This window comes from Paenibacillus sp. 2TAF8 (assembly GCF_052114825.1).
Taxonomy (GTDB): domain Bacteria; phylum Bacillota; class Bacilli; order Paenibacillales; family Paenibacillaceae; genus Paenibacillus.
In genome coordinates this window covers 288,357-346,027 of sequence record NZ_JBFRFN010000003.1, presented here as the reverse complement: position 1 = coordinate 346,027, position 57,671 = coordinate 288,357, and the positions used below count along the sequence as shown (strand labels likewise).

50 protein-coding genes (2 of these 50 cut by a window edge) are annotated in these 57,671 nt (G+C 46.2%); 44 read left to right on the top strand and 6 right to left on the bottom strand.

Annotated elements, in window-relative coordinates; all coding sequences use genetic code 11:
* From ruvB to yajC, 5 genes are all read left to right on the top strand, one after another.
* Positions 1-959 carry the 3' portion of a Holliday junction branch migration DNA helicase RuvB gene (gene ruvB, locus AB4Z30_RS07285; RefSeq protein WP_342552502.1) on the top strand. 52 nt of this gene lie to the left of the window's left edge, so the window shows 959 of its 1,011 coding nt (coding positions 53-1,011); the start codon falls outside the window, past its left edge; it ends in the stop codon at positions 957-959.
* A gap of 172 nt (positions 960-1,131) precedes the next feature.
* Entirely contained in the window at positions 1,132-3,216 is a 2,085-nt protein-coding gene (locus AB4Z30_RS07280; protein WP_441924762.1) for a SpoIID/LytB domain-containing protein, read from the top strand.
* 55 nt (positions 3,217-3,271) lie between these two features.
* Positions 3,272-4,300: a tRNA preQ1(34) S-adenosylmethionine ribosyltransferase-isomerase QueA gene (queA, locus tag AB4Z30_RS07275; protein WP_441924760.1), complete on the top strand. Its 1,029-nt coding sequence runs from the start codon at positions 3,272-3,274 to the stop codon at positions 4,298-4,300.
* Positions 4,301-4,333: 33 nt separating this feature from the next.
* On the top strand, positions 4,334-5,470 hold the full coding sequence (tgt, locus tag AB4Z30_RS07270) for a tRNA guanosine(34) transglycosylase Tgt (RefSeq protein WP_342552499.1): 1,137 nt from the start codon (positions 4,334-4,336) through the stop codon (positions 5,468-5,470).
* Positions 5,471-5,538: 68 nt separating this feature from the next.
* Entirely contained in the window at positions 5,539-5,850 is a 312-nt protein-coding gene (gene yajC / locus AB4Z30_RS07265; RefSeq protein WP_441924757.1) for a preprotein translocase subunit YajC, read from the top strand.
* Positions 5,851-5,941: 91 nt separating this feature from the next.
* Here the strand turns inward: yajC and AB4Z30_RS07260 are convergent, their stop codons facing one another.
* A complete protein-coding gene (locus AB4Z30_RS07260; protein ID WP_441924755.1) occupies positions 5,942-6,337 on the bottom strand; it encodes a TIGR04086 family membrane protein in 396 nt (131 codons plus the stop codon).
* A 181-nt stretch (positions 6,338-6,518) separates the two neighbouring features.
* On the opposite strand from AB4Z30_RS07260, the gene AB4Z30_RS07255 reads away from it, so the two are divergent.
* Complete coding sequence (locus AB4Z30_RS07255) at positions 6,519-7,265, top strand: YetF domain-containing protein (RefSeq protein ID WP_441924753.1); 747 nt, start codon at positions 6,519-6,521, stop codon at positions 7,263-7,265.
* A gap of 2 nt (positions 7,266-7,267) precedes the next feature.
* Here the strand turns inward: AB4Z30_RS07255 and AB4Z30_RS07250 are convergent, their stop codons facing one another.
* Complete coding sequence (locus tag AB4Z30_RS07250; protein ID WP_441924751.1) at positions 7,268-8,920, bottom strand: putative polysaccharide biosynthesis protein; 1,653 nt, start codon at positions 8,918-8,920, stop codon at positions 7,268-7,270.
* Between the two features lie 248 nt (positions 8,921-9,168).
* Between AB4Z30_RS07250 and AB4Z30_RS07245 the strand changes: the two genes are divergently transcribed.
* From AB4Z30_RS07245 to AB4Z30_RS07220, 6 genes are all read left to right on the top strand, one after another.
* Positions 9,169-9,408, top strand: coding sequence for a post-transcriptional regulator (locus AB4Z30_RS07245; RefSeq protein WP_145332921.1), 240 nt, complete (start codon positions 9,169-9,171; stop codon positions 9,406-9,408).
* 91 nt (positions 9,409-9,499) lie between these two features.
* The gene (gene secD, locus AB4Z30_RS07240) at positions 9,500-10,750 is read left to right on the top strand and encodes a protein translocase subunit SecD (protein WP_441924749.1); all 1,251 of its coding nucleotides are present in this window, start codon (positions 9,500-9,502) and stop codon (positions 10,748-10,750) included.
* The gene (gene secF, locus AB4Z30_RS07235; RefSeq protein ID WP_441924747.1) at positions 10,740-11,648 is read left to right on the top strand and encodes a protein translocase subunit SecF; all 909 of its coding nucleotides are present in this window, start codon (positions 10,740-10,742) and stop codon (positions 11,646-11,648) included. The genes secD and secF overlap by 11 nt, the downstream gene beginning before the upstream one ends.
* 73 nt (positions 11,649-11,721) lie before the next feature.
* Positions 11,722-12,681: a cation diffusion facilitator family transporter gene (locus AB4Z30_RS07230; RefSeq protein ID WP_441924745.1), complete on the top strand. Its 960-nt coding sequence runs from the start codon at positions 11,722-11,724 to the stop codon at positions 12,679-12,681.
* A 40-nt stretch (positions 12,682-12,721) separates the two neighbouring features.
* The gene (gene recJ / locus AB4Z30_RS07225; RefSeq protein WP_441924743.1) at positions 12,722-15,130 is read left to right on the top strand and encodes a single-stranded-DNA-specific exonuclease RecJ; all 2,409 of its coding nucleotides are present in this window, start codon (positions 12,722-12,724) and stop codon (positions 15,128-15,130) included.
* Between the two features lie 37 nt (positions 15,131-15,167).
* Positions 15,168-15,683: an adenine phosphoribosyltransferase gene (locus AB4Z30_RS07220; protein ID WP_441924741.1), complete on the top strand. Its 516-nt coding sequence runs from the start codon at positions 15,168-15,170 to the stop codon at positions 15,681-15,683.
* A 217-nt stretch (positions 15,684-15,900) separates the two neighbouring features.
* Here the strand turns inward: AB4Z30_RS07220 and uraA are convergent, their stop codons facing one another.
* Complete coding sequence (gene uraA / locus AB4Z30_RS07215) at positions 15,901-17,217, bottom strand: uracil permease (protein WP_441924740.1); 1,317 nt, start codon at positions 17,215-17,217, stop codon at positions 15,901-15,903.
* Positions 17,218-17,530: 313 nt separating this feature from the next.
* Between uraA and AB4Z30_RS07210 the strand changes: the two genes are divergently transcribed.
* The 13 genes from AB4Z30_RS07210 (at position 17,531) to AB4Z30_RS07150 (ending at position 34,393) form a co-directional block, all read left to right on the top strand.
* Positions 17,531-19,708: a RelA/SpoT family protein gene (locus tag AB4Z30_RS07210; protein WP_441924800.1), complete on the top strand. Its 2,178-nt coding sequence runs from the start codon at positions 17,531-17,533 to the stop codon at positions 19,706-19,708.
* Positions 19,709-19,718: 10 nt separating this feature from the next.
* Complete coding sequence (gene dtd, locus AB4Z30_RS07205) at positions 19,719-20,168, top strand: D-aminoacyl-tRNA deacylase (RefSeq protein ID WP_441924738.1); 450 nt, start codon at positions 19,719-19,721, stop codon at positions 20,166-20,168.
* 100 nt (positions 20,169-20,268) lie between these two features.
* The gene (locus AB4Z30_RS07200) at positions 20,269-20,436 is read left to right on the top strand and encodes a hypothetical protein (protein WP_441924736.1); all 168 of its coding nucleotides are present in this window, start codon (positions 20,269-20,271) and stop codon (positions 20,434-20,436) included.
* A 252-nt stretch (positions 20,437-20,688) separates the two neighbouring features.
* Positions 20,689-21,195, top strand: a complete 507-nt coding sequence (locus tag AB4Z30_RS07195; RefSeq protein ID WP_441924734.1) for a type 1 glutamine amidotransferase domain-containing protein — start codon at positions 20,689-20,691, stop codon at positions 21,193-21,195.
* 72 nt (positions 21,196-21,267) lie between these two features.
* Positions 21,268-21,714 carry a hypothetical protein gene (locus AB4Z30_RS07190; RefSeq protein ID WP_123066289.1) on the top strand — a complete coding sequence of 149 codons (447 nt, stop codon included), beginning with the start codon at positions 21,268-21,270 and terminating at the stop codon, positions 21,712-21,714.
* Between the two features lie 997 nt (positions 21,715-22,711).
* Positions 22,712-23,965, top strand: a complete 1,254-nt coding sequence (hisS, locus tag AB4Z30_RS07185; RefSeq protein WP_441924732.1) for a histidine--tRNA ligase — start codon at positions 22,712-22,714, stop codon at positions 23,963-23,965.
* A 189-nt stretch (positions 23,966-24,154) separates the two neighbouring features.
* The gene (gene aspS, locus AB4Z30_RS07180; protein ID WP_441924730.1) at positions 24,155-25,933 is read left to right on the top strand and encodes an aspartate--tRNA ligase; all 1,779 of its coding nucleotides are present in this window, start codon (positions 24,155-24,157) and stop codon (positions 25,931-25,933) included.
* An 18-nt stretch (positions 25,934-25,951) separates the two neighbouring features.
* Entirely contained in the window at positions 25,952-26,710 is a 759-nt protein-coding gene (locus tag AB4Z30_RS07175; RefSeq protein ID WP_441924728.1) for a tRNA threonylcarbamoyladenosine dehydratase, read from the top strand.
* A gap of 263 nt (positions 26,711-26,973) precedes the next feature.
* The gene (locus AB4Z30_RS07170; RefSeq protein ID WP_441924726.1) at positions 26,974-28,272 is read left to right on the top strand and encodes an NCS2 family permease; all 1,299 of its coding nucleotides are present in this window, start codon (positions 26,974-26,976) and stop codon (positions 28,270-28,272) included.
* 115 nt (positions 28,273-28,387) lie between these two features.
* On the top strand, positions 28,388-30,202 hold the full coding sequence (locus AB4Z30_RS07165; protein WP_441924724.1) for an ABC transporter ATP-binding protein: 1,815 nt from the start codon (positions 28,388-28,390) through the stop codon (positions 30,200-30,202).
* Positions 30,203-30,358: 156 nt separating this feature from the next.
* Positions 30,359-31,018, top strand: a complete 660-nt coding sequence (locus tag AB4Z30_RS07160) for a TetR/AcrR family transcriptional regulator (protein WP_441924722.1) — start codon at positions 30,359-30,361, stop codon at positions 31,016-31,018.
* Between the two features lie 33 nt (positions 31,019-31,051).
* Positions 31,052-31,843 carry a DUF4097 family beta strand repeat-containing protein gene (locus AB4Z30_RS07155; RefSeq protein ID WP_441924720.1) on the top strand — a complete coding sequence of 264 codons (792 nt, stop codon included), beginning with the start codon at positions 31,052-31,054 and terminating at the stop codon, positions 31,841-31,843.
* Positions 31,844-32,206: 363 nt separating this feature from the next.
* On the top strand, positions 32,207-34,393 hold the full coding sequence (locus AB4Z30_RS07150) for a HelD family protein (protein ID WP_441924718.1): 2,187 nt from the start codon (positions 32,207-32,209) through the stop codon (positions 34,391-34,393).
* Between the two features lie 101 nt (positions 34,394-34,494).
* Here the strand turns inward: AB4Z30_RS07150 and AB4Z30_RS07145 are convergent, their stop codons facing one another.
* On the bottom strand, positions 34,495-35,433 hold the full coding sequence (locus tag AB4Z30_RS07145; RefSeq protein ID WP_441924716.1) for a DMT family transporter: 939 nt from the start codon (positions 35,431-35,433) through the stop codon (positions 34,495-34,497).
* Complete coding sequence (locus tag AB4Z30_RS07140; protein WP_441924714.1) at positions 35,430-36,173, bottom strand: SDR family NAD(P)-dependent oxidoreductase; 744 nt, start codon at positions 36,171-36,173, stop codon at positions 35,430-35,432. The genes AB4Z30_RS07145 and AB4Z30_RS07140 overlap by 4 nt, the downstream gene beginning before the upstream one ends.
* Before the next feature lie 237 nt (positions 36,174-36,410).
* Here AB4Z30_RS07140 and AB4Z30_RS07135 point away from each other — a divergent pair, with 237 nt between their 5' ends.
* From AB4Z30_RS07135 to crcB (AB4Z30_RS07120), 4 genes are read left to right on the top strand one after another with little or no spacing between them, the layout of a single operon-like run.
* Complete coding sequence (locus AB4Z30_RS07135; protein WP_441924712.1) at positions 36,411-37,331, top strand: LysR family transcriptional regulator; 921 nt, start codon at positions 36,411-36,413, stop codon at positions 37,329-37,331.
* Positions 37,332-37,368: 37 nt separating this feature from the next.
* Positions 37,369-38,676: a replication-associated recombination protein A gene (locus tag AB4Z30_RS07130; RefSeq protein ID WP_441924710.1), complete on the top strand. Its 1,308-nt coding sequence runs from the start codon at positions 37,369-37,371 to the stop codon at positions 38,674-38,676.
* Between the two features lie 2 nt (positions 38,677-38,678).
* A complete protein-coding gene (crcB, locus tag AB4Z30_RS07125) occupies positions 38,679-39,080 on the top strand; it encodes a fluoride efflux transporter CrcB (protein ID WP_441924708.1) in 402 nt (133 codons plus the stop codon).
* The gene (gene crcB / locus AB4Z30_RS07120; RefSeq protein WP_441924706.1) at positions 39,077-39,436 is read left to right on the top strand and encodes a fluoride efflux transporter CrcB; all 360 of its coding nucleotides are present in this window, start codon (positions 39,077-39,079) and stop codon (positions 39,434-39,436) included. Before crcB (AB4Z30_RS07125) ends, crcB (AB4Z30_RS07120) begins: the two co-directional genes overlap by 4 nt.
* Before the next feature lie 137 nt (positions 39,437-39,573).
* Here the strand turns inward: crcB (AB4Z30_RS07120) and mnmA are convergent, their stop codons facing one another.
* Complete coding sequence (gene mnmA, locus AB4Z30_RS07115; protein WP_441924704.1) at positions 39,574-40,698, bottom strand: tRNA 2-thiouridine(34) synthase MnmA; 1,125 nt, start codon at positions 40,696-40,698, stop codon at positions 39,574-39,576.
* 356 nt (positions 40,699-41,054) lie between these two features.
* Here mnmA and cymR point away from each other — a divergent pair, with 356 nt between their 5' ends.
* From cymR to AB4Z30_RS07040, 15 genes are all read left to right on the top strand, one after another.
* Positions 41,055-41,474: a cysteine metabolism transcriptional regulator CymR gene (cymR, locus tag AB4Z30_RS07110; protein ID WP_090915550.1), complete on the top strand. Its 420-nt coding sequence runs from the start codon at positions 41,055-41,057 to the stop codon at positions 41,472-41,474.
* A 151-nt stretch (positions 41,475-41,625) separates the two neighbouring features.
* Positions 41,626-42,777: a cysteine desulfurase family protein gene (locus AB4Z30_RS07105; protein ID WP_441924701.1), complete on the top strand. Its 1,152-nt coding sequence runs from the start codon at positions 41,626-41,628 to the stop codon at positions 42,775-42,777.
* 164 nt (positions 42,778-42,941) lie between these two features.
* Entirely contained in the window at positions 42,942-43,463 is a 522-nt protein-coding gene (locus tag AB4Z30_RS07100; RefSeq protein WP_441924699.1) for a PRC-barrel domain-containing protein, read from the top strand.
* 10 nt (positions 43,464-43,473) lie between these two features.
* On the top strand, positions 43,474-43,683 hold the full coding sequence (locus AB4Z30_RS07095) for a hypothetical protein (protein WP_441924697.1): 210 nt from the start codon (positions 43,474-43,476) through the stop codon (positions 43,681-43,683).
* 462 nt (positions 43,684-44,145) lie between these two features.
* The gene (locus tag AB4Z30_RS07090) at positions 44,146-45,213 is read left to right on the top strand and encodes an AI-2E family transporter (RefSeq protein WP_441924695.1); all 1,068 of its coding nucleotides are present in this window, start codon (positions 44,146-44,148) and stop codon (positions 45,211-45,213) included.
* 471 nt (positions 45,214-45,684) lie between these two features.
* Positions 45,685-48,306, top strand: a complete 2,622-nt coding sequence (alaS, locus tag AB4Z30_RS07085; protein WP_441924693.1) for an alanine--tRNA ligase — start codon at positions 45,685-45,687, stop codon at positions 48,304-48,306.
* Between the two features lie 129 nt (positions 48,307-48,435).
* Positions 48,436-48,696 (top strand): IreB family regulatory phosphoprotein, encoded by a 261-nt coding sequence (locus tag AB4Z30_RS07080; RefSeq protein ID WP_441924691.1) that lies wholly within the window; start codon positions 48,436-48,438, stop codon positions 48,694-48,696.
* 125 nt (positions 48,697-48,821) lie between these two features.
* Complete coding sequence (gene ruvX / locus AB4Z30_RS07075; RefSeq protein WP_441924798.1) at positions 48,822-49,238, top strand: Holliday junction resolvase RuvX; 417 nt, start codon at positions 48,822-48,824, stop codon at positions 49,236-49,238.
* Between the two features lie 12 nt (positions 49,239-49,250).
* Positions 49,251-49,550, top strand: a complete 300-nt coding sequence (locus tag AB4Z30_RS07070; protein WP_017686820.1) for a DUF1292 domain-containing protein — start codon at positions 49,251-49,253, stop codon at positions 49,548-49,550.
* Entirely contained in the window at positions 49,551-49,865 is a 315-nt protein-coding gene (locus tag AB4Z30_RS07065; protein ID WP_441924689.1) for a DUF1292 domain-containing protein, read from the top strand. It begins immediately after the preceding gene.
* 75 nt (positions 49,866-49,940) lie between these two features.
* Positions 49,941-50,981: an endolytic transglycosylase MltG gene (gene mltG / locus AB4Z30_RS07060; RefSeq protein ID WP_441924687.1), complete on the top strand. Its 1,041-nt coding sequence runs from the start codon at positions 49,941-49,943 to the stop codon at positions 50,979-50,981.
* Between the two features lie 14 nt (positions 50,982-50,995).
* Positions 50,996-51,925, top strand: a complete 930-nt coding sequence (locus AB4Z30_RS07055) for a peptidase U32 family protein (protein WP_441924685.1) — start codon at positions 50,996-50,998, stop codon at positions 51,923-51,925.
* A 17-nt stretch (positions 51,926-51,942) separates the two neighbouring features.
* The gene (locus AB4Z30_RS07050) at positions 51,943-53,271 is read left to right on the top strand and encodes a peptidase U32 family protein (RefSeq protein ID WP_441924683.1); all 1,329 of its coding nucleotides are present in this window, start codon (positions 51,943-51,945) and stop codon (positions 53,269-53,271) included.
* Between the two features lie 241 nt (positions 53,272-53,512).
* Positions 53,513-55,795, top strand: coding sequence for a methyl-accepting chemotaxis protein (locus tag AB4Z30_RS07045; RefSeq protein WP_441924681.1), 2,283 nt, complete (start codon positions 53,513-53,515; stop codon positions 55,793-55,795).
* Positions 55,796-55,929: 134 nt separating this feature from the next.
* Positions 55,930-57,671, top strand: the 5' portion of a protein-coding gene (locus AB4Z30_RS07040; RefSeq protein ID WP_441924679.1) for a peptidoglycan D,D-transpeptidase FtsI family protein. It continues 103 nt past the right edge of the window; only the first 1,742 of its 1,845 coding nucleotides appear in the window; its start codon is at positions 55,930-55,932; the stop codon falls past the right edge of the window.

Genomic DNA, 57,671 nt, shown 5'->3' with positions numbered 1-57,671 from the left:
AATTAAGCCTTCGTCCCCGATATTTAAATGAATACATCGGGCAAAATCAGGTGAAGGAAAATCTTAAAATATATATTGAAGCCGCTAAGTTGCGGAATGAAGCACTGGATCATGTACTGTTATATGGTCCTCCGGGACTTGGCAAAACAACACTCGCTAATATTATTGCAAATGAACTCGGCGTAAACCTAAGAACAACTTCAGGTCCTGCGATTGAACGTCCAGGTGATTTGGCTGCTTTGCTTACGAATTTGCAGGAGGGGGACGTTTTATTCATTGACGAGATTCATCGACTTCATCGTACCGTCGAAGAGGTGATGTATCCAGCTATGGAGGACTCCGCCCTGGATATAATGATCGGTAAAGGGCCAAGTGCGCGTTCTGTCCGGTTAGATTTGCCGCCATTTACATTGATTGGAGCTACGACGCGCGCAGGGCTTTTGTCGGCTCCGCTTCGTGACCGTTTTGGGGTAATCAGTCGTCTGGAGTTCTACACCGTTGATGAACTTGCGTATATCGTTTCACGATCCACTGAAATTCTGGGGGTAGAGATCGTTGGGGATGCTGCGGAAGAGATAGCTCTTCGTTCACGTGGTACACCACGGATTGCCAACCGTTTATTGAAACGAGTACGTGATTTTGCCCAAGTACGCGGTGATGGCATCATTACTCAAGCGCTGGCAGAGGAGGCATTGCAACGTCTGCAAATTGATCCGCGTGGGTTGGACGAAATTGACCATAAGATGCTCAAGTCCATGATTAACAGCTTTCGGGGAGGGCCCGTTGGACTGGATACCATTGCGGCTACGATTGGGGAAGAGTCCCAGACGATTGAGGATGTATATGAACCTTATCTACTGCAGATCGGTATGATTCAGCGTACGCCTAGAGGAAGAGTAGTAACCGATCTGGCCTATCATCACCTTGGTTTGCCTGTTCCACCAAGGGACGGTAAGTAAGGCTTGGCTTCGGCTCTTTACCTTGTGGACACGAGAACTATGGGACAATAAAATGACGAAGATGATATAGCTTGGATACGAGTCGAAAATGGAATTCGTTAAGATTGAAGTTGAAATCTCAAGAGAATCTGACCGATATAAATGAAAGATATGCATGGAGAGGAGCCTGATTGTGGGAAAAGCAATACGCACGAAGAAATGGAGTCGTCGATTGAAGGTACTGGGGGCTGCTCTGTTGACTTTTGGCTGTCTACAAGTTTCTGCTTACGCGGCAGGTAACGATGGACAGTTGATTCGGGTAGCTATGTTTGCGAATTTGGGGAGCACATATAAATCAACAACACCATTGATTACACTTGAATCAACAGGATCATGGGGTCTTCAGGCTGCAGGAGGGTCGAATATAAACCTCCCATCCGGGCAAGCACGATTTAGTGCAGATGGATTTCGCGTAAAAGTATTGGAGACTGCTGATTTCAAAACAGCCGCAGCCGCAGCAAAATTACTTCAGACTACCGCTGATAAACCTTTGCTGTTTGCAGCGACGTTCAATGGCAAAACGATTTATCAGCTGTACACAGGCAATTATGGAACGGCAGTACTTGCGGGACAAGCCGTTACACGAGTGCAAAAGACGGCGACGGCTCAATTGGAGGGACAACAGCCGGTTGTGACAGGAAGCGATCGTTTATCTGCGGGCACGTACCCTTCTCTTCAGGAAGCAGAAGCAGTGCAGGCAAATTTGCTATCAGCAGGATTCACAGCATATCCGGTACTGCAGCTAGATGGAAGCAGTCAAACTTATATGGTATGGGTAGGCGAAGCGGCATCTGCGGCGGAGTTATCCACGCTAAAGCAGCGTGTGGAAGCAAGTGTAGCTGGCATTAGCCTCTCTTCTGTAGGTAACAGTGCAGGGTTAATCATCCGCCAGGATGCAGGATTGAGTATGGATGCTCTTAAAACAACTCCACATTACACGATTGCAGGTATAGATTCCAAAGTTTTGGTGCAGGGCAGCAGTACCGGTATAAAAGTTGTGGAGCGCTCTCAGCGGACATATCGCGGAGATATGGAGATCAGCATCGTTAACGGAGATCTAGCTTTGGTTAACGTTGTACCACTGGAACAATATCTGTACTCGGTGGTTGGCGCAGAAGTGTATTCTTCGTGGCCGGCTGAAGCACTTAAAGTGCAGGCGGTAGCTGCCCGTTCCTATGCACTTCAGCAGGGCGAGCGTTTCAAAATCGCCAATGTTGTGGATACCACACTGAGTCAGGCGTATAACGGAATGAACTCTGAGAACGACAAAGTAACGAGTGCGGTGGATGCAACGGCTGGTGAAGTTCTCAAAAGCGAAGGCAAAATTGTAGAAGCTGTATTTTCATCTAATGCTGGGGGGCAAACTGCTCATCCTTCTGAAGTTTGGAACGGTGGGGCAGGCGTATTTACCAATGTGGAGAGTCGTGGCGATCTGTCTGCACAGGCTGGACTGCATACATGGTATCATGTTCTATTGARTTCAGGTGTGAGCGGATATATCCGAGAGGACAATGTGAAAGAATTGACTACAAAGACGGCTGCTGGACTCTCCAAAGCAACAGTATCCGCTCAAAATACAAATGTAAGACCGATCCCTCTCATTCAATCCAATGTTGAACCGGTTGCCAAAATTAATCCCGGAACAGAGATTGTTGTATTGGCAAAAGTGGCTCAATCCAATGATTACGCTTGGGTTAGAGGACCGTTTACTTCGGCACAACTGGTCAAGACGTTGCAAGGAAAAACCACTGCAACCGCTCCATCCTCTATCTCAACGCTGGAAGTAACAAAGCGCGGGCCTTCGGGGAGAGCACTTGAAGTTACGGCTAACGGACAGCCATTGACAGTCAAATATGCTGACACCTATCGCTCTGCACTCGGTGGATTACCAAGCACTTTATTTGATATTGCAGGCACCGGAAGTTATACTGTATTAGGCGCTGACGGCCAAAAAGTCAGCAAAACCGGATCACAAGGTGCGTCTGTATTATCTGCCTCAGGCACAGGCAACTCTTCCAGCAATGCGCTGGTTGTAATGAGTGCAGATGGTCAAGCTAGAGCAGTGACACAAGGTCAGACCTTTATGTTCATCGGCCAGGGTAATGGGCACGGACTTGGTTTATCTCAATGGGGAGCCAAAGGTATGGCTGATGAAGGGTATGATTACCAGACGATATTGAAACACTATTATCAAAACGCGACTATTGTTAAGGAATAAACGACAATGATGTTAAATAATAAAAGAATATCAATGCATTAAGGAATGAATAGACATGAATGTGAACTTATATGATTTTGAATTACCAGAGGAATTAATCGCCCAGACTCCGTTGCTTGATCGCACGGCTTCCCGATTGCTTACTTTGAACAAAAAGACGGGTGAGGTTGCCCATCACCATTTTCCTCATATTATCGATGTTCTGGAGCCAGGGGATACACTGATTTTGAATGATACTCGAGTGTTGCCTGCCCGCTTGTTTGGTACCAAAGAGGACACGGGAGCTAAAGCCGAAGTTCTGCTCCTTAAAAATGTGGAAGGTGACAAGTGGGAAGCATTGGTCAAGCCGGGGAAAAAGCTGCGAGATGGCGCTGTGATTGTATTTAGTGATGAATTAAAAGCTGTCATTAATGAAGTGGGTGAGATGGGAGCACGTACGTTAAGGTTTGAGTACAATGGCATTTTTCAGGAGATTTTGGATCGTTTGGGTGAAATGCCGCTACCTCCTTATATCAAGGAGACGCTGGATGATCGGGAGCGTTATCAGACGGTATATGCGAAACACGAAGGCTCTGCCGCTGCACCAACGGCAGGTTTACACTTTACCGATGAGTTGCTGGATCAGATTCGTGCTAAAGGTGTGAATATTGGATTTATTACCCTGCATGTTGGGCTAGGCACCTTCAGACCAATGTCTGTTGACATGGTCGAGGATCATGTTATGCATGAGGAGTATTATTCATTATCACAGGAAACGGCTGATCTGATTAACCAGACCAAAGAGCGTGGCAATAAAGTTTTTGCGGTGGGTACGACCAGTTGCAGAACGCTGGAGACGGTAGGCAGTAAATTCGAAGATGGTGTGCTTCAGGAAAGCAGTGGTTGGACGAGCATTTTTATCTACCCAGGGTACTCTTTCAAGGTGATTGACGGAATGCTGACGAATTTCCACTTACCTAAATCAACACTAGTAATGCTTGTGAGCGCACTTGCGGGCAGAGAGCATATCATGCATGCCTATGCGGAAGCGATCAAGGAGCAATACCGCTTTTTCAGCTTTGGCGATGCAATGTTGATTTATTAATTAACGATTAACTTTAGAGGATGATTATAACCAATGGCAGCAATTACTTATGAACATATCAAAACGTGTAAACAATCTGGTGCGCGTCTGGGACGTGTGCATACACCTCATGGAGTCATTGAAACACCGACCTTTATGCCAGTGGGTACACAGGCAACGGTAAAAACGATGAGCCCTGAAGAACTGAAAGAGATGGATGCTCAGATTATTCTGAGTAATACGTATCATTTATTCCTGAGACCGGGTCATGAAATTATTCGTCAAGCTGGCGGTTTACATAAGTTCATGAACTGGGATCGTCCTATTTTGACAGATAGCGGTGGTTTTCAGGTGTTCTCCCTTAGTGAGATGCGTAAAATTACCGAAGAGGGCGTACATTTTCGCTCCCATCTGAATGGTGATAAAAAGTTCCTTTCCCCGGAAGTGGCTATGGAAATTCAGAACGCGCTAGGATCGGATATCATGATGGCATTTGATGAATGTCCTCCTTATCCAGCTGAATATGAATACGTCAAAAAATCGCTAGAAAGAACAAGCCGCTGGGCGGAGCGTTGTCTTGAAAGTCATGCTCGTCCACATGATCAAGGCTTGTTTGCCATCGTACAGGGTGGCATGCACGAGGATCTTCGTCGTCAAAGCGCGGCTGATTTGACTTCCATGGATTTCCCGGGGTATGCTATTGGTGGACTGAGTGTTGGAGAACCGAAACATTTGATGTATGGTGTATTGGATTATACGGTGCCTTTATTGCCTTCCAATAAACCACGGTATTTAATGGGGGTAGGTTCGCCCGATGCATTGATTGAGGGATCAATTCGTGGAGTGGACATGTTTGATTGCGTGTTGCCGACCCGAATTGCCCGTAACGGAACAACGATGACAAGTCAGGGACGTCTGGTCGTTCGCAATGCCAAGTTTGCAACCGATTTTGGGCCACTTGACCCGGAATGCGATTGTTATACTTGCCGCAACTATTCCAGAGCGTACTTGCGCCATCTGATCAAAGCAGATGAAACGTTTGGCTTACGTCTGACAACGATCCATAATCTTCATTTCCTACAGAACCTGATGCGTAATGTGCGCAAAGCTATAATGGAAGATCGTTTGCTTGATTTCCGGGATGAATTTTTCGATCAATATGGTCTGCATGACAATGACAAAGGTTTCTGATTGAGGTTTTTGCGGAGCCTATGCAACAAGCAGTAAACTGTACGTATAGTCGATAAGGGGGAGTTTTGATGTTTCAAGCAATGACTGCTCAAGCTGCAAATCCGGGTGGTGGAATTTTTTCGTTGGTCGTACCTTTGGTATTAATGGTAGCGATTTTCTACTTCCTGATGATTCGCCCACAGAACAAAAAGCAAAAAGCACGTAATGCAATGTTGGGTCAGCTGAAAAAAGGGGATAAAATTGTAACGATCGGTGGGCTTCACGGCACGATTGCTGAAATCACGGACGACGTAGTGGTATTGCGTGTAAACGATGTTACCAAGCTTACGTTTGACCGAAATGCCATCAGCAGTGCAGTAAGTCGTGAAACGGCTGAATAATTGTATACATGATGAGAATATGCACCCGCATATTCCCGAACAGAGAATCGGATCTGAGGCAGATCCGGTTCTCTTTTTTTGTAGGAGTCAATTATGATGAACGTTGTGTGTTGACACCGAAGATGCCACCAAGAGCAGAAAGCAGGAATGCGATAAGCAACTGAAGGCTGTCCTTCCAGTTAAACGAAGCGTCCAAGGCTAGGAATCCAATGAGCAGTACAAGAAGCCCGTAAACGATGCCTGTAAGGCCACCATAATACCATCCTTTCTCACCAGACCGTTTGCCCGCAATGAAACCACCAATGAGCAGTGACAAACCATGAACCACATAGGTATACGTGGAGAGTTCCTGTTCTCGCAAGTCACTCATCCATAGGAAGAAAGAAAGAACCAACGCGCCGATAAACATCCAGACAAAAGCATGATAGAGACCAGACAGAATCGGATTGGACACCCGAAATGAGAACAAGCGGCGAATCAATTGCATGAAGCAACCCCCTTGTACAAGTTTGAAATTATTACAGTCTATGGTCAAGCCTTCTCACTTATGAACTGATTTCCATTAAATAAACGGTTTATTTCTGCATGAGCATGTCAGGTTCAGGTCAAAATAGGGATTGCACTTCAGATATCTGTTCAAATGCTGAAATTCGAAGGAGGTATCTGTCATGAATTTCACTGATATCGGCCCACATATATATCGAACCATACTCATGTATTTTCTGGTTTATTGCGCGATCCGAATTATGGGCAAACGTGAGATCGGCAAACTCTCCATGTTTGATCTGGTCGTCTCGATTATGCTTGCAGAAATGGCAGCTTTTGTTATTGAGGATATTAAAAAACCACTCTCGCATGGTATTGCTCCAATGATGACTGTCATTATTATGCAGATCGGCATGGCTTATGTCGGTTTGAAAAGTCGAAAACTTCGTTTGATGATTGATGGGAAACCTACGGTTTTAATCTCTAAAGGTAAGCTTCATCGGGATGAAATGCGTAAACAACGTTATAATCTGGATGATCTGTTGCTCCAATTGCGGGAACAGAACATCGATAGCATAGGTGATGTAGATTTTGCTCTCCTGGAGACAACGGGAAAGCTGACTGTTTTTCCGAAAGATCAAAGTTCAGAAGGGGATTCCTCCGAATCGGGATCTAGCCATACGTCTCCCAGTAAAAAGAATAGTATCAAATTAAAAGGTTTTCCCAATATCAAATATGAGGGCTTACCCGTACCGCTGATTATGGACGGGAAAGTGCAGGATGAGAATCTGGAGATGATCGAGAAAACACGTTTCTGGTTGAAAAGTCAAATTCAGCAAAAAGGCATCCGCGATTTCAAAGATGTATTTATATGTTCGATTGACCACAATGGCAAGTTATATATCAGCGCTCGTGAAGACAAAAAATAAATCTATTTGCCAGAGCGGCGTTTAAACCAAGAACCAATGAACGGAGCGCGGGACAGATCATGAAAATCTATCATTTTGGTGAGGCCCATAATGAGAAAGTATACAAGCAAACCTGCCGCTGGGGCTATAATCATTCGCAGCCAAAATGGAATCTGGGCAGCTGAGTGCTCATAGATGAGCAAGGTCGCAGCACCCATAATCAACATGCCAACTCCTGTTTTAACCCAATCCATCAACTTGAAGCGAAAATTTAATAAATGACGCACACTACGTGCGTGTAGCAGGGTAACAACCATCGAGTTAATACAGATAGCAATGACCGCTCCAAAAATGCCGTACTCAGGCTGCGAAGCCAACATTAAAATTAAAGAAATTTTGATAACAGCCCCGATAAATGTATTTAGCAAAGCTTTACCTGGACGATCAAGTGCCTGCAATGCTGCCTGTAGTGGGGCTTGAATGTAGATGAACAAAGCAAACGGGGCCATCAACTTTAGCATGCTTCCAATCGATGCATCATCATAGAGCAGTAGACACATCGGTTCGGCAAGCACATACATAAAGACAGAAAACGGCGCACCCGTGACTAGAGCTAACCTTAGAGCCTGATGCATTCTTTTATGAATGAGCGCACGATCACCCTTTGCGGAAGCTTCAGACAGGGAAGGGACGAGTGATGTTGCGAGAGATGAGGTCAGTGCTCCAGGAAGAAGCAGTAGTGGGATTACCATCCCTTGTAATGCGCCATATTGTGCTGTAGCAAGTCCTTTGGCAATACCGGCTATGGCGAGACTCTGGGCTGTCACGATCGTTTCAGCGAGATAAGACAGCGAGCCGACAAGACGACCAGCCGTAACAGGAATAGAGATGGCCAGCAGACGCCGGATTAATCCTTTCTGAGAAGGAGCAGCCGCTGTAGAGAACTCGCCGTTTTCCTGCAAATTGGGCTTGGCTTCTTTTACAGACTTCGATAAAGGGGAGGGAACCTGCATTCTTTGCTTAGATAGGGGAAGTTCCTGTTCCTTTCTAAACCTTGCATAATTCCAGAGCAGAACAAGCATTCCTCCTAGTTCCCCAACCATGGCACCAAGCATTGCTCCAGCGGCAGCATGTTCAATTCCTTTCGGTAGCAGCAACCATGCAAACCAGATCACAAAAATGATACGGATGATTGTTTCTGTAATGGATGAGATCGCTGTAGGCATCATATTTTGCTTACCTTGGAAATATCCTCTGTACACCGCTGAAACGGCAATAATAGCAATCATGGGGCTCATGCTGACAAACGTATGGTATACCCGCTCATCTGTGAGAACATATTGGGTGATCCAAGGGGCAAACAGGATGCATAGAAACATAAAAACGACACCCAGAGTGAGCGTGAAGCTAAGGCTGATCTGCAAAATACGCTGTGGCGAATAACGGTTGGCACCCGTCTCGGCTTCGGCGACAAGCTTGGCCACAGCCAAAGGAATACCTCCGGTAATCAGTGTCACCAGCACGATGAAAAAGGGATAGCTCAGTTGATAGATGCCTACACCCTCTGCACCGATGACCCGTGGCAGCGCGATACGTGGAATGAAGCCAAGAATCCGGTTGATGATACCTGCTGCGAGTAGGATCATGGCCCCCTGAATAAATGTCTGTTTCTTCAAAACTACCCCTCTTTCCCGGTTGAAGGTACAGGTTATCCTCATTGAAGGTACTGGTTTCCTCATTAATGGGACAAAGCCGTTGTATTTCATCCTATGCCGGTCTTTCATCATCTCATGACAACTTGGACACGATTAACAAAAAGAACCATAACCAGCAAGAAGGAATATGATCGGGTGAGGTCGAATGATGTAGTATTGATGCCGCGTAAAGGCTCGGATGTATGAAGGGAGGCTCCCCGTTGGAAGAAATGAATGATGTGGAGTTGGAACAGTCAATAGAGATACTCTGTCGAAGTAAGGCGGAGGAATTAAGGCTTGTCGGTTACGAATATGTCACCAGCAAAGATGTCTGGAATTGCGTCAGTCATAAATACGAAAAACAGGGTATTCCACCGCTTCACCAACTGGTGAACGACATATTGTCACTGAAAGCAACAAGCTTTATGAACTTTATGACGGTGTCTGCATACCGGGGGTCCTCTTTCTAGACGAAAGGGATCTTTTTTGTTGAAAATTGACTGCTTTTTACGGCATCGCTATAATAGGAATATTGAGAACGAAAGGGGATCTAGGAACGGCATGAAAAGAATTATCAGTTTCATTCTGGTCGTGCTTGTCACCACAGGGGTTATGGTGGGTACAAGCCCGGAGCTGCTCAAAAATATAAAATTGGGCCTTGATTTAAAAGGAGGCTACGAGATTTTATATGAAGCAGAGCCGCTCGAAGCAGGGCAACAACTCAGCAAAGCTTCCTTGGTGCAAACAGCCAAAAGCCTCGAAAGCCGTGCCAATGCGCTCGGAACAAGTGAACCGGAAGTAACTACAGAAGGAAACAACCGGATTCGGTTGAAACTGGCAGGGGTTACAGATGAGGCTGAGGTTAGAGCCAAAATGAAAGAACCCGCTGTTCTGACATTCCGGAGTAAAGCCGCAAATGACAAAGAAGGCGAATACTCCAAAATTGAGCTTCGCGGGAATGAATTTGTCGAAAATGCGGCCAAGGTTGTTTTTACAAGTTTGAACCAGCCGATGATCGACATTAAAGTCAAAGACAAAGCCAAGTTTTCCGAAATCACCAAACGATTGATGGGACAACCTTTAGCTATTTATCTGGATGATACACTGCTTTCTGCACCAACCGTGCAGCAACAGCTGACAGATGGTTCAGCACAAATCTCGGGTAATTATACGCGTGAAGAAGCGAATCAGCTTCGTGATACGATTAACCTGGGTGCATTGCCGTTGAAACTTACGGAGAAATACTCCCAAAGCGTAGGCGCAACTCTTGGTAAATTGTCTCTGGATCAGACAATTAAAGCCGGTTTAATTGGTTCTGTCATCATTCTGATCTTTATGATTGGACTGTATCGCATACCAGGTATCATTGCGAGTTTTGCATTGATCACCCATACGTGGTTAGTACTTGCCATTTTCTATCTTGGAGATTTTGTACTTACCCTTCCGGGTATCGCAGCCTTTATCCTGGGTATAGGTATGGCGGTTGATGCAAACATCATTACGTACGAACGGATTAAGGAAGAGATGCGTAGCGGCAAATCAATTTTGTCATCCGTTAAGGCGGGAAGCAAACACTCCTTCCGTACGATTATCGATTCCAATATCACGACGATTATTGCAGCAGCTGTGATGTTCTTCCTGGGTACTGGTGCGGTTAAAGGATTTGCACTCGTACTGATTTTCGATATTGTAACCAGTATCATCACGAATATTTTCTTCTCTCGCTTCCTGTTAACCCTGCTTGTACGGGCTAACGTAGTCAAGAAGCCTAAGTATTTCGGAGTGAAGGAGAGTGAAATTCGTGCGCTTTAATTGGAGCTATGATTATATAAAGGGCAGTAAAATTGCCTATATCTTTTCGATTATTCTTACGATTACGGGGATTGTCAGTATTCTTGGCCTGGGATTGAACTACGCTGTTGATTTCCGTGCAGGCTCAAACGTTGACATTTCGGTATCCAAAGCGATCACCACAGAACAAGTTAATCCGATCATCAGGGATATGGGTGTCGATGAGGGTGATGTACACATCACACCGGGCGCAGATCGGGTCAATGTGCGTTTTTCCAATGTATTGGATGAAAATCAGGAGAGTAAATTTAAACAGGAATTTAGCAAGTTGGATTCCAAAGCTTCTTATGAGGTCAACACCGTTGACCCAGAGATGGCGAAGGAACTGGAGCGCAACGCAATTTATGCCGTTCTCATTGCGAGTATCGGGATTATGATCTATGTGGCTATCCGTTTCGAATGGCGCTTTGGTCTTGCTGCTGTTATTGCACTCTTCCATGATGCTTTTGTCGTTATAAGTGTATTCTCCATTTTCCGTCTGGAAGTGGATTTGACCTTTATTACAGCGGTACTGACCATCGTTGGTTTCTCAATCAACGATACGATCGTTATCTTTGACCGGATTCGGGAAAATCTTCGTTTTGCCAAGAAGACTACCAAAGCGGAGTTGCGCGAGGTTGTAAACCAAAGTTTGGCTCAAACGATGACTCGTTCCTTGAATACAACGTTCACCGTATTTGCCGCTTCAATCTGTTTGTTCATCTTTGGTGGAGAGTCCATTCGCATGTTCTCCCTTGCCATGGTAATCGGAACATTGTTCGGTGCTTATTCTTCAATCTTCATCGCTGCTCCGCTTTGGCTGGTGCTTAAAGGCAAGCAAGTTAGCAAACCAAAAGCAGCGGCAAAAGCTTCTAACTAAACATCGGAATGTAAAGCCGCGTCTGCCAGGCGCGGTTTTGCAACGTTAAGTACAGAATTAAGGGGGAATTAACATGACAAGAGAAGCTGGCCGATCCGCATACGCGGCTACTTGGAGCGGTATCGTCGGAAACATGGCACTTGCAGTCATCAAAACAGGAGTAGGATACATGGCAAACAGCAAATCATTGCTGGCCGACGGCCTGTATTCTGCGTCAGAGGCCGCCTCCTCCCTGGTTGCTCTTTTTCCCTTAAGATCTGTACATTCCAGAGGTAAGGTGCACAAGGAACGACTAAAAGAACATGCAGAGGCTGCAAAACCCGGCATGACGGTTCTCTTAGCAGTGCTTATTTTGATGGGAGGCCTTCAACTGGCTATTTCTGCATTAAGCAGTTTATCCAGTGGTGAGCTTGAAGCACCAGGAAAGTCTGTTCTTTTGGTTGCTGTTGCAGCTCTTGCTGTGAAAGAAGCTATTTTTCAGTTTCAGTATCGATATTTCCGTAAACGAAATCAGTCTCAGGCGATGTCGTATGCTCTGCAACACCGACGTGCTCTCTATTGTTCACTTGCAGTATTAATAGGCATTATCGGCGCGATGGCTGGGGAAGAGACAGGTTTGAGTCTTCTGTTGTATCTTGATCCAACCGCTGCTCTTATTGCTTCTGGTTTCATTTTGTATAAAGGATACAGAATGATTGTAGACACGGTGTATGGTTCGCTTATTCAAGAACTTGAGCAAGAGGATGCTACAGACTACAAGGAAACAGTACAACGGGTATATGGTATTATCACGATTGAACATTTGGTTGCACGGGAGCAGGAACATGATGTTACCATTGAGTTAGTTATTAGTGTGAACCCCAGAATCTCCATTCTGGAGGCGCAAGAGATTGCGAACCGGGCAAAGACGTTATTGTTAACTCGTTTCAGTCATGTAAAAGAAGTTCAGATCCAGGCTATACCTTATGATCCTGGATATCCTTATAAATCCAATCATGAACTGCCCGATCATGAAGCGACATTAATTCAGTAATGACGCAAGGGTCTCGTAGATCAGGAAAGGAGCGTTATCGTTGCTTTATTCGCAATATCAGTGGAATACACCACATATCAATCTGGAGGCGGCTGCGGGACTTTCGCAGGCGCTTTCCGTTTCCCCTCTCGTTGGACGTTTGCTTGCAAGCCGAGGTGTGCACAATGAAAAGGAAGCAGAACGCTTTTTGCATCCTGATTTGAATCAGATGCATGATCCCTATCTGCTTCTGGGTATGAGTGAAGCGGTTCCTCGAATCAAGTTGGCATTGGAACGAGAAGAACATATTTTAATTTATGGAGATTATGATGCCGATGGGGTATCCAGTACGTCACTCATGATCCATCTAATGCGTCATTTGGGGGCATCATACGATATTTATATTCCTCATCGCTCGAACGAAGGCTATGGTCTCCATAACCATGCTTTGGATTGGGCTCATCAGCAAGGGGTTACGTTGATTATTACTGTCGATACGGGAATCAGCGCTGTAGAACAGATTGCTTATGCTGCAACCCTGGGGATTGAAGTCATTGTTACGGATCACCACGAACCCCCTGAGGTTTTACCTGAGGCATACACACTGATTAATCCGAAATTGCCAGACTGTCCTTACCCGTTCAAGGGTCTGGCCGGGGCAGGTGTAGCCTTGAAGGTTGCTCAAGCGCTGATTGGTGAAGTGCCAGGTGAATGGATGGAGATCGCAGCGATTGGAACCGTGGCTGATTTGATGCCGCTTGAAGGTGAGAATCGAGTGATTGTCAGTTACGGGATCGAATCCATGCGAGGTTCCAAACTGCCTGGAGTCAGTGCTTTGCTAGAGATTAGTGGTGTAGATCAGAGCCAAGTGACTTCCATTAATATTGCTTTTGCCATGGCTCCACGTATTAATGCCAGCGGTCGATTGGATCATGCTGGAAGAGCGGTCTCACTGCTCACAACGGAAGATTTGGATGAGGCGCATACCCTCGCGGGACAGCTGGATCTACTAAATCGGGAGCGGCAACAAGTCGTGGAGGGCATTCTACAGGAAGCAACAGCACAGCTGGAACAAAAAATTGAGCAGCGTTCCGGATCCGTGCCGGATGTGATCGTACTGGCGGGTGAAGGCTGGAATGTCGGTGTAGTCGGTATTGTGGCTTCCAAATTGCTGGAGCGATATTATCGCCCAACACTTATTCTGGGAATTGATCCCGACAGTGGCGTCTGCAAAGGCTCTGCACGTTCAATTGAAGGTCTTGATATCTATGAGGCACTAACAGTGAACAAAAATAGTATGGATCATTACGGCGGACATCCTGCAGCAGCAGGGATGACTCTGCATCGCGATCAATTGGAAGAGCTTGAGGCAGGGCTAAATGAATTTGCCGCAACGGTACTGACAGAGGAGGACTTTGTGCCTCAACGTCTGGCTGATGATGAATGCAGAATCAGTGATGTTCCACTCAAGGTGATCCAGGAGATTGACAGATTGCAGCCGTTTGGAATGAGTAACCCATCACCACGTTTTGTATTGAGAAAGGTGACTATCAAGGAAACCAGAACCATGGGGCGGGAAAAACGTCATTTGAAGCTGGTTCTTGAACAAGATGGACAGCAATTGGAAACAGTTGCTTTCGGCAAGGGAGCACTGGCTGAATTCCTCTCCCCAGGTTCTGTCATTGATGTGATGGGGGAACTATCCATCAACGAATGGAATGGAATGAGAAAGCCGCAGATGATGCTTCAGGACATTCAGGTTCCTGGGGAACAGGTGTTTGATATGCGTGGACATGCTGAGCCGTTAAACGCCATGAAGCACTTTCTGAGCTCACTTGACGTGCATCTGCGATATAAAGCGGGTTCCATCGGGGCTATTGTTCGAAAAGAAACGAATGTTTCTGAGGGAAATTCATTGTATGAACCGTGCCTTTGGGTATATGATAGAAAGGTCGGGTTATTTCCGTGTAATGCTGCTGCAGAGCAGTATGGGCAGGAACAAGTCCGGACGTTATTTGTGTTTGATACGCCAGAAACTCCGGAACAACTTGATGCAATGCTGGCTTTATTCAGCGGAGCCGAGAATATCATCCTTCTGCACGGATCAGGCAACCGTCGAGACCGGCTTCAGATGCCCTCCAGAGAACTGTTCAAGCGTATTTATATGCTGGTGTTCAAATGGAAAGCGGAACCCGTGGAGGAACAGGAGATAATTCCTGTGCTCAGTCGTCAGTGTGGTTGTTCTACGCGTATGATCACGATGATGCTTGATGTATTTGAGGAGCTATCCTTTATTACTCGGAAGGACGGCAAAATTACGGTTGCGGACAACCCGCCAAAACGTGATTTAACTTCGGCACGTCATTATCAGGCGCTGGAAAACATGGCTGAGACCGAACAGGTGATGCTGGATGCATCCACACCTCAGTTGACACAATGGATGGTATCCCGGATGAAGGGCGTATCTTAGATGGAAGTTTGTGTATTTATTTTAGGAGGAGATTATTTTGGATTTTAAAGAGTATATTCGTGTCATTCCTGACTTTCCACAACCGGGAATCAGCTTCAAGGACATCACAACATTGTTGAAAGATGGAGAAATGTACCGCAATGCAATCAATGAACTGAAACAGATGGTTTCTGAACTTAAAATTGATGTCATTGCTGGACCAGAAGCACGCGGTTTCGTTGTGGGCGCCCCACTTGCATACGCTCTTGGTGTTGGTTTTGCTCCAATTCGCAAAAGTGGAAAATTGCCTGGAGCGACAATCGAAGCAGGGTATGATCTCGAATATGGCAAGGATACACTTGCAATGCATACAGATGCGATCGAAAAAGGGCAGAATGTCCTGATTGCAGATGATCTGCTCGCAACGGGTGGTACCATCGCAACTTCCATCAATTTGATTGAACAATTGGGCGGCAATGTGGTCGGTGCTGCATTCCTGATTGAATTAACGGATTTGAATGGGCGCGGTAAATTGCCTGGGAATATGAATGTGTTTACGTTGATGAACTACTAAAACGTAACATTAGCTTATGATTTACTGTGAGTATCAGATGTAAACTTCCCAGTTTCCCGGGAAATAATATACAGCATTAATGAATGGCAAAAAGCCTGCTTCACCAACACTTAAGTTGGAGACGCAGGCTTTTTGAGTTACCTTTTTTTTGAAGATGAAATACGTTCTTGGAATAGATATGAGCATACGCGAATCATAAAAGTTGTTCATTTAATGCTTAATCAGGTGTTTTCTCGGTAATCGGCTGTTTTTGACTATCTTCGTTCAATAAACCAAGGACCTCGAACAATTTGAACAACAGGCTGAGAACCATACCAGCAATCGTGGCCAGCGCCATGCCTTTCAGATGTACACCATAGAAGGAGACTTCGGTACCACTAAGTCCAATAACCAGTATGAGTGTCGTGAGCAGCAAATTCGTCGGTTTGGCAAAATCAACTTTTTGTTCAACCAGAATACGTAATCCTGATGCTGCAATAACCCCAAACAGAAGTAGTGATACCCCACCCATAACCGGAACAGGTATATTAGCCACAAGCGCTGAAAATGTACCTGAGAACGAGAGGAGGATGGCAATAACAGCTGCACCACCGATAACGTAAATGGAGTAGACGCGAGTCAGAGCCATAACACCGATATTTTCACCATACGTTGTATTCGGAGTGGAACCCACGAAACCAGACAAAATTGTAGACACACCATTACCAAGCAGCGAACGATGAAGCCCAGGATCTTTGGACAAATCTTTGCCTACAATGCTGCTAGTTACAAGCAAGTGGCCGATATGTTCAACAATTACAACGAGTGCGACCGGTAAAATCGTGAAGATTACGGACCAGTCAAATGTAGGTGTCGTCAGGGTTGGGGTAGAGAGAAAGCTGGCATCTAAGATATTACTTTTTTCAACAAAGCCCATAAAATATCCAAGAATATAACCGGACACAATACCGATCAAAATGTGAATGATTTTAGGGAAACCGCGGAAGGTTACAGCACCGATCACTGTGATTCCGAGGGTAACCATAGAAAGAATAATAGGTTTAGCTTGTGGTATCCAATCAGGGTTTTTCACAGGATTGGAATTAATTAGTCCTGCCATTCCCGCAGCAACGGGCACAAGCTCAAGACCAATCAAAGCAACGATGGCACCCATAACGGCTGGCGGGAATACGACATTAATCCATCCTGTACCAGCGTATTTCACAAGAAGCGCCACTAGACAGAACACAATTCCTGTTAAGATAAAAGCTCCAAGTGCCATAGAGTATCCGTTCTCGGGATGCTGTTGCAAAACCAAGTATACAGGGGAAATGAACGCAAAGCTGGAGCCCAGATATGCGGGGATTTTCCCCTTACACATCAATATGTAGAGCAATGTTCCGATTCCGTTCATCAACAAAATCATACTGGGATCAACACCAAAGTAATTCGGTACCAATACCGTGCTGCCAAACATGGCGAACAAATGTTGCAGACTCAGTAGCGAGCCTGAGCCCAAAGGCATCTTTTGATCAACCTGAATTTCGCGTTGCAATGAATCTCATCTCCTTTTCCGATACACAAACTTTCAATAGATTACAGAGTTTCTTTCAAATTAGCAATAACAATTTTCAGGTTGGGACTGTAAATCACTTATTTTCTCGAATTTCCCTTCTATTTCCTCAAATATCGGCAATAATACATAATAACCGAACATTTAAAAAATTGGATAAACGCTCTTATTCGTCAGCAGTTGACGGGAAACGGGCAAGGCGTCATAATTATAGGAAATTACTTTTACGGGGAACCTGTGTTGATGTATTGTCACGGGTTCCATTTTGTATAGAAAGGACACGGAACAGATCAGAATGGGCATAGAGCAATTACTCGAGAAGGCCGGGGCGTATATCAAAGAACCCGATCTGGTGCGCATACGAGAAGCTTACGAATTTGCTGATCAGGCTCACCACGGACAGACGCGAAAATCGGGAGAACCGTATATTCTGCATCCGCTTGCGGTTGCCGACATTGTTGTGAATATGCAGATGGACACCATCTCCATTATTGCAGCACTTCTTCATGATGTAGTAGAAGACACTACGGTGTCGCTTGAAGAGATCCGCACTCGTTTCGGCAATACGTGTGCCATGCTTGTTGACGGCTTGACAAAGCTGGAACGTATCCAGTTCCGCTCCAAGGAAGAACAGCAGAACGAGAACTACCGCAAAATGTTCATCGCCATGGCGCAGGACATCCGTGTCATCGTGATTAAACTGGCTGACCGTCTGCATAATATGCGGACCCTCAAGTTCCAGTCGGAAGAAAGCCAGCGCCGGATCTCGTATGAGACGCTGGAGATTTTCTGTCCGATTGCTAACCGTTTGGGGATCTCTGCGATCAAATGGGAAATGGAGGACATCGCCCTCCGTTATTTGAATCCGCAACAATACTACCGTATCGCTAATCTGATGCATAAGAAACGTGCAGAACGCGAGCAGTACATCGACACCGTAATGGACGGTATTACGAGCAAGCTCGAAGAGATGGGCATTCAAGCAGACCTATCTGGACGACCGAAACATATCTACAGTGTGTTCAAAAAAATGACGACCAAAAACAAGCAGTTTAACGAGATTTATGACCTGCTTGCGATTCGTATTATTGTGGATAATATCAAGGATTGTTATGCTACGCTGGGCATAATCCACACATTATGGAAGCCTATGCCTGGACGGTTCAAGGACTACATCGCTATGCCAAAAGCGAATATGTACCAATCCTTGCATACTACCGTAGTCGGACCTAACGGTGAGCCAACCGAAGTACAGATTCGTACTTGGGATATGCACCGAACAGCCGAGTTTGGTATCGCGGCACACTGGGCTTATAAAGAAGGAACTGCGGCAGGGCCTCAGTTTGAAGATAAAATCACCTTTTTCCGGGAAATTCTTGAGCTTCAAAATGAAGCACAGGATGCTTCCGAATTTGTGGAATCGCTCAAAATGGACTTTTTCTCCGATCTGGTGTTTGTATTTACGCCAAAAGGTGAAGTCATTGAATTACCAAGCGGCTCTGTGCCGCTAGACTTTGCCTATCGCATTCATACCGAGGTGGGGAACCGAACCATTGGTGCCAAAGTAAATGGCCGAATTGTTCCACTGGACTACCATCTCAAAACGGGCGATATTATCGAGATTCTAACTTCCAAGCATTCTTACGGCCCTAGCCAGGACTGGTTGAAAATAGCTAAATCTTCACATGCACGAGCCAAGATCAAACAATGGTTCAAGAAGGAACGCCGTGAAGAGAACGTAGAAAAAGGCCGGGAGAACTGCGAGCGCGAGCTGAAACGGATGGGACTTGATCCTTCTGCGTGGATGACCGATGACAAGCTAATGGAAGCTGCGAAGAAATTTGCATTTAATGATATCGATGATATGTTAGCTGCGGTTGGTTTTGGCGGAATCACGGCTGCTCAGATTGTCACGAAGGCAACGGAAAAGCTTCGTAAAGAGCAGGAAGAATCCAACTTGCTGGAACTGAATTCCGAGATGCGTGAACTGAAGCCGGCTCCTGAACGTAGAAACAGACCAACCAACGGTATTCGAGTTAAAGGTATTGATAACCTGCTGGTTCGCTTTGCAAGGTGCTGTAACCCTGTGCCTGGAGATGACATTATTGGTTATGTTACACGCGGCCGCGGCGTTTCTGTGCACCGCAGTGACTGTCCAAATATCCCTACAAGCGCGGATGGAGAAGAGGCAGCACGGGTGATTGAAGTTGAGTGGGAAGAGAATATCGAATCAAGCTACAGTGTCGATATTGAGATTACAGGCCATGACCGCAATGGACTGCTCAATGAGGTGCTTCAGGCTGTTTCCGAAAGTAAAACGAACATATCTGCCGTCACTGGACGGACGGATAAAAATAAATTGGCATTGGTGCACGTCACGATTCTGATTCGCAATACAGATCATCTGCATGCCGTCGTGGAACGAATCAAACGGGTGAAGGACGTTTATTCTGTGCACCGGATTATGCAGTAGGGAGTCCGTAATGAGAGTGCTGGTACAACGCTGTAAAGAGGCTCAGGTAACTATGGGTGATGAACTGACAGGCAGAATTGAATCTGGTTTGATGCTGCTTGTAGGCATAACTCATGAGGATACGGAGAAAGATGCGATCTACCTTGCAGATAAAATTAGCGGCCTTCGCATATTTGAGGATGAACAGGAAAAGATGAATCTCAGTCTGCTGGATGTAGGCGGTGCGGTATTGTCCGTTTCACAGTTTACGCTGTATGGTGATTGTCGCAAAGGCAAACGCCCGAGTTTTGCTGCGGCGGCTCGTCCAGAGGTAGCTGAACGCTTGTATGAAATGTTTAATCAGTTGTTGCGGGATAAAGGAATTCAGGTGGAAACGGGACGTTTCGGAGCGATGATGGATGTTACGTTTACGAACTGGGGCCCGGTTACCCTGATGCTAGAAAGTCCTTCACGGGACTGAGCTTTCGTATAATTGCGCAGCGAAGAGGCCATAATGAGAGAAGTACACGTTGTTATTACATTGAGTGTATCTTTGTTAACCAAAGGAGTTTCTCTTAATTATGCGCCAATCTGCAAAAGTAACTAAAACCCAGAACGAGCCGCTAATGATGCCTGGCAATCTGGCGGAGTCACTTCAACTTGCCCGCTCTGCCGCAGCCCATGTGTCCACATTGTGGATGCTGCAAACCTCGGATAAAGACAGGCAGGAGCATCATCCACGACCATAGCCTAACCATTTAACAAAACATAATAGTTATGCTCGAAACCCCGGTTTTTTGACAATCCGGGGCTTTTTGCTGTTATGATTCGGATTTCATCTTCTCGGAGGAAGGCTGCAAAATCAAATTCCAAATGTATTGATTGTTATAAAAGGCACTCCTTGGGGTAATAACAAAACGAGGCACAAAAGACGTACCAAAGGATAGAATCAAACTCTCTAGGTTTAATCACATTCGAATACGGAAAGGAGACCATAGATCATGAGTAAAGTTGCTTTTTTGCTTGCGAATGAGTTTGAGGATTCAGAAATGAAGGTTCCGTACGATGAGGTGAAGAAGGCTGGACATGAGGTACACATTGTCGGGTTAAAAGCGGGTGAAACGCTTCAAGGCAAGGGAGGTAAGGCTTCCTATACGACGGACAAAGCGATCTCAGAGGTTCATGCGTCAGATTATGATGCTGTCGTTATTCCGGGTGGGGCGTCGCCGGAAAATTTACGAACAGACGCAAATATCTTGAAGTTTGTTACGGAAATCAATGCGGCTAACAAACCAATCGCTGCGATCTGCCATGGTCCACAAATTTTGGCTAGCGCAGATTTGCTCAAGGGACGCACAATTACATCCTATCCCCCGTTGAAAGATGACATGGTCAATGCAGGAGCCGACTTCAAGGATCATGAAGCGGTTGTCGACGGAAACTATATTACATCCCGTACACCTGAAGATGAACCAGCATTTGTTCGTGAATTAATGAAAGTAATATGATCATAAAAGGGTAAATTAAATTGGATAATGGCATTCTAATGATATATTTCATTCCATAAAGGAGGGTTTGACATGGCAAAACATATTCAGGCGTATTTTCGAACCGAAGACGAGGCAGAGGGTGCAAGAACTTCACTATTAACGTTTCATACCGAACAGCTTGAAGTAGGTCAACTGGATGCTGCCATTGGCAGAGATACACGAGTTATGGTTCCACTAGTTCCTTACAATACGGCTGGTGGTGTAGGTACGAACGGTGCAATGGGCGTAGGGGCAGCTCCTGGGGTTCCAGCTAGCGAAAATGTAATTCCGGTTGTCACCGATGTCAATCGTGACGCGGAACGTGATCCTCGCAACAGAGTGAACGAGGACGGAGATATGCTGGATGCTGCAGATGTAACTTCGGCCGACTATGATGACCTGCATTATGTTCTGTCTGCCAAAGTAAGGGACGAGGATTATGATGCGATCGTTCATAAACTTCGCTCTAACCATGCCTATGTGGAAGAACTTGATTAACCGATTAAACCAATGCAGGCCCTTGCGCCTTCCCGGTATCCTATTGTCGGGAAGGTGCAAGGGTCTTTTGTCATGCGCAACGATTCGATGGGTCCAAATTTGCTGACTAATAAACAAAATTAGTGTAGAAAAATCAAGTTTTAAAGCGCTATCATTTTTGTAATATTACTGTAATATTAGTAACACAAGCCTTTAACAATGTGCGTTTATAATAACAGACATGACCCCCTTTTTTTATATATCTTTTGAACCTGCACACCGTGTGCAGGTTATTTTTTTTCTATCTTTGCATGTTAGCCCTTGACTTTAGTACTGCGGTTCATTACAATCAGAAAATAATACGTTGACTATAGTCAACTAAAGTCGTTTTTTGAAGAATATGACTGATTTGATGACGGGACCAAGTACTCCGTACCCACATGACCAGAGAGGAATCCCCAAGGCTGTAAGGATTCTCTTGATGAGCGGACGAATGACTTCCCCGAGAACAGACGGCGAACAAGGCAGATAGCATCTGCGGATCGTAGTAGCCGGCCTGCGCATGACGTGCGTTATACGTAGAGCGGAAGAACTGTTAATCTGGATGTAGCATTAAAAACATCCTGACGTAACAGCAACAACCTGAACGGCTATATGATCAGGCTTCCGGAATGTGGGTGGTACCACGGGTGAATGTATATACAATCTCTCGTCCCTTTGTTTGCTTTTTATAAGCACACAGGGCGAGGGATTTTTTTGTTTTTTTAGTTGATTCTCCCTGTACACGGGAACGTAGAGTGTAGAACCAATCTGAAGAAACGAAGTTAAAAGCTTTCTGCAAGAAAGCTGCATCGGAAGCATAGGCTTCGCCTTTATCACCGGATTTTTAACATTTCTAAAAGTTAGATCAGGAAAATCCCGGGATAACAGCGATCGGAAGATGGTACTACAATCGAAGTGGTCAAGTGTACATTGAGAATTAACGTTTACAGAGAAAATCAATGCTGGAGGGATACAGATGGCTTTTCAAAAACCGACAGGAACGCAGGATTTGCTACCAGGTGTAGTCGAGAAGTGGCAGTATGTAGAAGAAAAAGCACGCGATCTGTGCCGACGTTTTAATTACCGCGAGATTCGTACGCCGATCTTCGAGCAAACCTCCTTGTTCGTACGCGGTGTAGGAGAAACGACGGATATCGTGGAGAAAGAAATGTACACCTTTGATGACAAAGGCAATCGTAGCATGACTCTTCGTCCTGAAGGCACTGCAGGCGTAGTGCGTGCTTATGTGGAGAATAAGCTGTATGGCGAACCGGATGTGAGCAAGCTGTATTATATCGGTCCGATGTTCCGGTATGAGCGTCCACAGGCTGGTCGTCAGCGCCAGTTCCACCAGTTCGGTGTAGAAGCTCTTGGTGCCGTTGATCCGGCAATTGATGCCGAAGTTATCGCACTCGGTTATCAACTGTGTGTAGAGCTTGGACTGAAAGATGTCAAAGTAGAAATTAACTCGGTGGGAAATGCAACAAGTCGGGCGGAATACCGCGAGACACTGCTAGGTTTCCTTAGACCAATGAAGGACACACTTTGCAAGGACTGCCAATCCCGGATGGAGCGTAACCCGCTGCGTGTGTTGGATTGTAAGGTAGATCAGGAAAAATTCGTTGGGGCTCCGTCCATTCTGGATAGTCTGGATGAAGAATCATTAAGTCATTTTGCCAAGCTGCAGGCGTATCTGGACGATTTCGGCGTAGACTATGCGGTGAACAACCGTCTGGTGAGAGGGCTGGATTATTACACCCTGACCGCATTTGAGCTAAAAGCACAAGGGATTGGAGCCATTGATACCGTTGGTGGCGGCGGCAGATATAACGGTCTGGTTGGCGATATTGGCGGACCGGATCAGCCGGGTATCGGCTTTGGTATTGGTCTGGAGCGTATTCAGCTCATTCTGGAACACCAAAATATTGAAGTAACTACACTAGCTCCGCTCGACGTATATTTCGTCGCTCTTGGTGAGTCAGCGGATCGTGAGGTCAATCGACTATTGTTCAAGTTACGTCAATCCGGCTTATCCGGTGAGCGTGATTATCTGGGTCGCAAAATGAAAGCACAGATGAAATCGGCTGACCGTTTCAAAGCTCGTTATACGGCGATCCTTGGGGATGACGAACTGGAGCGTGGCGAGATTTCACTCAAAGCGATGGATACAGGTGAGCAGCAGACCGTGAAGCTGGATGATCTGGTGGCAGCGGTACGCGGAAACAATTAAGAACCTATGATGGAATGACAGTTGTAGAATCGGCAAGTGGCTATGGTGAAAGGATTCCGGTTGTATGGATGGTAATCTCCAGAGACAGGATGCCTTTCGAATATAAGTCTTCACGTAACCGGATTGTGGGTGGCATGCTACAAGCTTGTCTTACACAGAACGGAAATTTCACATAAGAGGAGTTTGGTTATGAAAAGAAGTCATCATTGCGGCGCATTAACAAACGCACATATCGGTGAAACAGTAACATTGAACGGCTGGGTACAGACCCGCCGTGACCTGGGGGGCGTACTTTTTATCGATCTGCGCGACCGCAGCGGAATTGTACAAGTTGTGTTTAACCCGGCATATTCCGGTGAAGCATTGCAAATTGCAGATCGTGTACGCAGTGAGTATGTCATTGCGGTAACAGGTAAAGTGGTTAAACGTGATGCAGAGACCGTTAATAAAAACTTGCCAACAGGCGAGATCGAAGTGCAAATTACAGAGATTGAAGTGTTGAATGCAGCCAAAACACCTCCATTCTTTATCGAAGATGGTGTTGAGGTAGACGAATCCCTGCGTTTGAAATATCGTTACTTGGACCTGCGTCGTCCAGAAATGTTCGAAACATTAAAACTGCGTTCCAAAGCGTCTAAAGTGTTCCGTGATTACCTGGACGGTGAAGAATTTGTTGAGGTAGAAACACCAATCTTGACAAAGAGCTCACCGGAAGGTGCGCGTGACTATCTCGTACCAAGCCGTGTTCATGAAGGTGAATTCTTCGCCCTGCCACAATCCCCACAAATCTACAAACAATTGTTGATGGTTGGTGGAGTTGAGCGTTACTACCAAATCGCTCGTTGTTTCCGTGACGAGGACTTGCGTGCAGACCGTCAACCGGAATTCACTCAAGTCGACATCGAGACGTCCTTCTTGCAACAAGATGACCTGTTGCCGATGATGGAACAGTTGATGGCGAAATTGCTGCGCGAAACAAAAGGCATTGAGTTGGAGTTGCCATTCCAACGGATTACGTATGCTGATGCAATGGGCAAATACGGTTCAGATAAACCGGATCTGCGTTTTGGCATGGAACTGGTGGAAATGAACGATATCGTAGCAGGCAGCGGCGTGAAAGTATTTGCTTCCGTCATCGAAAAAGGTGGAGAAGTGAAAGTACTGAATGCTAAAGGCTGTGGTACTTGGAGCCGTAAAGAGATCGATGATCTCGGACCATTCGCTGCTCGTTACGGCGCTAAAGGTCTCGCTTGGATCCAAGTAAAAGATGGCGAGTTCAAAGGGCCAATCGTGAAGTTCTTTACGCCAGAAGAGATTGAAGCTGTTAAAGAACGTACAGGCGCTGAAGAAGGCGACTTGTTGCTCTTCTCCGCTGACACTAAAAAAGTAGTTGCGGATGTTCTCGGTGCCCTGCGTCTGAAAATCGGACGTCAACTCGGTCTGATCGATGACAGCAAATTCAAGTTTGCTTGGGTTGTGGACTTCCCGCTGCTAGGCTATGATGAAGAAGCAAAACGTTATGTGGCGGAACACCATCCGTTCACACGTCCAAAAGACGAAGATGTACATCTGTTCGACACAGATCCGGGTGCAATCCGTGCACAAGCCTATGACCTTGTTCTGAATGGTTATGAAGTGGGTGGCGGTTCGATGCGTATTTACAAACGTGATGTACAGGAAAAAATGTTTGCTGCGCTTGGGCTTACACCAGAAGTGGCTAACGACAAATTCGGTTATCTGCTCGAAGCATTCGAATATGGTACACCACCACACGGCGGGATCGCCTTTGGTTTGGACCGTCTCGTGATGCTGCTGGCAGGTCGCACGAATCTGCGTGAAACGATTGCCTTCCCGAAAACGGCAAGTGCAACCGATCTGCTGATGAATGCACCTTCCGAAGTGGATGGATCACAGCTGGAACAGCTTCATATCCGTGTAGCTCGTAAGCCAGTCGCGGAAAAGAAATAAAGGAGGCATCGATTCTCAATGCTCCATCAATTTTCAAGAACAGAGCTTGCGATCGGACCTGAAGGTCTGAATACGCTCAAAAATAGTACGGTAGCTGTGCTTGGCATCGGCGGTGTGGGCGGTATTGCTGTAGAAGCACTTGCCCGCAGCGGTGTTGGCCGAATCATCCTGATTGACAAAGACGTGGTGGATATTACCAACATCAACCGTCAGATTCATGCACTTACGACCACGGTAGGTCAGAAAAAAGCTGACTTGATGGTAGAACGCGTGAAACTGATCAATCCGGAATGTGATGCGATTGCGCTGAACATGTTTTATACCGAAGAAACGTATGAGGAACTGTTCAAGTACGAGCTGGACTATGTGCTGGATGCTTCCGATACGATTATCTACAAAGTGCATCTCATTAAAGAATGTCTGAAACGCAAAATTCCAATGATCTCCAGCATGGGTGCTGCGAACAAAATGGACCCGACGAAATTCCAGGTGGCAGATATTTCGAAAACGTCCATGGACCCGATTGCCCGTGTGGTGCGCACCAAGTTGCGCAAAGACGGCATCAAAAAAGGGGTTAAGGTGGTATTCTCCACGGAGGAGCCACTCAAGCCACGTGCAGACGTGACGCAAAAAATCGTTCCGGAGAATGCGCCAGAGATTCGCAAAGCGAAACAACCCCCGGCAAGCAATGCCTTTGTACCACCGGTAGCTGGATTGATTATGGTCAGTGTTGCAGTGAAAGATCTGCTTGAAAAAGCGGAGAAGTCAGAGGCTTAAGGCGAAACAACAGATCAAATCAAGCTACATCGTATACAGATCCACAGTGAAGCGCGGGTGCCCTGAGCACCTGCGTTTTTTGATACCTTTCTTTTCGTTCGCTGCAGGCAATCGAAAATAGAGTGATAATTGAATTGTTTGGGAATTCAATATGTCAGGATTACGTCATGTACTTCACTTTGAAAACGGTGTATGATATGTTGTGCTGTGCGAAATGATGATATATACATAATGATTTGCGGCCAGAGAGGGGAACAAAACGAATGAAACACGGGTGGTTGTCCAGACAACTGGGCATGGAACCAGAAGATCAGTGGAAGAAGGAAATTGTGGCTGGCGCCATATCCTATTTTGCTGTCGTTTATATTGTGATGGTGAATGCAACGATTCTTGCCGATGCAGGGATGCCTTTACAGGCAGCAATGGTAGGTACGTTGCTCACATCCATTTCGGGATGTTTGCTGATGGCCTTCGGCGGTAAATCACCGATTGTAGTCGTACCCGGCATGGGGATCAATGCATTTTTCACGTATACACTTGTGCACTCGATGAAGCTGACTTGGCAAGAGGCGCTGGCGGTCGTTGCCGTAACTGGTGTAATGTTTGCCATTGTTGCTTTTACATCATTATATAAACTGATCAGCGAAGCAATCCCGAAAAATTTACAGCATGGTATCACGGTTGGAATAGGGCTGTTCCTGACTTTTATCGGATTGCAAAAGAGTAGCATTGTGATTGCCCATCAGACAACCTTTGTTGCCATTGGGCACTTCAATGATCCAAATGTCATCACGGCTTGTGTAACATTAGTACTTGCGATTATTTTATTCATTCGAAATGTACAAGGTGGTCTACTCATTAGTATTCTGATCGGAACAGGACTTGCTTATGTGCTGGGAGCGGTACATCCTGGCGAAGCGGTATCTGCTATGGATGCGTTGCGTCAATACGGAGGTCTGTTCGGTGAATTGTCTCTGATGAAGCTGGCGGATATTGCGTTCTGGATCGCGGTGTTCCTGCTGCTATTAATCGTTGTATTTGAAAATATAGGGCTTATTACCGCCCAGACCAACATGATTGGTCGTCCGGCAAGGTTTAAGGGCAGTCTGCGTGCACTGTCGATTAGCACGGTGCTAGCGGGCATCTTCGGCAGCAGTCCGCCCGTGGCAGCAGCTGAGACCACAGCGGGTATCGCCGCAGGTGGTCGCACGGGCTTGACTCCGCTTGTAACAGCTGTGCTGTTCGGCGCCACCTTTTTCTTCATTCCGCTGCTCGGTTATATTCCCGACAGTGCGATTGCTCCCATTTTGATCATCATCGGCGGTTTGATGGTACAGGGTGTGAGGGAGATGGATTTCAGCGATTTTACCGAAGCGTTTCCGGCATTTTTAATCATGGTCATGATTCCTTTTACATATAGCATTGTGGACGGGATGGCTTTTGGCTTTATCGCGTATCCGCTGGCAAAACTTGCTGCTGGAAAAGGAAAAGAAGTGCCTGTAGTCATGTATGCCATTTCGATTCTGTTTCTGGCGAACTTTGTATTGCATGGTATTTTGTAAAATAATTAAAAAGTGACTCTGGCTATCACTAACGATAAGTGATTTAGGGAACTTCATGTAAGTTTGAACGTATGATCATGGATGAAGAGATAGAGAGCGGCTGGGAGGAACGGGAATGGAAGAACAGCAAAAGTTGGAATCAGATGAGCCAAAAGTAGGGAAAAAAGGATTCAAGGATTTTGTTAAATTAATTGCATCTACGAACCCGCCAAAATTGATTCTGACCCTGGCTCTCATTTTGACATTGATTCAAACAACGGCCGGTTTAATCGTGCCGCTAATGACCAAAGGCCTCATTGATGGGCTGACCACATCAGCACTGAACAAATCGGTGATTTTTCTACTACTCGGAGCGTTTGTTATTCAAGCTATCGCTTCAGGCATCAGCATCTATATGTTGAACTATGCCGGGCAACGTGTCGTGGCGACGCTTCGCACCAAGCTGTGGAACAAGGTACTGTCACTCCGCATGCCATATTTTGACCGAAATCGTACTGGGGATACGATGAGCCGGATCACGAATGATACCAGTCAAATTATGACACTCATTGCTGATTATCTCGTATCATTTGTCTCCAACATCGTTGCGGTAATCGGTGGCGTGGCACTGCTGTTTTATCTGGACTGGGTCATGTCTCTCATCATTCTGAGCCTGGTGCCGCTGACCATGCTGATTTTGCTGCCAGTAGGCAAGAAGATGTACAAGATTTCGAAGAAGCAACAGGACGAGATGGCTGGACTTACGTCTGTACTGAGTCAGGTTATTGGAGAGATTCGACTGGTGAAAGCATACGGAACGGAGAAACAGGAATCGGAGGCGGGTGATTCCCGCATTCGCAAAATGTTTGCTTTTGGATTACAGGAAGCCCGTATTTTGGCATTGATCGGACCCTTGTTTACTTTTGTCATGACGGCTGTACTCGTTGTTATTCTTGGTGTCGGGGGTATGCGCGTAGCTTCGGGGCTTTTATCACCGGGGGAACTGGTTGCGTTCATTCTGCTGCTCTTCCAGGTCATTATGCCGATGGGGCAGTTCACCACCCTGTATTCACGTCTGCAAAAAGTAGTCGGTGCCACCGAGCGCATTCAGGCGATTCTTGCGGATGAGGAAGAACCGGATCACAGCACCAAGCTGGCTCCACAAGGGAATGAGACGATTGCCTTTCACGATGTACATTTCTCTTATGTTACAGGTGAAGAAGTGTTGCACGGCATTAATCTAACCGTTCCGACTCGCAAAGTAACAGCCATTGTTGGTCCGAGCGGAAGCGGCAAATCAACATTGTTCTCGCTGTTAGAGCAGTTTTATGTTCCCGACTCCGGTTACATCTCATATGGGGGAGAAGCAATAGCAGAGTATTCATTATCCTCCTGGCGTAACAAGATCGGATATGTTTCACAGGAAAGCCCGCTAATGGCAGGTACGATCAAAGACAATATCACCTACGGTCTGGATCGTGAGGTAACGATGGAGGAGATCAGCAGAGCGGCGGAAATGGCATATTCGGCTGATTTTATTAACAAATTGCCGCAAGGCTACGACACGGAAGTGGGCGAGCGAGGGATTAAATTATCCGGCGGACAGCGTCAGCGGATCGCCATTGCTCGTGCATTGCTGCGTAGCCCCGATATTCTCATGCTGGATGAAGCAACATCGAGTTTGGACAGTACCTCGGAATACGAAGTGCAACAGGCGTTGTCCAATCTGATGGAAGGGCGAACCACGATTGTTATCGCGCATCGATTATCAACGGTTGTAGATTCGGATCAGATTGTTGTTTTGGAGCACGGGCATGTGACGGGAACAGGAACTCATGCGGAGTTGATTAGTACACATCCTGTGTATCGTGAGCTTGCACAAAAGCAGTTTGTCGCACAGAATGAAGAAGGCATGGAGGCCAGTAGTGGTAATATAGGAAGTGAAGAGTAACTTTTGGTTATATTGAAGAAGGATTTTCGTAATTACCCTATGAAGGTAATTCAACGGAAATCCTTTTTTGTCTTTTTGAAATTCCTCATATTGACAGTAATGCTAACATACTCTATATTATAGATACCGACCGTTGGTATGTATAAGGAGGAGCTTATGGCCAGAAATAAATACCCTGAGCAGACACTGGACCTGATTCTGGCAGTCTCAACTCAGATGTTTACCGAAAAGGGATATGAAAAGACCAGTATTCAAGACATTATAGTTGAATTAGGTATGTCTAAAGGTGCAATATATCATCATTTCAAGTCCAAGGAGGATATTCTTAGTGCAGTGATGGAGAAGGAACTTGGGCGGGCAGAAGACATGTTTATGGAACTCATCCAGAACACGCATGCTCCGAATGCCAGACAGAAGCTCATCAGTATTTTGGAAAATATTATCGTTGATCCTGGAATTCAATCTAACTCAATTGATCAGGTTTTAAGCACTCAGATCAAGAATCCTCAGTTTGTACTTGGTGGAATCAGGAAGGGGGTTCTAAAAGACGCACGAATTATTGCCAATATCATGGAGCAGGGCAAGAGTGATGGATCGATTTCTGTCGAATATCCGCTGGAGTGTGCTGAAATCTTCATACTGCTTGTTAATATCTGGATCAACCCTCTTCTTTTTGGACGGGATCAGGCACAGACATTGGATAGACTTAAGTTTTTACAGCACATGATGAAGCTTTTGGGAGCGGATATCGTAAGTGAACAACTTATTCAACGTATTACCAGTCGGCATGCCAGCACGGGAGGATATATGGGATGAAGGCAAAGAAGGCAAAGAAGGGGGCGAAGAAAAGTGTTGAAAAAGAGAGAACTTAGCCTCTGTAAAACGATAGATGTGAATCAACCCATAGATGACATTGAATTGGATTGGTTGTCAGGTGATATTCATGTACTTTTGGGGGACGATGAATTGATTCACGTTATGCAGTATGCCGATAAGTTTTATTCCGAGCGAAAATTAATGCAGCCAAGTATCAACAGCAATAAGTTAAGTATTGTGGATGGACGAAAAAAAGCAGGTTTTATTGGATTTAATGTTGGCCGGACCGCTTTAGAGCTGCACGTTCCTCGTCGTGTTTTAAATTCCATTCTAGTGAAAACAACAGGAGGTCAACTTGCGATGAATGGAATTCAAGCTAGTCGCTGTCAATGTAAAGTCACTTCGGGCAGCTTAACGATATCTGGGAACATGGAAAAGCTTGAGGTATATGCAACCGGCTCAGATTTCTACGCAAGTAATGTGAAAGCAGATAGATTCACTCTCCACTCCAGTTCATCCAAGATCGAAATTACAGGGGAATTTCAACATGTGGAATCCAAGACTACAGGAAGGCAGCTTCATATGGATTGTCTTCAAACTCCAAATAGTTTCCATTCTATATCCACTGGAATGAAGGCCGTAGTATGTATCCCAGATCAGGAAGGCTTTGAAGTGCTGCTGAACGAAAGATCAGGCTCATTAAAAAGTGATTTTGAACTGACTCCCCTAGAGGGTGAACCTAAACGATTCTCATACAGAAATGGAAAAAGGCAATTTCAAATCGATATTCGTGGGGGATCCTTTCATTTAAAAAAAGGTAACTGAGTAATCTTATGAAAATGAAGGAGATATGCAAATGGCAGGCTGGATTGTGGGCATAACCTTTTCCTCTATAATATTAATCATAGGAGTCTATGGTTTATTTAATAGCAAACGCAGGCATGTCAGGAATAAATGGGCTTGGTGGTTTATTTTGTTCGGTTGCTGTGCACTTGTCAGTGCAGTGATTAATTACCAATTCAAATAGCTTTAGTACTGCAACAAAGGGCTGTTGTCATCTTTCATGGTATAACTCGCAAAATCGATATGGCTTTCAGTTGACCTATGTGATATAGTGGATATCCTTTTGTATTGCGCGATGTACAGCGATGCAGAACAATTAACTATTTCTTAGGAGGTAACTGAAACATGTCAGACAGCTTTCAAAGTGCCTATCAAGAAGAAGAGTACAGGTTAGTGCGAACCATGGAAGAAGTGGATCGTCAGCTCGAAAGGCTGCGGAATTTTCCGGTCTATACCGGCCACGACTTCACGGAACAAGTGCTGGAAGCCGGACGTGAAGAACGCCGGAATGCCTTGTCCAAGAGCGCGCTGCAACCCTATTTCGGACGCTTGGATTTCGAAGAGCAGGGCAGTGGTGCACGCAAACCGCTGTATATTGGCAAAATCGGCGTAGACCGCGAAGAGATTGGTGAGCATCCACTTGTCATCGATTGGCGCGCTCCTGTCGCGAGCCTGTTTTACTCTTTTACCGGAGGAGAAGCCTCCGCAACGTATGAAGCCCCTGAAGGGCTGATTGAAGGTCTGGTGTATCTGAAACGAAATGTGGTGATCCGTCAGCGCATACTGGAACGGGTGGCAGATACGTATAATCGGGACAGCGACCAACCTGCCGTATCCGATGAGTTCCTTGTGTACCGTCTTGGTGAAAACAAGGACAATAAACTACGGGACATCGTATCCACGATCCAGGCCGAGCAGGATCAGATCATTAGGGCGGCGAGAAATACCGCATTGATTATTCAGGGGGTCGCCGGATCAGGGAAAACAACGGTTGCCCTGCATCGCCTTGCTTTTCTGTTGTACCAGTACAAGGAGCAGGTGTCGGCGGAGAAAATGGTTATTTTTGCACCCAACCATATGTTTCTGGATTACATCTCGGATGTGTTGCCAGAGCTTGGTGTAGGGGATATTCAGCAGCAGACGTTCCCGGACTGGGCGATGAACCTGCTGGGGCTTGAACTGCCGCTTGCAGATGCGTCAGAAACGCTGCATACATGGTTTGAAACCCCTGCTACACGGCCTGAATTGAACGATGATGTTCCCGGACGTTACAAAGGGTCGATTCGTTTTATGGAGCTAATTCGGGAGTGGTTATCGGGGATGGAAGAAGCGTCTGTGCCTGATCTTGATTTCAGTCCGTGGGATGGAGCCTTACTTGGTAAACAGCAGATTGAAAACTGGTTTGGTACGGAGTACAAACATTATCCGCTGGCGAAACGCAAAGAACGGGTGATGGCACGGATTCACCGCTGGATTGAGATGGAATTGAAAAAGCCGATGCCAGAAACGGTGCGTAAAGAACGTAAGAAAAAGGCAGCAACGCGAGAGAAATCCTATGCCAAAAAGTGGCCTGAGTACAATCCGATGAGTTTGTACAAACAGCTGTTCAAGGCGGCGAAAGGCGGGGCTGTACCTGCCGAGCTAAGCAGCTTAATACCCAAAGCGATCATGAAACAAACTGGTGCAGACCTGAAGAAAGATGTCATTCGGGAAGAAGATTTGCCGGCACTGGTTTATATCCATACGCTGGTGCATGACATTGAAGGGTCGGAGCGTTTTGACCACATTGTCATTGACGAAGCCCAAGACTTCTCGCCATTTCATGTTGCGCTGCTGGATCAGTTTGTGAAAGGGCATTCCTTCACTATTTTGGGAGACTTGTCCCAAGGTATTCATGAGTACCGTGGTGTTCATGCTTGGGAAGAGATGAGTTCACTATTTCCAGAGGAACAGAATGCCTACTTTGCCTTAACTCGAAGCTATCGTTCCACGATGGAAATCATTGACTATGCCAATACGATCCTGGAGCAGGGTGTGAAGAGTGGTATCACGGCGATTCCCGTGTTCCGGAGCGGTGATCCGGTGCGTACCTTAGCTTATGGAAGTGAGGGACGAACGGGGAGCCTGGAACGGGCACTGAAGATGCTTACCTCAAAAGATTATCGAACAGTGTCCATCCTGACACGAACATTGCATGAAGCCGAAGAACTTCATCGCGAGCTTCAGGCGACGGGCTGGGATTTGAACCTGATTGATGGCGGCAAAAAGCAGTACAGCGGCGGACATTCTATTTTGCCAGTGTATCTGTCCAAAGGGCTTGAATTCGATGCAGCAATTGTAGCTGATGTTGATCAGGAGCACTATTTGCCTGGCGCGGGTGATGCGAAACTGCTCTATGTCGGCTGTACACGGGCTTTGCACGAATTGTGGTTATTCCACAATGGCAGCATGCCAGCCTATGCTGCGGCAACGCACAATCCTGAGGGAGAGCAGGTTACAATTCAGGACTGGCCGGATGAGACTGTTTCATAGTCGAATAGATCATGTAGTACGAAGTTATATAGATACAAAGGCATGACGCAGGTTAATCCTGACGCATGCCTTTTTTGCATAGGAAGATGAACGCAGCATTTTTATCCAGAGGTTACAGAGTGAGATGCGTCTTGTTTCTTCTTAGCTGAACGGCGGTTCACCAGATAGATACCTAACCCGATCAGTACACCTCCAGCCCCGACAAACCATTGAACCTGTTCGCCTATCAAAAACCAGCTTGAAAGCACGCCGAAGAACGGTGCGAGAAACAAATAACTGCTGGTCTGAGCAGGATCGCTGTTCTGTAAAAGATAGAACCAGAGGGAAAACTGCAAGATGGAACAAATCAGTGTTAGATATAACAACGATAGGATGGAGACTGTAGTTACTATAAAATGAGGTTGCTCCGTCCATGCACTTAGCAGAAGCAAGGCTGAACCTCCGGCAAGCATCTGATAAGCTGTAAGCACAAAAGTATCATAATCGATACCCCAACGCTTAATCAGCAAGGTGGATACGGCAAACGAAATCGCTCCGCCAAAACCGATCCATGTCCCGGGGCTGAAGCTCATATGCCACCCAAAGGTAACCAAAATGCCGACAAACCCAACAATTACGCCAATCCATTGGCTTGACCGATAGCTCAGATTATACAGCAGCGCACTGAGAACAATGACGATCAGTGGATTCGTGAATGTAATAATGGCCGACTCACCGGATGAAATCCAGTTCATGCTGTAATAGGCGCAGCCCATCACCCCCGCAGATTGGAACAAGCCGATCAGAATGATTTTTCCCCATGCTCGCCATTTCCTTGGTATAGGTCGCTTCCGTAGGGCTAAGGCCATCAAACCGCCTGCCAAAATATAGCGTAAGCCCATCAATAGAAAGGGCGGGGCGTACATCATACCTATTTTGCCCACAGGAAAAGAAGTCCCCATAATAAGTGTTGTTGCAATAATCAATACGATGTATTTGGTTGGATTTAAGAAAGCAGGTACATGTGCTGCCTTAACAGAATTTCCACTCGCAGCGCTCATAAGGTCTGTCCGCCATCCACTGTAATAAGCTGCCCTGTCATGGACTGCGATTCAAGAGCAGCACAGATCATCTGGGCAATGTCCTCTGGCTGCGTGATTCGCTGTAGCAGTAATTGCCCGCCGAGTTGGTGCATACGCTCCTCATTACCAGTCCACCAACGTGTGGCAACAGCTCCGGGAACGATGGCATTCACACGAATGTAAGGGGAGAGTGCATGTGCTAGAGATAAAGTCAGACCATGGACTGCTGCTTTGGATACAGCATAGGGAAGAGAAGAACCCGAACCGGTACTGCCCGCTATGCTGCCCAGATTGACGATTGCACCGCTACCAGCATGCTTTATACTTTCCGTTACCGCACGAGCGCAATAAAATATGCCTTTCACATTCACATCCATCAGTTCGTTCCAGATATCATCTGTGATGGCCTCCAGGTCGCTAAGGGGAATATGATGGGTAAAGCCTGCGTTATTCACAAGGTCAGTGATGGGGCCATAGATATCGGTTACTTTTTTGACCATTCGGCGTACCTCTGTGTCATTTGCAACATTTGCTTGAATGGAGATTGCCCGCCCGCCTTGATTGAGGATATGTTGAACCGTTTCTTCTGCAGCCTGCTGTGAGCGAGAGTAATTCAGAACGACCGATGCGCCGCGTTCAGCCAGCAATTTACTTACAGCTCTACCTATGCCTGTTCCTCCGCCTGTAATTAAAATGACTCTATTTGTCCAGTATGACATTTTAAACACTCCTTCTTTACTATCAACCATTGAACAAGTGTCTCCATCGTGAATCCATCATGTGATTTGACATGCAGATCACACACGAGCTAACGATCTAGACGAATAAGCTTAAACGAATAAAGTGAACGATTGAATTCAATGGGTATGTCATGATTGTAGTACGCTCTTGCCATGGAGTATAATGATTACAAATGAACTGGATATCATTTTGAATGATGTCAGGGTGGAGGCAAGATGGAGAGCGGGAATCTTCGAATATTTCAGTGTGTAGCCCAAGAAGGGAATTTGACTAGAGCTGCGGTCAAGTTGGGATACGTTCAATCTAACGTTACGGCGCGTATTCGGCATTTGGAGGCTGAGGTAGGAACACCATTGTTCATCCGTCACAATCGGGGAATGACACTGTCTCCAGCGGGGGAGATGCTGCTAACGTATGCGGATAAGATCGTTGGTTTGTTAAATGATGCTTCAAGAGCACTTCAGGCTACCAATACACCAGCGGGTCCTTTGCAAATTGGTTCCATACAGACGGCGGCTGCGGTAAGGCTACCGCGTCTTCTAGCGAAATATTACGCTCAGTACCCAGACGTCTCTCTTGCGCTGGCTACAGGACACTCACAGATGCTTATTGATCAGGTCATTGCGTATGAATTGGAAGGGGCATTTATTGGCTGTTCCTGTGACCATCCTGATATTAAATCGATCGATGTATTTGATGAAGAGCTGTTTGTTGTTTCGTCTCCGGCATTGTCCGAGGATGAACTAACCCGTAAGCCGATATTAGTTTACAGTCTGGGGTGCTCCTACCGTAAAATTTTGGAGGACTGGATGCTTCTGAGCGGTGTTCACAGGCCCGTTATTATGGAATTTGGGACGCTGGAGGCCATTATCAGTGGCGTAGCCTCTGGAATGGGCATCTCTTTACTGCCTGAGATCGTTATTAGCCAGCAAATTCAAAACGGTCTGTTACGTAAACATTCGCTTCCTGCTGGAATGAACCGTATGATGACACGATTTATTACACGTAAGGATGCTTTTGTCAGCAGTGCGCTTGGGGCTTTTATGGCGATGCTTCCACAGGAATGTGATATGATAGCGAGTGGAGAAAGCATAAGTTATCCAAAAGATACACTACTGCATGGCAATTTAGATTAGCATTAGATCGGCAATCCGTTAAGGAAGTGATAAGTACATGGATTTATTCTCGTTTCAGCAGGACACACAACCACAAGCCAGATTGCTGGCAGACCGCATGCGGCCTGAGCATCTGGATGAATATATAGGGCAGGAACAGATCATCGGACCGGGAAAACTACTGCGCAGAGCTATTGAGGCGGATCAGATCTCCTCTATCTTACTGTACGGCCCGCCAGGATGTGGCAAGACAACACTCGCCCATATTATTTCTCAACATACCCAAGGACAATTCGTACGGCTGAACGCCGTGGATGCCTCTGTTAAGGATGTACGCGAAGTCATCGAGCAGGCACAGACAAACAAACAGCTCTACGGAACCAAAACGATTCTGTTCCTCGACGAGGTACATCGTTTTAACAGTTCACGCCAAGATGCGCTGCTGCCAGCGGTAGAGAAGGGCACGATCATTTTCATCGGGGCAACAACGGAGAACCCTTTTCATTATGTAAATGGAGCCTTGATGAGCCGTTCCACTCTGTTCCAGCTGGAATCCTTAAACAAGGATCACTCCCTGATTGCGATGCGTAGAGCGTTAAGCGATGCAGATAAAGGGCTTGGTTTTATGGAACTGCAAGCCGATGATGAAGCGCTGGCCCACATTGCCACGATGGCGAATGGTGATATTCGTCGTGCCCTGAATGCGTTGGAGCTTGCCGCACTTACTACACCGCCCGAGCAGGATGGAACGGTTCATATCACGCTGGCTGTCGCAGAAGAGTCCATTCGCCGTCCTATTGTCAAAGCGGATGAGTCCACGCAGTATGATGTGTTGTCCGCTTTTCATAAAAGCATTCGTGGTTCGAGCGATGCAGCGTTATTCTGGTTTCTATATGCCGTGGAGAAGCTGGGTATGGACCCAATGACGTTTATTCGTCGTCTGATTGCTGCGAGCAGTGAGGACATTGGGCTTGCGAACCCCCAGGCGATGACTCAGGCGATTGGAGCGCTGGACGCTTACCGTAATAATGGCTGGCCGGAGGCGAAGCTGAATATTGCACAAGCCATTCTGTTTGCGGTCGAAAGTCCGAAATCCAATGCGGTGTATACCGCCATCTCCAAAGCGATGAGTGCCATTGATGAGGTGAAGTCGGCTGAGGTTCCACTTCATCTGAGAGATACGCATTACTCAGGTGCCGCGAAGCTGGGACATGAAGGATACCAGTATCCGCATAACTACCCGGGACATTATGTGAAGCAGGAGTATCTGCCCAAACAGCTCTCTCGAAGAGTTTTTTATGAAGCGACAGAGCAAGGGAACGAGTCAAAGATCAGGCTAAACCAACAGCGTCGCAGGGAGCTGTAGAAATGAGAGAATTAGCATATATCGGAGCCGGTGGCTTCCTGGGCACATTGACCAGGTACACCGTTCAACTGATGATACCTGCGGCGAATACAGGTTTTCCATGGGCAGTGCTGTTGATCAATGCGATCGGCAGCCTGTTTTTGGGTTGGTTTTTTACCATCGCCATTCCGAAAAAAATAACACCGCAGCTCCGCCTCGCCATCGGGACCGGATTTACGGGGGCTTTCACGACCTTTTCAACGTTCACACTGGATATCGTTCGTTTATCGGAGGGTGGAGAATGGATGAAAGCAGCGGCTTATCTCCTACTAAGTGTAGTGGCAGGCTTGCTACTCTGCGCGCTGGGCATCAAGCTGGGAAACGGAATGCTCGCTGTCTCTCAAAAAGGGAGTGATGCCAGGTGATCATCTGGATTGGACTAGCAGGTGTGTTAGGCGCACTACTCCGTTACAGTCTGGGAAAGGTTGTCTCCCGCAAACTTGGTACTTCTTTTCCTTGGGGAACCTGGATCATTAACGTCAGCGGCTCTCTTCTCCTGGGGATGTTGTATGGCGGGCATCAAGCAGGAAGTTTGCCAGACGCAATGTGGGTGGTGTGGGGAACCGGCTTCTGCGGAGCATATACGACCTTCTCGACCTTTGGTTACGAAACATTAACGTTGATGGGACAACAGCGATATGCCAGAGCGATTCTTTACGTGGTAAGTTCTGTCGTGGTAGGTGTGTTAGGGTGTATGGCAGGTGTCTGGTTAACTGCATAACTAAATTATTTTAATTTTATTGCAAAAAAAAGCAGGAAAAAAGCCATCCTTCATGGTATTACATGAAAGACGGCTTTTTTTGTAGGAATACAGGGGATTGGCTTTACCACTCTCAATCAAGTGAGAGGGAATGCCTGTTATTGCATCGCCGGTACAGGTACTTTCTGCACCTGATCAATCGTACCACCGCCGAGGCAAACTTCTCCGTCGTAGAAAACAACAGCTTGTCCTGGCGTGATCGCTTTTTGTTGTTGATCAAACTGTACATCCACGCTGCCGTCTTCCTTCCAGGTTAGTGTAACGCCTTGATCCGGTTGACGATAACGGAATTTGGCTGTGCAACGGAAAGGCACATTTGGTGTATGTTCCGCACCTGCAATCCAGTTAACACCTGTTGCTGTCAGACCTGTGGAGTACAAGCTGGCATGAGCGTCGCCCTGCACCACGAGCAATTGGTTTTTCTCCAGGTTTTTATCAGCGACAAACCAAGGTTCACCGTTGCCGGAACCGCCAATGCCAAGTCCTTGACGTTGACCAAGAGTGTAGTACATCAGACCGTCGTGACGACCTTTCACTTCACCTGTCACGATATCAACCATGTCTCCGCCTTTGGCTGGAAGATAGTTGCTCAGGAACTCCTTGAAGTTGCGTTCACCGATAAAGCATACACCTGTGCTATCTTTTTTCTTGGCTGTGTAGAGACCGGCAGCTTCAGCAATTTTGCGTACTTCCGGTTTAGGCAGGTGACCAATCGGGAACATGGCTTTGGATAGTTGTTTTTGATTAAGAGCGTTCAGGAAGTAAGTCTGATCTTTGTTATTGTCTACACCACGGAGCAGCTTGAAAATGCCATCCTCTTCAATGAGACGAGCATAGTGACCTGTCGCTACATAATCTGCACCGAGATCCAGCGCTTTGTTCAGAAACTCACCGAATTTGATCTCACGATTACACATGACATCGGGATTCGGCGTACGACCCGACTTATATTCATCAAGGAAATAGGTAAATACTTTATCAAAGTATTCTTTCTCGAAGTTGACAGTGTAATATGGAATGCCGATCTGTTCGCACACCCGGCGCACGTCCTCTGAATCTTCTTCAGCGGTGCAGTGGCCGAACTCGTCTGTATCATCCCAGTTTTTCATGAAAATGCCGATGACATCGTAACCTTGCTCTTTCAGAAGCAATGCGGTAACGGATGAATCCACACCTCCGGACATGCCAACGACGACCCGTGTGTTTTCATTTGCTTTGGACATCGTTATCACCATTTCTATATATAAATGTGTTTCGTTACTATTCTAGCATAACCCGAGCGAACTTACGATACACCCGGCCAACTTTGGATAGTGTCCACTCCACACGTACATTTTGCAATATCGTCAATCTTTCTTTTCCATAACACATGCAGATATGTTAACATTACTTGAGGGTTATGATCGGAATACGCAGGATTAGAAGCTTGAGACTTGGTTTCCCTGAGGTCCGCCTGGCGGAATCACGGAATGAACGATCATGAACCACGTAGAGAATCAACATAAAGAACAGTGCTTGAGAACAATAAACAACTAACGTTCCAGTTTGTTTTTTTCGAAAATTGAAAGAGGTGACTCCTTTGAAGATATCAACAAAAGGCCGTTACGGCCTCACTATCATGATGGAGCTGGCTGCCAGAACTGGCGAAGGCCCGACATCATTAAAAAGTATTGCCGAGCGCAATCAGCTCTCGGAACATTATTTGGAGCAATTGATTGCGCCACTGCGTAATGCCGGACTGGTTAAGAGTATCCGCGGTGCATATGGCGGTTACATTCTGGCGGGTGATCCTGCAACTGTAACAGCGGGGGATGTTATTCGTGTACTGGAGGGGCCCATCTCACCAGTGGATTTTACCGAGGAAGACGATCCTGCGAAGCGTGACCTGTGGCTGCGTATCCGTGACGGCATTGCAGAAGTGCTGGATTCAACAACGTTGAAAGATTTAATTACTTTCGAGGATCAGGAAAAGAAAGATTCCTACATGTTTTACATCTAGGAAGAAATTAAGGAATGAAGTTGATCATCCAGAAGACACACTAAAGCCTCCAATATGGGGGCTTTAGCCATGCCAACAGAGAATAATGTCTTGCCCTTTAGCAGTATTCTGAACATAAAACTGAAATCCAACAACCAACGGGGTGACAACAATGAATCGTATATATTTGGATCATGCCGCTTCGACACCTATGCATCCACGCGTCGCTGAAGCGATGATGAACGTTATGACTGGACAATATGGTAATCCATCCAGTATTCATGCCTTTGGCCGTGAAGCCAAACGAACGGTCAGCGGAGCAAGGGATGTTATCGCGACATATTTGGGATGTAACCCGGACGAGCTTGTTTTTACGGGTGGTGGCACAGAAAGTGACAATTTGGCGATTTTTGGTGCAGTTGCTGCACGAGCGGAGAAGGGCAAACATGTGATTACTACGGCAATCGAGCATCATGCCGTATTGCATTCATGCCAGGAACTTGAGCGGCGGGGATACGAAGTGACTTATTTGCCTGTGGACGAGTCTGGACGCATCAAGCTAGAGGAACTTCGTGAGGCAATTCGGCCGGATACTGTGCTGATTACGATGATGTATGCCAACAACGAAGTAGGCACCATTCAGCCGATTCATGAGGTCGGAGAACTGGCACGTCAGCATGATATTTTATTTCACACGGATGCGGTTCAGGCGCTAGGTAGTCAGCCGATCTCCTGTAGAGACTTGCCTGTAGATCTCATTAGCTTCTCGGCACACAAAATTAACGGTCCGCAAGGTGTCGGTGCCCTGTATGTAAGGCGTGGCATTACAGTGGAAGCAAGATCACATGGTGGATTACAGGAAAGACAACGGCGTGCAGGCACAGAGAACATCGCCGGCATTGCCGGGTTTGCAGAAGCGGTAAAACGGATCTCTGAAGAGGGAAACGAGCATCTGCAACATGCCTTGGAACTGCGGAAACTGCTACTGGAACAGCTTGCTATTCATGTGGGTGCCGAACATTTTCATGTCAACGGTCATGAAGAGTACACCCTTCCCAATATCCTCAATATTAGCTTTCCAGAGGTATCTACCGAAACGATGCTGATGAATCTGGATATGGAGGGCATCGCTGTAGCAAGTGGCTCAGCTTGCACTTCTGGTTCCCTGGAAGTATCGCATGTACTGAAAGCAATGAATTTGCCAGAGGCATTTTTACAGTCTGCGATTCGATTTAGCTGGGGTTTGGGTAATACTACAAAAGAAATCATCACAACCGCCGAAAAAATTGGAACCATTCTTGAACGGCTGCGTAATAGACCTTAAGGGGCTCTTTACACATGGAACAGAAGGAGGGAAGAAGTTCCATTTTCATCGGTTGAATAGCAGCGGTTTGATGATCGGCGTCTGATTGCCACTCATCAAATTTGGGCATACCTAGCAATAGCGCCGCGCCTATACAATGTGAAGAAGATGAGGGGGACCCAGCGATGAAGCTTCAGGAAATGATCGGACTTGCCGTTTTTGATGTTGAGGACGGGAAGCAGGTCGGTAAAATCCAGGATTTCATTGTGAATGATGATTGGGAGATTGAAGGCATTGAACTTGAGAATAAGGGCCTGTTTACCAATCATGTCAAGATGGTGCAATGGGAAGATATCGTTGCCTATGGCGAAGATGCCGTCATGATCCGTAATCAACAGGCTGTCCGCAAGACGGGGGCCGACGACATAAAATACACGTACCTCCTTGGTCGTTCTAAATTGAAGGAGATGTCCGTGCTCACCGAAGAAGGTTTGCTGCTCGGACGTGTCTCTGATGTTTATTTTGACCAAGAGATGGGAAATACAATAATAGGGATTGAAATTACGGACGGTTTTGTGTCCGATCTGATCGAGGGCCGTAAATGGCTGCCATGTACAAGTGATATGTCTATCGGAGAAAGTGCCATTATGGTACCGTCACTGAGTGAACAGCGCTTGGAAAATGCCATTCATTCTGTTAATGGATAGGTGAACGAATATGAAATGTCCAAATTGTAGTTCGAAAGATATCGGAAAAATTGGTTCCCATCAGTTTTATTGCTGGGGATGCTTTATTGAGTTAACGGTAAACGGTGAGAAAATGTCTGTGTATCAGGTGGAAGAGGACGGCACGCTAAGCTCTTTAGATGATTTGTTCTTCGGAGAAGAGCTGCCGCAAGACTTCGATCACATTCACGCTTCCTCTTAAAACGTAGCTCAACTTCCTCTATATGCGGTTTATTGACAATTTATGTCATTAAATGCTGTCACAATCTGGCGGCTGGATATAGATGTAGTTACATAGTGGTCAGGAAGGACATGTATAATTATATGATGTACTGATCCATAAAATGCGCTTCCCTCTTTTGAAGAGGGGAGCGTATTTTATTTTTCGCTAGATCACGAAGAGAACGTTTCTTTGTAACTGGGGTGTGTCTTGAAATCGAATGTCAATTTCCCTTGACGAGCTCAGGCATGCGTGCGGTAAGCTTTTCTTGGTATGGAACGAAATTCAGCAAAATGGGCTTCCTTCAGCGTTTTAAGACAAAACCCTATCTTCTTACTGCCACCTCTTTACTGAGTTAATAAAAATCCCCTCTCCTACATATACTTACTTTCAGAGCCAGTCCATATACTGAACTTTAGAGGTAGTCCAAAGGGGAGAATCGAAGTGGAGCAACTAACCAAAAATAAAATGTTTCGTTACGCGATCTGGCTCTTACTCGGATTAGTTATTTTATATTTTGTCTGGCTGTTACGGCCGTTATTATTACATATTTATGGATTCTTGAAAACGGTACTGGCTCCGTTTATCGTTGCACTCATCATATCTTATGTGCTTAATCCGATTGTGAGCATGCTTGGCGGCCGGAAAGTTCCGCGCTCCATTGCTGTACTATTAATCTATGCTTTTTTTCTGACCTGCATCGGAGTTATCTTAATGAATGTCATCCCTGTTCTGATTGAACAGCTTGAAGAGTTAAATGAACACATGCCGGAATTGTCCATGCGTGCGCAAAACCTGATGAACAATATGGATCATAAATTGATGCCACCAAGCATACGCACAGGTATGAATAGCTGGTTTTTTCAGATGGAGGATCGTCTGACACAAGGGATCACTGTATTGATGGACAATATCGGAGCGACGATTAATGTGCTGTTTAATGTATTCATTGTGCCATTTCTGATATTTTATATGTTAAAGGACTTCGATGTGTTTGAACGGACAATTGTGGCTTATCTGCCCCGTTCTCGTCGTAAAGCGATTGTTTCCGTGATGAAAGAGATCGATACCGCACTTGGCAATTATATTCGGGGTCAATTTATCGTCTGTGTGATCGTAGGAATCTTTGCATATATCGGATATATCGTCATTGACATGCCGTATGCCCTGCTTTTGGCAAGCATTGTGGCTGTTTTCAACATCGTACCCTATCTGGGTCCTTTTCTGGGGGCAGCGCCTGCGGTTGTGATGGCATCAACGGTTTCTTTCAAAATGGTACTGTTGGTCATCGCTGTAAACACGCTCTGCCAGGTGCTGGAGAGCAATGTAGTTTCTCCACAGGTGGTGGGACGAACGCTGCATTTGCATCCTCTTTCAATTATATTTGCGCTGTTGGTAGGTGGAGAGCTGGCGGGCATTGTTGGTCTTATTTTAGCTGTACCTGTCTTTGCCGTGTTAAAGGTCATCGTGCAGCACTTTTTCGCCTACTATATCAAGCGTAGAACGGAGTGAGTCCATCAACCTTGCAAGGGGGCATCTTTTAGCGGATTACCCTGGAAGGCGCGTTGACACTCGTTAACTCTATCGATATAATGAGGGTGTATATTTACATGATCAAATCGATGATGAAATGAAGTATGCCGAGGGTTCCTTTCCTCAGAGAATAGACTTCTTCGAATTCAGACACACTCTGAGTTCGCTGGCTGGGAGAGTCTTGAAAGTTGAAGCGGCAGAAAGCTGATTTCGGAGTGCAGGACAACCCTGCCGGGAGCGACCGTTACTCGCATGAACGAGGCGATTGTTCGTTTATCCTTTTAATACATGGAAGATGAACAATAACCAGGGTGGTACCGCGATAACATCGTCCCTGATCATTCAGGGGCGTTTTTTGTGTTTATTTTTACATCTGCTTTACTAAAAAATCATGTTAACCAACCGGGGCGATTTCGCTGCGGAACTTATAATTTGATGGGGGCAACGAGTATGAAAGCCAGTGAAATCCGTTCCAAATGGATCCAGTTTTTTGCAAGTAAAGGTCACAAAATTGAACCAAGCGCGTCGCTTGTGCCGCACAACGACCCTTCCCTGTTGTGGATTAATGCGGGTATGGCACCGCTGAAGCCTTACTTTGACGGACGGGAGAAACCGGAGAACCCGCGTCTTGCGAACTCGCAGAAATGTATCCGTACCAACGATATCGAAAATGTCGGTAAAACACGTCGTCACCATACATTTTTTGAAATGCTCGGTAACTTCTCTATTGGCGATTACTTCAAAGAAGAAACGGTTACATGGGCTTGGGAATTTTTAACGAGCAAAGAGTGGATCGGATTCGATCCGGAACGCTTGTCTGTTACCGTATATCCGGAAGATGAAGAAGCATTCAAGCTGTGGAATGAAAAAATCGGGCTGCCGGCTGAACGCATCATCAAGCTTGACGAAAACTTCTGGGATATCGGCGAAGGCCCGTGTGGACCTTGTACTGAAATTTTCTATGACCGTGGGGAAGCTTACGGCAGTGACATGAATGATCCAGAGATGTATCCAGGTGGAGAGAACGAACGTTACCTGGAAGTATGGAACCTCGTATTCTCGCAATTTAATCACAACAAAGACGGTAGCTACACACCGCTTCCGAACAAAAATATTGATACAGGTGCGGGGCTGGAGCGTTTTGCTTCCATTCTGCAAAATGTAGATTCCAACTTTGACACGGATCTGTTCCAACCGATGATTCAGAAAACGGCTGCACTTGCGGGCGTAAAATATAATGACAGCGTTGAGATCGATGTTGCCCTCAAAGTCATTGCCGATCATATTCGTACAGTTGCATTTGCTGTAGGTGATGGCGTATTGCCAAGCAATGAAGGCCGTGGATACGTCATTCGTCGTTTGCTGCGCCGTGCGGTTCGTTACGGAAAAGTATTAGGTCTGGATCGTCCGTTCCTGTACGAATTGACAACAACGGTTGGTGAAGTTATGGGGATGTACTATCCGGAAGTTGTGGACAAGCAGGAATTCATCGCCAAAGTGATCAAAACCGAGGAAGAGCGTTTCCACGAAACACTCACGGATGGTCTGGCGATTCTGGCTGATATTAGCGGCACAGCCAAATCCGAAGGACGCACAGTGATTAGCGGACCAGAGGCTTTCAAACTGTATGATACGTAWGGCTTCCCGTTTGACCTGACAGAGGATTATGCGGCTGAGCATGGTCTAACGGTGGATCGTGAAGGCTTCGATGCATCCATGCAAGAGCAACGTGATCGTGCCCGTGCAGGACGTCAAGAGAACGAAAGCATGAAGATTCAAGGCGGACCTCTGGCTGATCTGGAGGTTAAAAGCGAGTTTGTTGGATATACTGACCTGTTGACGGAAGCAAAAATTGTAGCGATTGTTACGGGAGATGCACTTGCAGACTTCGTAGGAGAAGGACAGACCGCTCAGGTTATTCTGGATCAAACACCATTTTATGCAGAAAGCGGCGGCCAGGTAAGTGACCAAGGGTTGCTTCGCAGCGCAAGTGCTGTAGCAAAAGTTCAAGGTCTGTTTAAAGCTCCGCAAGGACAGCATGTACATTTGGTGACGATTGAGTCTGGTGAGCTTCGTGTGGGCGATGTCATTCAAGCTGAAGTTGATTCAACCAAACGCGGTGATATCATCAAAAACCATACGGCGACACACTTGCTGCACAAAGCATTGAAAGATGTGCTAGGTACGCATGTTAATCAGGCTGGTTCCCTGGTAGAACCGCAACGTCTGCGTTTTGACTTCTCTCACTTCGGCAGCATTACGCCGGAAGAGTTGACAGAGATTGAACGTCAAGTGAACGAACAGATCTGGAATCGTCTGAATGTGAACATTGAGCTTAAAGCTATCGATGAAGCGAAGGAAATGGGTGCAATGGCCCTTTTTGGCGAGAAATATGGAGATATTGTACGTGTCGTGCAAATTGGAGATTACAGTTTGGAACTTTGTGGCGGCTGTCACGTAAGTAATACTTCAGAGATTGGAATTTTCAAACTTGTCAGCGAAAGCGGAATCGGATCGGGTGTACGCCGGATTGAAGCTGTAACTGGTCGCGGTGCCTATCTGTATGTGGAGAGCCAGCTGGATCTGCTCAAACAGTCGGCAACCCTGCTGAAAGCGAATGTAGCGGATGTGCCGAAACGGATTGAAGGTCTGAATCAGCAGCTGAAAGAAGCGGCTAGAGAGACCGAATCTCTGCAAAGCAAACTGAGTGCTATGGAAGCGGGTCAGTTGACGGATCAGGTTGTACAAGCAGGCAATACACAATTGCTGGCAGCCCGCGTAGATGCACCGAACATGGATGCACTGCGTACCGTTGCGGATGAGTTGAAAGTAAAACTGCCAGATGCTGTTCTCGTACTTGGTGCGCCAGCTGATGGTAAAGTGAATTTTGTTGTTGCAGTACCTGCTGAGCAGGTGAAACAAGGACTGCACGCCGGTAAGATTGTCAAGGAAGTTGCTGCAGTATGCGGCGGCGGAGGTGGCGGACGTCCGGATATGGCTCAGGCCGGAGGCAAGGATGCAAGCAAGCTGGATGAAGCGCTGAAACTGGCGATTTCCATCGTCAGCCAGTAAAGGACAAGCAAAAAACACAATTGCCTTATCCTTTGTGTACTTGTGGCAGTCAGAATATGTTATTATATAAACAGAAATCAATTCGGCAGGACATGGTCCCCATGTTCATGCAGGAGCGAGGTGTCATCAATGGACTCCATGGATAAGACGGTTAAATTTAATGTGAAAGGTGACGAACAGGAGGTATCTTCACAAGAGATTCTTCTCACGGTATATGACGCGCTGGTCGATAAAGAGTATAATCCCATTAACCAGATCGTTGGATATCTGATATCCGGCGACCCCGCGTATATTCCGCGTCACAACAACGCACGCAGTCTGGTCCGGAAAAAGGAGCGCGACGAGCTGATTGAAGAGCTTGTACGTTCCTATCTGGCCAATCACCGGTAATGTACGCCGCTTCCGTTTGTTTGCAACCTTGCGGACAAACGGAAAATGAACCGACAGAAGACAGACTGAAGTCTGCACAGACGATTGCATATCGTTCTGAACAGGCTGCAGGATGGGAGAGCATGATGAAAAAATTAGGTTTGGACTATGGGGACCGCAGAATCGGGGTTGCCGTGAGTGACGCCTTCGGTTGGACTGCCCAGGGATTGGAAGTGCTTGAACGCCGCCGGGATGAAGGTGAGTTCACACGAATTGCTGAACTGGTGCGTGAGCATGAGATCAGCGAAATTGTGGTTGGACTCCCCAAAAACATGAACGGCACCGTAGGGCCGCGTGGTGAAATATGTATTGCTTTTGCCGAACGCCTGCGGGGCGAACTGAATTTACCTGTTCACCTTTGGGATGAACGGCTGACAACGATGGCAGCCGAACGTACGCTGATTGAAGCGGATGTCAGTCGCAAAAAACGCAAACAGGTCGTGGATAAAATGGCCGCAAGCCTGATTTTGCAAAATTATTTGGATGCCAATAGTAAAAGGTGAGGGGGATCAACAATGGCTGAAGATCAACTGGGTATGGAAGAAGAAGCTGAGATCATTTACATTGCAGATGACGAGGGTAACGAAGAGGAATTCGAAGTTATCATGAAATTTGAAGTGGACGGTTCGGAGGCCAAGTATATGATGGTTGCTCCGGTTGAACCTGAGGATGGCGAGACGGATGTATATGCATTCCGTTATGAAGAAGAAGGCGATGATATCAAACTTTTCGTGATCCAAGATGATGCTGAATGGGATATCGTCGAGGAGACGTTTAATACATTTCTTGCTGAAGATGAAGAGGAAGCGAACTAAATGACGGAATATAATCGCAAAGACCTGAAATGGACAGATTCGCTGCGTCTGGCATTCGGTGCTCATGTGGAGCTCGAGGAAGAGAACGGTAAATCACATCCGTATGACCTGCTTGCTGAATTTGAGGTACATGGGCAGCAGTACGCGGTGCTCCGCAGTTCATTGCGTCCGTATGACGAGGTTGAACTTCTGCGGGTTTTACCTGGCAGTGAAAACCAGATCATGCCGGAATTAGTTACGATCGATGATGACGATGAGTGGGAGAGTATTTCAGAGCTTTATGATGAATGTACACTCCCAATTGACGAGGATTAATCAGCTTCAAATTGAAAAAACCGGAAGGGCGGAGAAGTCCGCTCTTTTTGGTTGTGTAAAGGAGTTGTTTCTCTGTTGAAAGGCAAAGTCATAGGTATTCTGCTTGTAATACTGTTAATTCTGGTCGGAGGAGCTGGCGGGTATGTATGGAGCATGATGCGTCCGGTACAAGCTTCGTCCGAGCCTGTTGTATTTGAAATCAAGAGCGGATCAGGCATTTCCAAAATTTCAGACCAACTGCAGCAAGAAGGTTTGATTCGAAACAGTTTCGTTTTCAAAGGTTATTTAAAGTGGAATAAGTTGGGCAGTAATTTTATGGCTGGAAAATACGCCATGAATCCAGGTGTAACATATGATGAGATTGTTCATAAACTGAGCAGCGGCGATGTCGTACCCGAAGAAATGGTGAAGTTTACAATCCCGGAAGGTTACACCGTTTTGCAGATGGCGGACAAGCTGTCGGAAGAGGGCATTGTCGATAAAAAGGAATTCCTCAAGCTGGCGAATGACCCATCAGCCTTTGATGTGGATATTATCAAAGATATCCCGGTGGATGAAGAATTGCGATACGTGCTGGAGGGTTATCTTTTCCCGGAAACCTACGAAATGAAAAAAGGCAGTACCACCCATGATGTGATGCAGCGAATGTTGGAAGAGTTTCAGACAAAAGTGAATTCCATTCCGGAATTGCAAGCAAAGCTGGATGCAAAAAAGCTTTCGTTGCATGAATTACTGACGATTGCATCGCTGGTGGAACGAGAAGTTGTCGTAGATCAGGAACGTGCACTGGTAGCGGGTGTAATCTACAATCGGATCAAACAGGATATGAAGCTGGAGATTGATGCCACAGTGCAATATTTGCTTGATAAACCGAAGGCAAGGCTCCTGTTCAAAGACCTCAAGGTGCAAAGTCCATATAATACGTACTTGAACAAAGGATTGCCACCGGGACCTATTGCCAGTCCAAGTCTTGCGTCCATCGAGGCAGCACTTAATCCGGAAGCTTCGGAATATCTGTTTTACGTAACGAAAAAGGATGGCACTTCAGGGCATCTGTTTGCCAAGACATACAAGGAACATCAGCAAAATATAGCCAAAAGTAAGGCTGCGCAATAAGCGGAGGGGATTAGATGAGTAAAAAACATGAACTGCTTGTGACAGCAGCAAATGTAAAAGAAGCAGAAGTTTTGCTTCAGGCCGGAGCGGATGCTCTATTGATCGGGGATGACCGTTTTGGCATGCGTCTGCCAGGCAGCTTTAGTCTGGAAGAGACTGCGGAAGTGGTCGCCTTGGCTATCAAGCACGAGGCACAGGTTATTATATCCATGAATAATCTGATGTCCAATGAATTACTGAAAGAATTGCCTGAATATGTACAAGCTTTGGGCCGAATAGGCGTGCACGCGGCCGAGTTCAATGATCCATCTGTACTAGCAGCTATCAAGGAGCATGCACCGCACATTCGTTTACACTGGAACGCAGAGATGACATCTACAAATTATGCTACAGCCAATTATTGGGGAACCAAAGGGGCCAGCCGGGTTGTCCTTGCCCGTGAGTTGAATATGGACGAAATTACGGAGATGGTTCCATTTTTAAAAGTAGAGGCACAGGTACAGGTTCATGGCATGACCAATATTTATCATTCCAAGCGTAGTCTGGTACAAAGTTATATGGCTCATCAAGGACGTCCGGTGGAAGGGGATCTTGGCAAGGAACGCGGTTTGTTCCTGATTGAAGCGGAGCGACGGGATGAGAAGTTTCCGATTTATGAGGACATCAATGGAACGCATATTATGAGTTCTGAGGACATCTGCATCTTGGAAGATATTCATCTGATGATGGAGGCAGGTGTGCACAGCTTTAAGGTGGAGGGAATCCTCAAGTCCCTTGCTTACAACGAAGCGGTTGTTCGGGCATATCGCAAGGCGATAGATCTTTATGAAGCAGACGCAGAGGCTTATTCATACGACGAAGAATGGTTGCGTGAGGTTCGTGAGCTGCAGGACCCTGAGCGGGAACTGTCATTTGGATTTTTCTACAAAGAACAAGTGTATTAATAGACGAGGTGAACAAGATGGAAACAGTGGCGGTCAAGCGGAAGTTTTCCGGTAAACGTAACCGTCTGGATAAACCGGAGCTCTTGGCTCCGGCGGGAAATCTGGAAAAATTAAAATTTGCGATCCATTATGGTGCAGACGCCGTGTATATCGGTGGACAGGCTTATGGACTTCGTTCCAACGCAGATAACTTCAGTTTTGAAGAAATGCGTGAAGGTGTGGAATTTGCGAAAAAGTATGGAGCCAAAGTATTCGTAGCAACCAATATTTATGCCCATAACGAAGATGTGGCGGGAATTGAAGCATATTTGCAGAACCTGTATGATGCAGGAATCTCGGCAATTATTGTTGCTGATCCGGCCATCATTGAAGTAGCTCTGCGTGCGGTACCTGGCTTGGAAGTACATCTTAGCACACAGCAGTCCACGTTGAACTGGCAAGCCGTGAAGTTCTGGAAGGACGAGGGGTTACCACGGGTTGTACTTGGTCGTGAGACGAGTTTTGAAGAGATTGAAGAGATCAAGGCGAATGTGGATATTGAGATTGAAGCTTTCATTCATGGAGCAATGTGTTCATCCTATTCGGGACGTTGTGTATTATCCAATCACTTTACAGACCGGGATTCTAACCGGGGAGGCTGCTGTCAGTCTTGCCGCTGGAAGTATGATCTGTTCGAGGATGCGAGAGAGGATACGGTCTGGGTAAGTGAAGAGGAAATGCAGATGAAGGCTCCTGCACCGTTTAAACTGGGAGATAATCAATTACCTTTGTTCCAGGAACAGGATAATTCCTTCTCCATGGGCTCGAAAGACCTGTGCATGATCGGTCATATCCCTGAATTGATTGATGTGGGTGTGGACAGCTTCAAAATCGAAGGGCGGATGAAATCCATTCACTATGTAGCTACAGTCGTGAACGTATACCGTCAGGCGATTGACTCTTACATGGCTGATCCTGAGAATTATGTGTTAAAACCGGAATGGGTAGAAGAAATGAATAAAGCGGCGAACCGTCCGCTGAATACCGGTTTCTTCTACGATACGCCTGATCATGAAGATCATATCTATGAGCCGGAAGAGAAGGCCGTACCTTACGATTTTGCTGGACTCGTTATGGGTTATGATGCAGAAACAGGCATGGCTACTGTGCAGCAGCGAAATCACTTTAAGCCGGGACAAGAGATTGAATTTTTCGGTCCCAATGGTACGTTTTTTAAACAAGTAGTAGGGGAAATCCAGGATGAACAAGGCAATATTCTGGATGCAGCTCGGCATCCGTTACAACTGGTGAAAATGAAAGTAGATCAACCTATCTCCTACTTTGACATGATGAGAAAAAAGAAGTAGGCTTATATACCTAGTTGCAAACAATATAATGTTAATGAATCACAAATTCGTGTTATAAAGTACAGAAATAGACCTCCGTATATCGGTATATGGGGGTCTTTTTTTTATAGAAAAATAGGAAAAAAGTTGTAATATATTTCTGAGGAAATGGGAGGGAAAGCAGGAAAGCTGTCGAATACTACATATTTATAGGGGAGAGATTGAAAAATCTAACAAGAAAATTACTGGCAGGTGATTGGGATTGGTACAAAAGAAGGATAAAGACAATGGGGAACACATTACACAACCCGAGCAGGCTAAGCCTGATAAGACACAGAACGTAAAAAAAGTTAAACCGGTCAAAATCAAAAAAGAAGGGGTACATAAAAAAACGTTCAAATTTGATCGCAGCAAGATCCGGTTTGATTGGATCAAAGTGGATTGGTTGAAGAAACAACTGAAAAATCGTGATTGGAAAGGGCTTGGAGGCAATTCATTCAGACAGATCAGAAAGGTGAATCCGGTCAAATCGGTAGGGGTTAAACTTTTCTTGATCTTTTTTGCAGCTATCATGATTGTAGTTGTTAGTTTGGGGCTTTTATCCTATTCAAAGGCCAAAAATACGATTGAAGCCAATGCATCGAGAGCAAATCAGGAGACGATTGATCAAACCAAGCAGAAGCTGGATATTATTTTGGAGCGATTTGTGGATACCTCAACACAGATTTTCTTTGATCCAGAGATGCAGTCTTTGCTTCAGAAAATGTCAGATCCAAACTTGACGGCCTATGATACTTTCGTCAATTCGAGTTCGATTAATAAACAGTTATCCAATGTAGCTTTTACAAACAAATCCATGGAAGCGATTTATCTGGTGCCTACGGATGAATCCAAATCCGTTATGGGTACAGGGAACAGTAGTTCAACGATGGGTAGTGTTCGTCAGGAAGCCTGGTACAGTGATCTCATTGCACAGGGTGGATACCGCTGGCTCCCGACAGAAGAGAAGACCGATGGTACGACGCAGACTTTCCGAATTGCACGTTCCATGAAGAACCTGCAAGGTACAACGCAGTCTTACGTGCTAATCATTGAGTTGAAGCTAGAAGTGCTGGAGGAGCAACTTAAATCACTGGATCTGGGGGCAGGCTCGGTAATTCAATTGATTGCTCCGAATAACAAAGTAGTTGCTTCATCCGTCTCAGGGCGTGCAGGAAAAGAAACGGAACTTGCCTTTGTGAAAGATTTGAAAGAGCCTGCAGGAAGTACGAATACGGAATATGATATCGATGGCGAGTCAACGAATATGCTGGCCGTATATAGTACGCTTGATTCATCTGCGTGGAAGCTGGTCGGTATGGTTCCCACTTCAATGCTGGTTAAGGATGCAAAAGGCATTTTGACAATGACCTTGTGGATGGCGCTTGCATTTGCAGCACTTGCTGTGGTGATCGGTGTCTGGATGGTTCGTATGATTGCTCGTCCGCTCAGCGGATTGAAAGATCTGATGCAGGAGGGTGCAAAAGGAAATCTGAAGGTGCGCACTCCGTATAGTTCCGAAGATGAGATTGGACAGCTTTCGTCCGCTTTTAATACGATGATGGAGCAGATCACGAAGCTGGTGGAGCAGACCAATCGTTCAGCACAGGAAGTATTGGATACCGCTACAGAACTGAGTAATGCTTCGAAGAAAACAGCAGTATCTGCTTCTGAGATTGCTGTAGCTACAGAAGAGATTGCCGGTGGAGCAGGCAGTCTGGCGACAGAAGCGGAACGAGGCAATGAACTGACAGATAATATTTCTCGTCAGATGGAAAGTGTAATTGCCGCTAATGAAGAGATGGGCGATTCTGCCCGCCATGTTGAGAAATCCAGTCAAACAGGAACTCAGCATTTGAATCAATTGATGACCAAAACTCAGAAAACAGAAGAGATGATTGGAGCTTTGGTTCGCAAAGTCGATTCGTTGAAAGAGAGCACATCTTCCGTATTGAAGGTGCTCGATGTTATGCAAAATATTACGAAACAGACCAACATTTTGTCTCTGAATGCAACGATTGAAGCAGCGCGTGCTGGTGCAGCTGGCCGTGGATTCATGGTTGTAGCGGATGAGGTGCGTCAACTCGCTGCACAGTCCAGACAATCCATTGATATGGTTGGAGAGATCACAGACAAAATTATGACAGAGATGAACGAAACAGTGAAAGCTCTGTCTGATGCATATCCTTTGTTCAAGGAACAAATGGATGCCGTGAAGGATACAAATGTGATCTTTGCTTCTGTACAGAATCAGATGGGAGCTTTCGTAGAACGCTTGGGTATGGTTACAGGTTCGATCGGAGAGCTCAGTAAATCTCAGGCAACATTGTCTGAAGCGATGAGCAATGTCAGCGCTGTTGCTGAAGAGTCGTCGGCAACTTCGGAGGAAGTGGCTTCTCTGAGTAGTGAACAACAAAACATTAGTAATCAACTCGTCAGCCTCTCTGGCAAGCTGGAGAATGTATCGAGTGAGCTGAAAGAAACGCTCTCACGTTTTACGGTGTAACTAGCAGACAGCATACACCAAGCTGAAAATAGCAATAAACCTGCCTCTTCATCGAGGCAGGTTTTCTTTTGTTTTCCGGATAATTCCAGACAGAGCAGCACATAATACAAGAAAAAGTTGAGGGTGGAATAGGTGTGCAGTTGCAACTTGTATGGAAACGCCGTATAGCCTTAATTAGTGCTGGCTTAACACTCATCTTTGCTGTGTTGATGCTGAGACTTGGCTGGATTCAAATGGTCCAGGTGAACCGAATCATGCCTGGTTTTCAGCGAACCATGCGTGAAATGTCAGTGCTGCAGCGTGAACGAGGTGTGATGCTGGATTCCGGCCGCGGTCAGTTTACGGATGTTCACGGGCGCCCGTTAACCGGCAAGTTGCAATGGGGTGTTGTACTTTTTCCACGTAACCAAAATGACAATAAGCATCAGATGGCTGGTGGAAGCGAGCAGAAACGTCTGGAGAAAAGCAAGGATGATCTTAGGATCAACCAGCTGGCATCAATCCTGGGTACCGATGTAGATCACTTGAACAAGGAATGGGATAAGGGGAGTACTCCTCATCTCTGGACAGGAGGCGGTCTAGAACCTGTTTTGTTAACGGATGCCCAGCTTGTTCGCATACGTGAGTTAAATATAAAAGGAGCGAGTACATATCCCGTCATGACCAGGTATGATTCGAAAGCCCGTGGTAGCCAGTGGCTCGGTTACCTTAATGAACAACCGGAAGAACATGAAAGACGAGAAGGACATCAAGATGAGGTCAGACAGCCATTTGCTATGAAATCCGGAGCAGCTGGTCTCGAGAGGACACTGGAGCCTTTGTTAAGAGGTGTAGGCCCGACCTTGGTCACACGAATGGTATCGGGAAAAGGGCAGGTCATTTCAGAGATTGAGCCGCGTGTCATTGCACCTGCTAATGCACACTATCCATTAGTGGTAGAAACCACGATTGATGCCAGGTTACAGCAAGGCATCGAAGAATTGATAACATCATCAGGGCTACAGGAAGGAGCTGTGGTAGTTCTTGATACTGCTAATGCAGATGTGCGTGCGATGGTATCATATCCCTTTTATCAGCCTCAGCATGTAAATCCGCAGCAATCTTCCTGGGGGAATCGAGCGATACAAGGGGCTGTACCGGGTTCCATTTTCAAAATCGTAACGGCTGCAGCTGCCCTGGAAAATCAGGTTGTTTCTCGTGATGAGAAGTTTCACTGTGAAGGAGCTTATGGAAAATATGGTCTTTCCTGCTGGAAGGAGCATGGACATGGTGAATTGAATTTGGAAAAGGGGTTCGCCGAGTCATGTAACATTGTATTCGCTGAAACTGCACGTAGACTCCACATGGAGCAGTTGGAACAAACTGCGGATCGCTTAGGGCTTGCACGTTCTGTTGGCTGGCAGGAGCAACATATCGCGGGGATGCCGGTATTAAAACATTTTGACCATGAAGAACCGGGACGCATTCGAACCAATGCTGTAAAGTCTGCAGACGAAGGAGCCAAAATTCAGACAGCCATTGGACAGCGGGATGTTCTGGTTACTCCGCTACAAGCAGCAAACCTGATCGTGACATTGTTGCATGATGGAAAGGTAAATGCCCCCCGGCTGGTGCAACGAATCCGGTACGCGGATGGAGGTACGATGCTGGACATGCCTTTACATGCATCTCCTTCAGCAGAAGGACAGATTTCTCCGACCACAGCTCATCTACTGTTAAGGTGGATGAATACCGTAGTACGCGAGGGGACAGGAAAATCCCTGCAACACGCGAGATGGCACGTCGCAGGGAAGTCAGGGACAGCTCAGGTACAACAACAAGGAAAAGCTAAAAACAACCAATGGTTCATAGGATATGGGCCCGTAGAGAAGCCTAG

Excerpts from the sequence above, each read along its gene's own strand:
- AB4Z30_RS07140 (WP_441924714.1), bottom strand. The coding sequence starts at position 36,173 with ATGTCATACTGGACAAATAGAGTCATTTTAATTACAGGCGGAGGAACA.
- dtd (WP_441924738.1), top strand. The coding sequence starts at position 19,719 with ATGAGAGTGCTGGTACAACGCTGTAAAGAGGCTCAGGTAACTATGGGT.
- AB4Z30_RS07255 (WP_441924753.1), top strand. The coding sequence starts at position 6,519 with ATGAATTTCACTGATATCGGCCCACATATATATCGAACCATACTCATG.
- AB4Z30_RS07230 (WP_441924745.1), top strand. The coding sequence starts at position 11,722 with ATGACAAGAGAAGCTGGCCGATCCGCATACGCGGCTACTTGGAGCGGT.
- AB4Z30_RS07175 (WP_441924728.1), top strand. The coding sequence starts at position 25,952 with ATGCTCCATCAATTTTCAAGAACAGAGCTTGCGATCGGACCTGAAGGT.
- AB4Z30_RS07170 (WP_441924726.1), top strand. The coding sequence starts at position 26,974 with ATGAAACACGGGTGGTTGTCCAGACAACTGGGCATGGAACCAGAAGAT.
- yajC (WP_441924757.1), top strand. The coding sequence starts at position 5,539 with ATGTTTCAAGCAATGACTGCTCAAGCTGCAAATCCGGGTGGTGGAATT.
- queA (WP_441924760.1), top strand. The coding sequence starts at position 3,272 with ATGAATGTGAACTTATATGATTTTGAATTACCAGAGGAATTAATCGCC.
- AB4Z30_RS07135 (WP_441924712.1), top strand. The coding sequence starts at position 36,411 with ATGGAGAGCGGGAATCTTCGAATATTTCAGTGTGTAGCCCAAGAAGGG.
- crcB (WP_441924708.1), top strand. The coding sequence starts at position 38,679 with ATGAGAGAATTAGCATATATCGGAGCCGGTGGCTTCCTGGGCACATTG.
- AB4Z30_RS07070 (WP_017686820.1), top strand. The coding sequence starts at position 49,251 with ATGGCTGAAGATCAACTGGGTATGGAAGAAGAAGCTGAGATCATTTAC.
- AB4Z30_RS07130 (WP_441924710.1), top strand. The coding sequence starts at position 37,369 with ATGGATTTATTCTCGTTTCAGCAGGACACACAACCACAAGCCAGATTG.
- AB4Z30_RS07095 (WP_441924697.1), top strand. The coding sequence starts at position 43,474 with ATGAAATGTCCAAATTGTAGTTCGAAAGATATCGGAAAAATTGGTTCC.
- AB4Z30_RS07245 (WP_145332921.1), top strand. The coding sequence starts at position 9,169 with ATGAATGATGTGGAGTTGGAACAGTCAATAGAGATACTCTGTCGAAGT.
- AB4Z30_RS07195 (WP_441924734.1), top strand. The coding sequence starts at position 20,689 with ATGAGTAAAGTTGCTTTTTTGCTTGCGAATGAGTTTGAGGATTCAGAA.
- AB4Z30_RS07260 (WP_441924755.1), bottom strand. The coding sequence starts at position 6,337 with ATGCAATTGATTCGCCGCTTGTTCTCATTTCGGGTGTCCAATCCGATT.
- AB4Z30_RS07150 (WP_441924718.1), top strand. The coding sequence starts at position 32,207 with ATGTCAGACAGCTTTCAAAGTGCCTATCAAGAAGAAGAGTACAGGTTA.
- AB4Z30_RS07210 (WP_441924800.1), top strand. The coding sequence starts at position 17,531 with ATGGGCATAGAGCAATTACTCGAGAAGGCCGGGGCGTATATCAAAGAA.
- AB4Z30_RS07065 (WP_441924689.1), top strand. The coding sequence starts at position 49,551 with ATGACGGAATATAATCGCAAAGACCTGAAATGGACAGATTCGCTGCGT.
- AB4Z30_RS07050 (WP_441924683.1), top strand. The coding sequence starts at position 51,943 with ATGGAAACAGTGGCGGTCAAGCGGAAGTTTTCCGGTAAACGTAACCGT.
- AB4Z30_RS07145 (WP_441924716.1), bottom strand. The coding sequence starts at position 35,433 with ATGAGCGCTGCGAGTGGAAATTCTGTTAAGGCAGCACATGTACCTGCT.
- secD (WP_441924749.1), top strand. The coding sequence starts at position 9,500 with ATGAAAAGAATTATCAGTTTCATTCTGGTCGTGCTTGTCACCACAGGG.
- mnmA (WP_441924704.1), bottom strand. The coding sequence starts at position 40,698 with ATGTCCAAAGCAAATGAAAACACACGGGTCGTCGTTGGCATGTCCGGA.
- AB4Z30_RS07105 (WP_441924701.1), top strand. The coding sequence starts at position 41,626 with ATGAATCGTATATATTTGGATCATGCCGCTTCGACACCTATGCATCCA.
- AB4Z30_RS07190 (WP_123066289.1), top strand. The coding sequence starts at position 21,268 with ATGGCAAAACATATTCAGGCGTATTTTCGAACCGAAGACGAGGCAGAG.
- AB4Z30_RS07100 (WP_441924699.1), top strand. The coding sequence starts at position 42,942 with ATGAAGCTTCAGGAAATGATCGGACTTGCCGTTTTTGATGTTGAGGAC.
- tgt (WP_342552499.1), top strand. The coding sequence starts at position 4,334 with ATGGCAGCAATTACTTATGAACATATCAAAACGTGTAAACAATCTGGT.
- ruvX (WP_441924798.1), top strand. The coding sequence starts at position 48,822 with ATGAAAAAATTAGGTTTGGACTATGGGGACCGCAGAATCGGGGTTGCC.
- AB4Z30_RS07160 (WP_441924722.1), top strand. The coding sequence starts at position 30,359 with ATGGCCAGAAATAAATACCCTGAGCAGACACTGGACCTGATTCTGGCA.
- AB4Z30_RS07165 (WP_441924724.1), top strand. The coding sequence starts at position 28,388 with ATGGAAGAACAGCAAAAGTTGGAATCAGATGAGCCAAAAGTAGGGAAA.
- hisS (WP_441924732.1), top strand. The coding sequence starts at position 22,712 with ATGGCTTTTCAAAAACCGACAGGAACGCAGGATTTGCTACCAGGTGTA.
- AB4Z30_RS07080 (WP_441924691.1), top strand. The coding sequence starts at position 48,436 with ATGGACTCCATGGATAAGACGGTTAAATTTAATGTGAAAGGTGACGAA.
- AB4Z30_RS07055 (WP_441924685.1), top strand. The coding sequence starts at position 50,996 with ATGAGTAAAAAACATGAACTGCTTGTGACAGCAGCAAATGTAAAAGAA.
- aspS (WP_441924730.1), top strand. The coding sequence starts at position 24,155 with ATGAAAAGAAGTCATCATTGCGGCGCATTAACAAACGCACATATCGGT.
- AB4Z30_RS07200 (WP_441924736.1), top strand. The coding sequence starts at position 20,269 with ATGCGCCAATCTGCAAAAGTAACTAAAACCCAGAACGAGCCGCTAATG.